This is a genomic window from Pseudoalteromonas rubra (assembly GCF_004212645.1).
GTDB classification, from domain to species: Bacteria; Pseudomonadota; Gammaproteobacteria; order Enterobacterales; family Alteromonadaceae; genus Pseudoalteromonas; species Pseudoalteromonas rubra_G.
The window spans coordinates 1-53,602 of the sequence record NZ_PPUZ01000060.1; the positions used below are offsets into that span (position 1 = coordinate 1).

At 52.2% G+C, this 53,602-nt stretch carries 44 protein-coding genes; 32 read left to right on the top strand and 12 right to left on the bottom strand.

From position 1 onward, the window contains the following. Positions 1–189: 189 nt before the first annotated feature. Positions 190–1,056 carry a polyamine aminopropyltransferase gene (speE, locus tag C3B51_RS18940; protein ID WP_046006929.1) on the bottom strand — a complete coding sequence of 289 codons (867 nt, stop codon included), beginning with the start codon at positions 1,054–1,056 and terminating at the stop codon, positions 190–192. Positions 1,057–1,296: 240 nt separating this feature from the next. Between speE and speA the strand changes: the two genes are divergently transcribed. The 5 genes from speA to C3B51_RS18965 all read left to right on the top strand — a co-directional run bounded on the left by speA (position 1,297) and on the right by C3B51_RS18965 (position 7,331). Further along, positions 1,297–3,177, top strand: coding sequence for a biosynthetic arginine decarboxylase (gene speA, locus C3B51_RS18945; protein ID WP_125721264.1), 1,881 nt, complete (start codon positions 1,297–1,299; stop codon positions 3,175–3,177). A 154-nt stretch (positions 3,178–3,331) separates the two neighbouring features. Then, positions 3,332–4,255 (top strand): acyltransferase, encoded by a 924-nt coding sequence (locus tag C3B51_RS18950; protein ID WP_130246051.1) that lies wholly within the window; start codon positions 3,332–3,334, stop codon positions 4,253–4,255. A 25-nt stretch (positions 4,256–4,280) separates the two neighbouring features. Further along, positions 4,281–5,201, top strand: coding sequence for an acetyltransferase (locus C3B51_RS18955; protein ID WP_130246052.1), 921 nt, complete (start codon positions 4,281–4,283; stop codon positions 5,199–5,201). Next, positions 5,198–6,403 (top strand): mechanosensitive ion channel family protein, encoded by a 1,206-nt coding sequence (locus C3B51_RS18960; protein ID WP_130246053.1) that lies wholly within the window; start codon positions 5,198–5,200, stop codon positions 6,401–6,403. Before C3B51_RS18955 ends, C3B51_RS18960 begins: the two co-directional genes overlap by 4 nt. A 109-nt stretch (positions 6,404–6,512) precedes the next feature. Then, on the top strand, positions 6,513–7,331 hold the full coding sequence (locus C3B51_RS18965; protein ID WP_130246054.1) for a substrate-binding periplasmic protein: 819 nt from the start codon (positions 6,513–6,515) through the stop codon (positions 7,329–7,331). On the opposite strand, the gene C3B51_RS18970 is transcribed toward C3B51_RS18965, so the two are convergent. Continuing rightward, entirely contained in the window at positions 7,328–9,916 is a 2,589-nt protein-coding gene (locus tag C3B51_RS18970; protein ID WP_130246055.1) for a serine hydrolase, read from the bottom strand. The two genes, C3B51_RS18965 and C3B51_RS18970, sit on opposite strands and share 4 nt — an antisense overlap. A 194-nt stretch (positions 9,917–10,110) precedes the next feature. Here C3B51_RS18970 and C3B51_RS18975 point away from each other — a divergent pair, with 194 nt between their 5' ends. Continuing rightward, the gene (locus C3B51_RS18975; protein ID WP_130246056.1) at positions 10,111–10,617 is read left to right on the top strand and encodes a DUF6653 family protein; all 507 of its coding nucleotides are present in this window, start codon (positions 10,111–10,113) and stop codon (positions 10,615–10,617) included. On the opposite strand, the gene C3B51_RS18980 is transcribed toward C3B51_RS18975, so the two are convergent. Together C3B51_RS18980 and C3B51_RS18985 are read right to left on the bottom strand one after the other, a co-directional pair. Next, on the bottom strand, positions 10,602–10,949 hold the full coding sequence (locus tag C3B51_RS18980; protein WP_125784244.1) for a rhodanese-like domain-containing protein: 348 nt from the start codon (positions 10,947–10,949) through the stop codon (positions 10,602–10,604). The genes C3B51_RS18975 and C3B51_RS18980 overlap by 16 nt on opposite strands. 3 nt (positions 10,950–10,952) lie before the next feature. After that, positions 10,953–11,141: a YgaP family membrane protein gene (locus C3B51_RS18985; protein WP_046006921.1), complete on the bottom strand. Its 189-nt coding sequence runs from the start codon at positions 11,139–11,141 to the stop codon at positions 10,953–10,955. Positions 11,142–11,257: 116 nt separating this feature from the next. Between C3B51_RS18985 and C3B51_RS18990 the strand changes: the two genes are divergently transcribed. Genes C3B51_RS18990 through C3B51_RS19000 form a run of 3 tightly spaced genes read left to right on the top strand, consistent with a single transcriptional unit; the run spans position 11,258 to position 15,982 of the window. Next, positions 11,258–11,566, top strand: coding sequence for an ArsR/SmtB family transcription factor (locus C3B51_RS18990; protein ID WP_130246057.1), 309 nt, complete (start codon positions 11,258–11,260; stop codon positions 11,564–11,566). After that, positions 11,563–14,889 (top strand): efflux RND transporter permease subunit, encoded by a 3,327-nt coding sequence (locus tag C3B51_RS18995; RefSeq protein WP_130246058.1) that lies wholly within the window; start codon positions 11,563–11,565, stop codon positions 14,887–14,889. The genes C3B51_RS18990 and C3B51_RS18995 overlap by 4 nt, the downstream gene beginning before the upstream one ends. After that, the gene (locus tag C3B51_RS19000; RefSeq protein WP_130246059.1) at positions 14,882–15,982 is read left to right on the top strand and encodes an efflux RND transporter periplasmic adaptor subunit; all 1,101 of its coding nucleotides are present in this window, start codon (positions 14,882–14,884) and stop codon (positions 15,980–15,982) included. The genes C3B51_RS18995 and C3B51_RS19000 overlap by 8 nt, the downstream gene beginning before the upstream one ends. Here C3B51_RS19000 and C3B51_RS19005 read toward each other — a convergent pair. Then, the gene (locus C3B51_RS19005; protein ID WP_125721242.1) at positions 15,945–16,622 is read right to left on the bottom strand and encodes a nitroreductase family protein; all 678 of its coding nucleotides are present in this window, start codon (positions 16,620–16,622) and stop codon (positions 15,945–15,947) included. The two genes, C3B51_RS19000 and C3B51_RS19005, sit on opposite strands and share 38 nt — an antisense overlap. A 252-nt stretch (positions 16,623–16,874) precedes the next feature. Between C3B51_RS19005 and C3B51_RS19010 the strand changes: the two genes are divergently transcribed. After that, positions 16,875–17,540 (top strand): fumarylacetoacetate hydrolase family protein, encoded by a 666-nt coding sequence (locus tag C3B51_RS19010; RefSeq protein ID WP_130246060.1) that lies wholly within the window; start codon positions 16,875–16,877, stop codon positions 17,538–17,540. On the opposite strand, the gene C3B51_RS19015 is transcribed toward C3B51_RS19010, so the two are convergent. Genes C3B51_RS19015 through C3B51_RS19030 form a run of 4 tightly spaced genes read right to left on the bottom strand, consistent with a single transcriptional unit; the run spans position 17,530 to position 34,340 of the window. Further along, positions 17,530–18,813: an MFS transporter gene (locus tag C3B51_RS19015; RefSeq protein WP_240701930.1), complete on the bottom strand. Its 1,284-nt coding sequence runs from the start codon at positions 18,811–18,813 to the stop codon at positions 17,530–17,532. The two genes, C3B51_RS19010 and C3B51_RS19015, sit on opposite strands and share 11 nt — an antisense overlap. Beyond that, complete coding sequence (locus C3B51_RS19020) at positions 18,810–22,931, bottom strand: non-ribosomal peptide synthetase (RefSeq protein WP_165389197.1); 4,122 nt, start codon at positions 22,929–22,931, stop codon at positions 18,810–18,812. The genes C3B51_RS19015 and C3B51_RS19020 overlap by 4 nt, the downstream gene beginning before the upstream one ends. Positions 22,932–22,942: 11 nt before the next feature. Beyond that, positions 22,943–29,329: a non-ribosomal peptide synthetase gene (locus C3B51_RS19025; protein ID WP_165389198.1), complete on the bottom strand. Its 6,387-nt coding sequence runs from the start codon at positions 29,327–29,329 to the stop codon at positions 22,943–22,945. Between the two features lies 1 nt (position 29,330). Further along, a complete protein-coding gene (locus C3B51_RS19030) occupies positions 29,331–34,340 on the bottom strand; it encodes a non-ribosomal peptide synthetase (protein WP_130246063.1) in 5,010 nt (1,669 codons plus the stop codon). Between the two features lie 186 nt (positions 34,341–34,526). Between C3B51_RS19030 and purT the strand changes: the two genes are divergently transcribed. Then, entirely contained in the window at positions 34,527–35,714 is a 1,188-nt protein-coding gene (gene purT / locus C3B51_RS19035; RefSeq protein WP_125721232.1) for a formate-dependent phosphoribosylglycinamide formyltransferase, read from the top strand. Beyond that, positions 35,711–36,598 carry an aldo/keto reductase gene (locus C3B51_RS19040; RefSeq protein ID WP_130246064.1) on the top strand — a complete coding sequence of 296 codons (888 nt, stop codon included), beginning with the start codon at positions 35,711–35,713 and terminating at the stop codon, positions 36,596–36,598. The genes purT and C3B51_RS19040 overlap by 4 nt, the downstream gene beginning before the upstream one ends. A gap of 17 nt (positions 36,599–36,615) precedes the next feature. Here the strand turns inward: C3B51_RS19040 and C3B51_RS19045 are convergent, their stop codons facing one another. Continuing rightward, positions 36,616–37,302, bottom strand: coding sequence for a TorF family putative porin (locus C3B51_RS19045; protein WP_130246065.1), 687 nt, complete (start codon positions 37,300–37,302; stop codon positions 36,616–36,618). A 238-nt stretch (positions 37,303–37,540) separates the two neighbouring features. Then, on the bottom strand, positions 37,541–38,707 hold the full coding sequence (locus tag C3B51_RS19050; protein WP_130246066.1) for a hypothetical protein: 1,167 nt from the start codon (positions 38,705–38,707) through the stop codon (positions 37,541–37,543). Positions 38,708–38,918: 211 nt separating this feature from the next. Between C3B51_RS19050 and C3B51_RS19055 the strand changes: the two genes are divergently transcribed. From C3B51_RS19055 to rplQ, 19 genes are all read left to right on the top strand, one after another. After that, positions 38,919–40,868, top strand: coding sequence for an AsmA family protein (locus C3B51_RS19055; protein ID WP_130246067.1), 1,950 nt, complete (start codon positions 38,919–38,921; stop codon positions 40,866–40,868). Between the two features lie 177 nt (positions 40,869–41,045). Continuing rightward, on the top strand, positions 41,046–41,888 hold the full coding sequence (locus C3B51_RS19060) for a polysaccharide deacetylase family protein (RefSeq protein WP_130246068.1): 843 nt from the start codon (positions 41,046–41,048) through the stop codon (positions 41,886–41,888). A 300-nt stretch (positions 41,889–42,188) separates the two neighbouring features. Beyond that, a complete protein-coding gene (rplN, locus tag C3B51_RS19065) occupies positions 42,189–42,557 on the top strand; it encodes a 50S ribosomal protein L14 (RefSeq protein WP_010378257.1) in 369 nt (122 codons plus the stop codon). A gap of 10 nt (positions 42,558–42,567) precedes the next feature. Then, positions 42,568–42,882: a 50S ribosomal protein L24 gene (gene rplX, locus C3B51_RS19070; protein WP_054017615.1), complete on the top strand. Its 315-nt coding sequence runs from the start codon at positions 42,568–42,570 to the stop codon at positions 42,880–42,882. A gap of 15 nt (positions 42,883–42,897) precedes the next feature. After that, positions 42,898–43,437: a 50S ribosomal protein L5 gene (gene rplE / locus C3B51_RS19075; RefSeq protein WP_010386945.1), complete on the top strand. Its 540-nt coding sequence runs from the start codon at positions 42,898–42,900 to the stop codon at positions 43,435–43,437. Between the two features lie 10 nt (positions 43,438–43,447). Next, a complete protein-coding gene (rpsN, locus tag C3B51_RS19080; protein ID WP_010386944.1) occupies positions 43,448–43,753 on the top strand; it encodes a 30S ribosomal protein S14 in 306 nt (101 codons plus the stop codon). Positions 43,754–43,773: 20 nt separating this feature from the next. Next, positions 43,774–44,166, top strand: a complete 393-nt coding sequence (gene rpsH, locus C3B51_RS19085) for a 30S ribosomal protein S8 (RefSeq protein ID WP_130246069.1) — start codon at positions 43,774–43,776, stop codon at positions 44,164–44,166. A gap of 13 nt (positions 44,167–44,179) precedes the next feature. Continuing rightward, complete coding sequence (gene rplF, locus C3B51_RS19090; protein WP_125721220.1) at positions 44,180–44,710, top strand: 50S ribosomal protein L6; 531 nt, start codon at positions 44,180–44,182, stop codon at positions 44,708–44,710. Positions 44,711–44,719: 9 nt separating this feature from the next. Further along, on the top strand, positions 44,720–45,070 hold the full coding sequence (gene rplR, locus C3B51_RS19095; protein WP_130246070.1) for a 50S ribosomal protein L18: 351 nt from the start codon (positions 44,720–44,722) through the stop codon (positions 45,068–45,070). A 9-nt stretch (positions 45,071–45,079) separates the two neighbouring features. After that, positions 45,080–45,586 carry a 30S ribosomal protein S5 gene (gene rpsE / locus C3B51_RS19100; RefSeq protein ID WP_046006903.1) on the top strand — a complete coding sequence of 169 codons (507 nt, stop codon included), beginning with the start codon at positions 45,080–45,082 and terminating at the stop codon, positions 45,584–45,586. 6 nt (positions 45,587–45,592) lie between these two features. Continuing rightward, positions 45,593–45,772 (top strand): 50S ribosomal protein L30, encoded by a 180-nt coding sequence (rpmD, locus tag C3B51_RS19105; RefSeq protein ID WP_010378276.1) that lies wholly within the window; start codon positions 45,593–45,595, stop codon positions 45,770–45,772. Between the two features lie 4 nt (positions 45,773–45,776). Continuing rightward, on the top strand, positions 45,777–46,211 hold the full coding sequence (gene rplO / locus C3B51_RS19110) for a 50S ribosomal protein L15 (protein ID WP_046006902.1): 435 nt from the start codon (positions 45,777–45,779) through the stop codon (positions 46,209–46,211). Between the two features lie 11 nt (positions 46,212–46,222). After that, positions 46,223–47,551, top strand: coding sequence for a preprotein translocase subunit SecY (gene secY, locus C3B51_RS19115; RefSeq protein ID WP_046006901.1), 1,329 nt, complete (start codon positions 46,223–46,225; stop codon positions 47,549–47,551). 22 nt (positions 47,552–47,573) lie between these two features. Further along, positions 47,574–47,687: a 50S ribosomal protein L36 gene (gene rpmJ, locus C3B51_RS19120; protein ID WP_002959476.1), complete on the top strand. Its 114-nt coding sequence runs from the start codon at positions 47,574–47,576 to the stop codon at positions 47,685–47,687. A 129-nt stretch (positions 47,688–47,816) separates the two neighbouring features. Beyond that, the gene (rpsM, locus tag C3B51_RS19125) at positions 47,817–48,173 is read left to right on the top strand and encodes a 30S ribosomal protein S13 (protein WP_010386936.1); all 357 of its coding nucleotides are present in this window, start codon (positions 47,817–47,819) and stop codon (positions 48,171–48,173) included. A gap of 13 nt (positions 48,174–48,186) precedes the next feature. Then, positions 48,187–48,573 (top strand): 30S ribosomal protein S11, encoded by a 387-nt coding sequence (gene rpsK / locus C3B51_RS19130; RefSeq protein ID WP_010386935.1) that lies wholly within the window; start codon positions 48,187–48,189, stop codon positions 48,571–48,573. Positions 48,574–48,595: 22 nt separating this feature from the next. Continuing rightward, complete coding sequence (rpsD, locus tag C3B51_RS19135) at positions 48,596–49,216, top strand: 30S ribosomal protein S4 (protein WP_046006900.1); 621 nt, start codon at positions 48,596–48,598, stop codon at positions 49,214–49,216. 24 nt (positions 49,217–49,240) lie between these two features. Continuing rightward, complete coding sequence (locus tag C3B51_RS19140; RefSeq protein WP_010386933.1) at positions 49,241–50,227, top strand: DNA-directed RNA polymerase subunit alpha; 987 nt, start codon at positions 49,241–49,243, stop codon at positions 50,225–50,227. Between the two features lie 39 nt (positions 50,228–50,266). Continuing rightward, positions 50,267–50,668, top strand: a complete 402-nt coding sequence (rplQ, locus tag C3B51_RS19145) for a 50S ribosomal protein L17 (RefSeq protein WP_010386932.1) — start codon at positions 50,267–50,269, stop codon at positions 50,666–50,668. Between the two features lie 96 nt (positions 50,669–50,764). On the opposite strand, the gene C3B51_RS19150 is transcribed toward rplQ, so the two are convergent. Further along, positions 50,765–51,355, bottom strand: coding sequence for a hypothetical protein (locus C3B51_RS19150; RefSeq protein WP_130246071.1), 591 nt, complete (start codon positions 51,353–51,355; stop codon positions 50,765–50,767). 481 nt (positions 51,356–51,836) lie between these two features. Here C3B51_RS19150 and C3B51_RS19155 point away from each other — a divergent pair, with 481 nt between their 5' ends. Beyond that, complete coding sequence (locus C3B51_RS19155; protein WP_125721216.1) at positions 51,837–52,910, top strand: M23 family metallopeptidase; 1,074 nt, start codon at positions 51,837–51,839, stop codon at positions 52,908–52,910. The last annotated feature ends 692 nt before the right edge of the window (positions 52,911–53,602 follow it).

Consider the following 53,602-nt stretch of genomic DNA (forward strand, 5'->3'; position numbering starts at 1 on the left):
AAATCTGCCGTTAACAGTGTTAAAAATTTCTCATTTAGAACAACTAAAGAGCAAAATTTTTGCCTCGTTATCGCCGAGATTTACTCGCCTCAAGATTGGTTACTTAATTATGCGGATTGGTATAAGACTATAAAAAACCCGGCTGATGCCGGGTTTTTTATATCTGGATAAACGCTGCGAGTGTGGCTATTAATCTTTGCTTTCAAAGGCTCGGCGCATAAACCCTGGAGTTGCCAGCGCACCTTTGTGTATTCCGGTATTGTAATACTCAGTGTCAAAGCCAGCCTGCTCGGCGTCTTGCTCACGGAAGCCATTAAACGGCTCGCCTTTACGCGCCAGCGTCGCTGACCATAAACCGCTTGGGTAGATAGGCTGCGGGAATGGCAGGGTTTGCAGATCAACAAAGCCTACATCCAGCATGGCCTGGCGCATTTCTTTCAGCAGGGTCATGTGCATCAGCGGCGACTCACTTTGTTGCACCAGAATACCGCCCGGGCGCAACGCCTTCAGACAGCTGGTGTAAAACGCGTGGTTGAACAGGCCTTCACCCGGTCCAACCGGATCGGTGCCATCGACGATAACCACATCGACTGACTCCGGTGCAGCGTCGTGCATATATTTGATGCCATCATCAAACATCACAGTGGCGCGCGGGTCGTCGTTAGAGGCGCACAGCTCTGGGAAATATTTTAATGCCATTTGCGTGACGACTTCGTCAATGTCGATTTGGGTCACGGTTTCTACACCAGGGTGCTTGAGCACTTCACGGAGTGTGCCGCAGTCTCCACCACCAATGATCACCACATTTTTAGGTGCCGGATGAGAAAATAAAGCCGGGTGGCTCATCATTTCATGGTAGAAAAAGTTTTCCCGGGTGCTGACCATAGTACAGCCGTCAATGATCATCAGATTGCCAAAGTCTGTGGTCTCATACATTTCAACATTCTGAAATGGCGACTGGATCTCGTCCAGTTTACGGTTAACGCGCAGTGAGAACGCGCTGCCATCACGGTCGCTGATCTCGGTAAACCAGCGGTTAGCTTCTAAATTTGACATTGTTGCCTTCATGCAGATGTAATTTTCAGAGATTTTGCCAGCGCTTTCGCCCCAGCTCAATCTATTTTAGCGTATAAACGCCGACTCGGTTAGGGACAAAGTGAGCTTGTCGGCTCACAAAGTGGTGCAGCGTGTATCAAATGGCGGGTGTGTTTTGTGCTTTGGGTGGCAAAAGATTGTCACATCTGGGCCATAAGTATTAAAATGTGCAGTCTGTAAAGCAAGTTAATAGAGATTGCCATGACCTGGGGTTTGCAAACCGCACGTGCCACTTATAACGTGACGCACTGGAGTGAAGGATATTTTGACATCAACGATCAGGGGGAGCTGGTTGCCTATCCCGATGGTGATCGCGCAAAACCGGCGATTTCGCTGGTTGAGTTAACCGAGCGCTTTAAAGAGCAGGGCCTGACCTTGCCGGTGCTGGTGCGTTTTACTGACATTCTTAACAGCCGTGTTGAGACCATGACACAGGCCTTTTCACAGGCAACCGCCGCCAAGTCTTATCAGGGGCAGTACACCTGTGTTTACCCTATCAAAGTAAACCAGCAGCGCTCCGTAGTGAGCAAGTTACTGGCGCACCCGAGCGGCCTGGTTGGTCTTGAAGCGGGCTCTAAGCCGGAGTTGATGGCCATTTTGGGGATTGCCAAAGATCCCATCACCATTGTCTGTAACGGTTATAAAGACAGCGAGTTTTTGCGTCTGGCGATGATAGGTCAGGCGATGGGCCACAAGGTGCAAATCGTGATTGAGAAACTCTCTGAGCTGGATACCTTGCTCAAAGAGATCGCGACTTTGGGCATTGAGCCGGCCATAGGCATTCGTATTCGTCTTAACTCCATTGGTAAAGGCAAGTGGCAAAACACAGGCGGAGAAAAAGGCAAATTTGGTCTGACGGCCAGCCAGGTGCTCAGTGCGGTCGATAAGCTCAAAGCGCAAGGTAAACTGCACTTAATGCAACTGGTGCACTTTCATATTGGCTCGCAAATCGCCAATATCCGTGATATTCAGCGTGCCCTGCGCGAGTGTGCCCGCCACTATGCCGAGTTGTCTCAGCTGGGCGTGCCATTAAAAACGGTCGATGTGGGTGGTGGCCTGGGCGTGGATTATGAAGGGTCCGGCTCTCGCAGCGCCTGTTCAATGAACTACACGGTAGCGGAATATGCTCGTAATGTGGTCGGCGCCTTTGCCGAGGTGGCAGAGCAGCACGGGTTGCGTCATCCGGATATTATCACTGAATCCGGCCGGGCATTGACGGCACACCACGCGGTGCTGATCACCGATGTGATAGACGTTGAAAAAGCGCCGTACCAGACAGTTCCGAGTATGCCGGCACAATCTGCCCATCATATCCAGCAGGAGCTGTGGTCATCATTGCAAAGGCTGACGCCCAGACTGGCCATAGAAACCTACCACGATGCCATGCATCTGTTCGGTGATGGTCATGACCAGTATGTGCACGGCCTGATAGGCATGCAGCAATGGGCGCAAATTGAGCAACTGTACTTTACTATCCTGCAAAGGGTCAGAGAGTGTCTGAATATTCATTCGCGCTCTCACCGTGAGGTGCTTGATGAGCTTAATGAAAAGCTCGCGGATAAGTTGTTCGTGAACTTCTCTTTGTTTCAATCTTTACCCGATGTCTGGGGGATCCAGCAGCTGTTCCCGGTGATGCCTATTGCGGCGTTGGATCAGCCGCTCACTCAGCGCGCGGTGATCCAGGATATTACCTGTGACTCGGATGGCCAGATCCGAGAATACGTAGAAGGCGCGGGGATTGAATCCAGCCTGCCCATTCCGCCTTATCAGCCCGGTGAGCAATATCATATCGCGATGTTTATGGTCGGGGCATATCAGGAGATTCTTGGTGATTTACACAATCTGTTCGGAGATACCGACTCAGTGCATGTGGAACTCACCGAGACAGGGTACGAGCTGAGCAACGCCATTAAAGGCGACAGTGTGGAAGATGTACTGAGATTTGTACACTATGATAAAGCCGCGCTGGCTGAGAACTTTACCACGCACATCTCTGCACTGGCGGTTGATGAGGCGACCAAAGCCGACTATCTGGCACAATTACATGCCGGGCTCAGCGGTTATACCTATTTTGAAGACTAATTCCCTAATCATTCACCCGTCAGTGCTGGCTGCCTAAGGAGTCTTGGCAGCCAAGGGCGCGGTATGGTGTAATAGGGCCAGTTCGTTATTCTTATCCTGTGGTCTGTGTACTCAGTCAGACAGGCCATTGTCAGTCGTAGTAAAGGAACATTGCATGTCGTTAATCCGTCAGGTTCTGGGGTTACTGTTATACGCTATCAATACACTGATCTGGTTCATACCCATTTTTTTATTGGGCGTGATCAAACTATTACCGATTTCGCCCTTACAAAAGGTAGCCAGTCGTATCGCCAAAGGGTGTGCCAGTTTATGGGTGGCAGGCAACAATCTTAATCAATCGATTGTGTCGCCGTTTCGGCTTACGGTCTCCATGCCAGACACGATGAAAGCCCAGGACTGGTATCTGGTCATTGCCAATCACCAAAGCTGGGTAGACATCTTGATCTTGCAGCGGGTGTTACACCGTAAAATCCCCTTTCTGAACTTTTTTCTGAAAAAAGAGCTGCTGTACGTGCCGGTACTTGGGCTTGCCTGGTGGGCGCTGGATTTCCCGTTTATGAAACGAACCAGCAAAAGCCAGCTCAAGAAAAACCCTAAGCTGCGTGGCAAAGATGTTGAAACCACACGCAAGGCGTGTGAAAAGTTCAAAACCATGCCGGTGAGTATCGTGAATTTTGTAGAAGGGACACGCTTTACCACGCAAAAGCATCAGCGTCAGAGCAGCCCGTTTAAGCATTTGCTTAAACCAAAAGCCGGCGGCATCGCGTTTGTAATGCAGGCAATGGGTGAGCAAATCAATCAGGTGGTGAATGTTACCATTCATTATCCGGGCGGTATTCCCAGCTTTATGGACTTTGTGGCCGGGCGTGTTGATGAAGTAACGGTGCAGATTGAACTGATGCCGGTCAGTGCCGATCTGATTGGCGACTACAGCAATGACAATGAGTTCAGAGTGCGCTTCCAAAGCGAACTGAACCGGCTGTGGGGGCAAAAAGATCAGCAATTAGAGGCCTTGGTGAGCAACCATAGCAGTCCCGAGGTGTCTGCTGAGCAGCAGCAAAAGTCGCAGCAGTCCTGAGCATCATTCAGGTAAAGGAGGTGGTATGTTAAGAAGGTTTTTACCAGCCTGGTTCGTCGGTATGCTGGCCACTATGATACTACTGGCCAATACCCTGTTGTGGGGCGTTGTGGTGTTTGCACTGGGCCTGGTTAAGTGCATTTTACCCCTGCGTGGCGTGTCAGAACTGTTGCACCGGGCGTATAAAGGCTGGTGCCGGGGTAACCGCCTGGGGCTCTGGCTCGGTTGTGCTGAGATATCGCTGGATTTACCTGAGCAAATGAGTGAGCAGGCCTGGTATATGCTGGTGGCCAATCATATCAGCTGGTTAGATATTGTGGTGCTAAGCGCACTCGAACGCTTACCGGCCCCTAAGTTTTTTCTTAAAGACGAACTCAAATATGTGCCACTGATCGGCACCGGTGCCTGGGCACTGGGCATGCCCTTTATGAAGCGGGCAAGTAAGGCGAAAATCGCCAAAAATCCCAAACTCAAGGGGATGGACGTAGAACGCACCCGGCACAGTTGTCGCCACTTTCGACAGCACCCGACCACCGTGATCAACTTTGTTGAAGGTACCCGATTTACCGCACAAAAACATCAGCGTCAGGGGAGGGAATTTCAATATCTGCTTAAGCCAAAAGCGGGTGGAGTCGCCTTTGCGTTAGAGGTTTTAGCCCAGCAACTGGATGGCCTGCTCGACGCCACCGTGATTTATCAGAGCCCGGATCAACATATTTGCCGCAGCTTTATGTGTGGCAAGTTGCAGCGCATTGATGTGCGTATTCGCCTGTTATCGATGGACACAGTACCGCTGGGCAACTATCAGACAGACAAGCAATACCGGGTGGCCTTTCAGGGGTATCTGAATCAGTTATGGCTCGACAAAGATGCCCAGCTGGCGGCTTATTGGGAGCAACAGCATGCGAGCGATACACTATGCGTTGATGAGGTGAAACAAGCATGAAGGTAACGCATCTCAGCGAAGTGTTGGCCCCCTGGGTGGGTGCAACCCCCTATTCAGGCTTACTGATCATAGGCACCAACGTACTTGCGCTGGTGATCTTACTGCTGGTCTTTTGGCTTATCCGCCAGTGGTTATTACCCCGTATTCAGCACTTTTTAAGTGAGAACTCCACATCCAAAATAGGCTTTCTGGCCCCCTATCTGAGCAAGTTCAGCGGGCGCTTCTCCCTGGTGATGTGTACGCTGCTGTTCATTGCATTTAAAGAGGCTCTGTTTATTGCCCCGGTGTGGTTATTCAAGGTTTTTGGGGTGGTCTCTCAGGTGTTGCTGGTGATCAGCATTGGCTTCTTATTAAGCAGCCTGGTCAACATAGTGAATGCAATTTATAACCAGCAGCCATTTGCCAAGAGTGTGCCTATTCAGAGTTTAGTGCAGGTCAGCAAATTGCTGATTTTCATTGTCTGTGCCATTTTGGTGATCAGCCTGGCTTTAGATAAGTCGCCAACTTATATCTTATCCGGGTTTGGTGCCATCGCCGCCGTGACCTTGTTGGTGTTTAAGGACACCATTTTGGGCCTGGTAGCAAGTATTCAGATTGCTGCAAACCGACTGCTGGCAACCGGAGACTGGATCCAGGTGGATGCATTTGGTGCCGACGGTGAGGTGATCGAAGTGGGGCTCAACACGGTGCGGGTGCGGAACTGGGACAACACAGTCACGACCATTCCGACCTACAAAATCATTTCCGACTCGTTTAAAAACTGGCGCGCGATGCAAGAGTCCAATGGCCGGCGGATCAAGCGTGCAGTCTATGTCGACTTTGATTCAATTCAGCTGTTGAGTGAGGCACAACTGAGCACGCTAAGCCAAACACTGCCCGAGGTTGCTCAGATAATGCAAGATACGCCAGAGCAGCAGTGGAATAATGTGTCTTTGTTTCGCCGTTATGCCGAAGCCTATCTGAAAGCCCATCCTCAGGTGAATCCGGAATGTTTGTGCATGGTGCGGGAGCTGGCGCCGACGCAGTATGGGTTGCCGGTAGAATTGTACTGTTTTAGCCGCGATAAGCGCTGGGTGCCCTATGAGCATTTGCAGGCCGACTTACTGGATCACGTGCTGACGGTGATGCCGTCTTTTGCGCTGCGCCCCTACCAGGTGATCTCAAGTCATCAAAGTGAAATAAATCACAAAAAACCAGAGTAAGCACTGGATCCTTGTGTTATCTTATCGATTCAGATTTTATCTTTTTATGACATATTTGTGACATGGAGACGAATGAGGTTGCTGAATTGCCCAAGAGGTAGGTAGTGCAATGAAGTATTTTTTAGCAATCATGCTCGTATTGAGCTTGTGTTCAACCAAGCAGGCTGTGGCGGATCACCAGCAAATTTTGGTCGCCATCGACCACGCCCCTCCCTATAGCGCCCTGGATGAAAAGGGCAATGCCAAAGGCCTGATCCTCGATATTATCAACTACATTAAACACCACAGTGACGAAGACATCGCTGTCAAAGCCGTGCCCTGTCCATTTTCTCGTTGTATTCGCATGCTGGCGCAGGGTGAGGTGGATGTGATGGGGGGACTGGTCAGAACGGCGGACCGTGAACGCCAGATGGCGTTTGTAACGCCCCCTTATATGGCCCTGTCTTCCTCTTATGTTTTTTATGGTCATCAGCACAGCGGCGTAACTGTAAAGCGCTACGAGGATCTGATTGGAAAACGGATCGCCATCATGCGTGGCGCTGCATTTTTCCCTCGCTTTGACCAGGACACACGTCTGGACAAGGTTGAAGTGCCCTCAGAGCGGGTGGCCGTCGATCTGGTCTTGAAAGGGCGGGTCGATCTGGTGATTGCGGTGGAGGACACCGCCGATCTGGCCATGAATGTGCTGGCTCAGCCTGCGCATCAGCTGAGGAAGATGGACTATCGGCATACTCAGGTGATTTACGGCCATATGGCGATGAGCCGCACGTTTGCACAAAGCCATGTGGGACAGGCGTTCAGCGAGCACATGCGCAAGATGGCAAAAAATAAAGTACTTGATAAGCTGGTTGCGCCGTATCAACTCCCGGCTATCCCGCCCCAACTGCTGTCAGAAGAGGCGCTCAGCACACAAACCCGCACCTTTTAAGGCTGGTTGGTTTCCGTATGATTGAAGCCGTAGCTGAAGGTGAGCACCAGCTGCTCTATGTCGTCATAAGCCTGAGCGCTGCTGTCATTGCCAGAATCCCCATTGGTCAGCAAAACAAAACCGCGTTGCTGACGTAAGTCACCGTAAATCTGGGTGAGCACGCCCGGATCATCACCGCTGTGATAGATTTTGTCGCCATCCACACCCCAGAAAAAGCCCCGCTCTACCGAGATACTCGGGATAGTTGTTTGCGGGCTCAGCATCTTTGCCACCACACTGGCTTTGAGCCCTGGTGCGCCGTTAAGCTTACCCTGCTGCATGGTGGCTATCAAAAAGTTCCCCAGGTCATGGGCGGTAGAAACGGCACTGCCTTCGCTGTAGGTGATATTGCCGTAGTCAGGCAAAGGGATCAGAGTATGCGTTTGTGGATGGTGAATGTAGCGCTGCACAACCGGTGTTTCTGGCTGGGCAATGGCCCATTCACTGCGGTGCATTGCCAGTGGTGTAAAAACACTGTCCTGGGTTAATTGAGTGAGCGACCGCCCGCTTGCCTGCTCGGTGACATACCCTGCCAGGGCGGCGCCGATATTGGTATACACAGCGGCTTCATTATTAGTCAGGCCGAAGCGGCTGACAAAATGGCTGGGCTGATAGCTCGCGCTGGATTGTGACAGATAAGCCGCAAAAAAATGGCCTAGCTCTGTGTTTGCCGGTTCGCCACAGGCTGTGTTCTGAGTGAGTCGGTTATACAAACTGCTGCCGTCGGCATGGACAAAGTAATTACAGCGGTACACCTGCTCTGTGTCCATGATACCGCTGGTGTGGGTGATCAACTGACGCAAGGTAATGGCCTGAGACAGGGGAGCCGGAAAGTCGATGGCGAAATTTAGATAATCCATGACCGGCGCATCGAGATCAACGAGTTGCCGTTCAACCGCATCGGCAAGCGTAGCGCCCAACAGGGTTTTGCTAACAGATCCCAGATAGAAGCGGCTGTGTGCATCGACTGCCGTGCCCAGCTCATCCGCGCGGCCAAAGCCTTGTTGATAGACCGACTGGCCATCGTGAATAATATTAACGGCCACGGCCGGAATATTGCCCTGTTGCTGCAGCGCGCTCAGCCGGCGTTCAAACTCCTTCACTGTCAGCTGTGGTGTGGGATCTTTACCGAGTAACGACAGAGCGTGATCGTAACTTTCAAAGCGACCACTTTCGAGTGCATGCATAGTAAAGGCAGGCACGGCAATATCTGGCTGAATGCCACTGTGTTCATACAAAGTGCCGTGTGCATCCCGGTAGACTTCATTGGAGAGCGAAATTTCCCAGCCATTGGGTAAGGTGAAAAAACGCATGTCCGATAAAGCACCCGCGGTTTCCTCGCCGAGTAAAGTGACCTGCGGCAGGTGCATCATGGTCAGGGCAAAGACCTCGCCCGCGCTGATGGTTAGCTGACTGGTCAGCAAATACACGGGTCGGGTGTATGCCTCGGGGTGAGCCTGAAGAGACTGGCTGAGCAATACCCCCTGGCCCGCCCGATTCAATGCTTGTTTGTTGAATGCCAGGCGCTTAGAGGTATTGAATCGGGAGGCGATGGCCAGAGCAATGGCATCATCGCCGCCAATGTTGTTGCGAATATCCAGGATCAAACCATCGGTGTCGGTCAGCTCCGTGATGATGCTGTCTATCAGCGTTGTGGCTGCACTGAGGTGTTCTGTCTCGTCAGCATCCGGCTCACTGCTGTACAGGGAGAAGTTATTGATCACCAGCACGCCAATGTTGTCCTCAGTCTTACCCCATAGCAAGGTTTTCTCCTCCTGCTGGGCCGCAAAGCTGCCGATGCTGTCACGGCTCAGGTATTGCTGACTCACATTCAATGAGTCCAGCACCAGCTCAGAGAACACCTGTTCGTCGCTCAGCTGCACGTCGTAGCGCAGGTAATAGCTTGTGGTGCCCCGAGCCGCGCGCAAAATGGGGGCGTCTTTCATCACAAAAAACGGACGCCCCGGCGTTCTGGCGACCGACACATGGCCATCGGCAAGCGGCGCAATCATCTCGGTCAGTATCTGAAACAGCGCGTCATCGGACATCTCGTCGTGGATTTTGGCACGGTAATGGGCGTATTGTGCCTGCCAGTCCATGTCACGCAGGGCAAAGAAGGCATAGTAATCGTTAAAGGCGTGCCAGAAGTATTCGAAGACCTGAGTTGGACTGGCTGTGGCATCGACAGATAACGGCGAGCGGCAAACATCCGGAAGCGTCGCCTTACGCTCATAAATATGTGGATAGACCTCACCGGCGTAGGTTAGTTGTAGTTGCGCTTTGCTGCGTTGCTGTGCCTGGGTTATCCGCGGCTCAGTACTGCTCTGTGGCAATCCATATTGTGCAACTTTAATACAAGCGTGTGTATTAAATTCATAGCGTTGCACGCGCTGTGGTGTGATATCAAGCACTTCACCGTAGGCGGTTTTTTGCCACACGCCGGGATGCTTTTGTACTGCGGTGCGATGATCTGTGGTGTCGCCGCAGCCACCGAGCAGTGCACTGATAATGAGTCCCGAAGCGAGAAGAGAAAAGCCTTTAACCATAGTGATATCCCTTACTGAGTGAGCCAAATGTTTTACTGGTGTGTGCTCAGTTTAAGATCCGGGGACTACCTGCGCTGTTAGCGAGTTGCGCCAAAGGGTCAGAAAATGTACCCGGCCGTTGACATTTTTAAACAGAGGGTAACGCGAACTCTGGCTACACTGCCTGATAAGTAAACTGATCCCGTGAGGTCGATATGATGCAACGAACTGCTGCCAAGTATTTCACTATGAGCGAAGAAGTATGGGCGCGCCATGCCAACCCCTGGAGTGTCTGGAGTCGCTACTCCTGTTTGCCTTTACTGATTGCCTGCCTGTGGTGGCGTGACTGGCTGGGAATGGCTTTTTGGCCTGTGTTGGTGGTGTTGTTGCTCTGGGTTTGGCTCAATCCCAGATGCTTCAGTAAACCCAGAGACACCCATAACTGGGCGTCACAAGCGGTGCTGGGCGAACAGATCCTGATCTATCAGCTGGAACGGGTGCCGCTGGTGCACTATCAGGTGATTAAAGTGATCATCACGGTGCTGAGCGTGAGCACGCTGGTATGCGCTGCAGGCTTGTGGTTTCAAGAAGCCATCAGCACCAGTGTTGGCGCCTTGGGTGTGATCCTAAGTAAAACCTGGTTTTTGGATCGCATGGTCTGGCTCTATCAGAGTGTGACCTCATCAAGCATCGAGATGGCAGCGCGTCAGGCAAAAACCTGACACACTTCCTCCGCTTTACAGGTGATCACGCTGACATTCTGGTAGCCAATGCGGGTCAGCTGTTCAGCGGCAAATACTGCCCGGCCACCTGCAGCACAGTGCAGATAAAGTGGTCGGCTTGGGTCTTTTTCCAAATTAGGTAATTGAAATTCCAACACGCCGCGCGGAATATTCACCGCGCCGGGGGCCGCTTTTTCCTGATGCTCCTGAGGTTCACGCACGTCAATCAGCAGGCCCTGGTTGGTGGCGATTTCTGCTTTGGCTTGCTGCGCGCTGATACAACGCTGGTTAGGTCGGACGGTTTTTAAAATGTCCTGTGGGGATGTCAGCATAAATTAATTCTCCATTCCAAGTTTTTTGAGCAGGGTCATCATAGGACACCAGCCTGTAAAGGCGGATTGCATCAGATTCAATGCAATAAACACACTGAACCACACCCAGCGCGGATCCATAAACCAGGTGAGTAAAAATGACAGTATTAGCATACTGCCGGCTACCAGCCGGATAGCGGCTTCAAGTCTCATAACAATTACCTCCTGCATTCAAGTATATTGCAAGATTGGATATTAGCAAGATCTAATATTAGTAATTTCTAATGTTCTATTCTATACTCCCTGTGTAACCAATGTTGGGGGGAAGTATGGATTTACACGCAATGGCCGACAGTGCCGCACAAGCAGAGGCATTACTGAAGATGTTGGCAAACCGCAATCGGTTGATGATTTTATGCAGCCTGCAAAGTACGGAGCTTAGTGTCGGTGAGTTAAATGCTCAGGTGCCGCTGGCTCAGTCTGCCTTATCTCAGCACCTGGCTGCCATGAGAAAAGCCGGGCTGGTCGCGTCACGGCGTGAGGGGGCAGCGGTGTACTACCGCATTGCCGATGACAAAGTGCTGGTGATCCTGCAACAACTCTATCAGCTGTTCTGTGCCGAACAGGAGGGAGCATGAGCGGATCCGGGGGATTCACTGAGCGAGTCATCGGCCAAAGCCTGGCGGGCCGTTTACCGGCGCTGTTGTTTGTCTTTTCCATGGTCCTGGGTGTGCTGGCCTTGCAATTCACATCAAGAGAGGAAGAGCCGCAAATTGTGGTGCCCATGCTCGATATTCATGTCACCGCGCCCAACATTGCTGCGCCGGAAGTGGTGCGTCTGGTGACCACGCCGCTTGAAAAGCTGCTGTTGCAAATTCCGGGAGTAGAGCATGTATATTCAACCACCCACAGTGGCCGTGCGGTGGTCACCTTGCGATTTCAGGTTGGTGAAAGCCGCGAGCAGGCTATCCTGAATACCTACACTAAACTCTATGCCAATGAGCATCAGATGGCCGCGGTGGTCAGCGACTGGCAGATCCGGCCGGTGGAAGTCGACGATGTGCCCATTGTGATGCTGGGCTTATATAGCGAAAATCCAGCCTTATACGATGATTATGACTTAACCCGCTTTGCCCAGGAAATTTCAACGCAACTACAACGCCTGCCCGACACCAGTGAAGTCAATGTGGTTGCCGGGCGGCAGCGCCAGCTGAACGTATGGCTGGATGCAACCGCGCTGGCGGCGCATCAGAGCACGCCGCTGGATGTATTACAGGCCATTCAAAACAGCAATCAGTTGCTCCAGGTAGGCAAGCGCAGTGCGGGCAGCAAGCAGATTGTGCTGGAGTCGGGCGATGTGCTGCGCACCAGTGCGGCGTTACGCGACTTAGTGATCACTGTGGTGAACGGGCGTGCTGTGAAGCTCAGGGATGTTGCGCGCATTGCCGAGGGGCCGGGCGAGCCTGAGCATTATCAATGGCTGGCGCTCAGCGACCAGCAGCAAGGCCTGCCGCTGGTCACCATCAGTGTGGCAAAGCAAAAAGGCAGTAATGCCGTCGCGGTGGCCGAACAAGTGCATCAGCTGATGAGTCGCCTGCAAACACAGTTATTGCCGCCGGAAGTGGCTGTGCGGGTATTGCGGGACTACGGTCAAACCGCCGATGAAAAGGTCAACGATCTGATGGCCAGTCTGGCGTTTGCGGTGCTGACTGTGGTGATCTTTGTAGGAGTCTTCCTTGGCTGGCGACCGGCCATCGTGGTGGGCTTGGCCATTCCTGTGTGCTATGGGATCACGCTGGCACTGGACTGGGCGTTTGGTTATACCATTAACCGGGTCACCCTGTTTGCCCTGATCCTCTCGCTGGGTTTGCTGGTGGATGATCCCATTACCGGGATAGATAACATCAGCCGTATGCTGGTGCCCGGCAAGCCCCGTCGCCAGCAGATTGTCGCCGCTATGCTGGAGATCCGCACCGCTTTGTTGATGTCAACGCTGACGATTATGATGGCGTTTTTGCCGCTGGCGTATATCACCGGCATGATGGGGCCATACATGGCACCCATGGCGTTTAATGTGCCCGTCAGTGTGATGATCTCAACCGTGGTGGCCTTTTTTATCACTCCCTGGCTGGCCAGTCGCTTGCTGCGGACTCAACCGTCGGCAGCATCAACGCAGGATAACGCCTGGTATGGCGCTCTGCTCACCCCGTTGTTACGCTCACCATGGCGTGCCAAAGGGCTGTTATGGGCCGTGCTGGCGTTGTTTGTACTCAGCGCCAGCTTACCTGTGCTGCGGGCGGTGCCGCTCAAGCTATTGCCCTACGACAATAAAAACGAAGTTCAGATACTGATCGACTTACCCGAGGGAAGCACGCTGGAAGCCACCGCGCGTTTGACCCGTACCGTGCAACAACAGGTTTGGCAATTCAGCGAGGTCAGCGCCATTGCTGCTTATGTGGGTCAGCCGTCGAGTATGGATTTTAACGGTATGGTGCGCGGTTATTATCGTCGCCACAGTGATAATCTGGCCGAGTTGCGGGTGTTATTGCTGGATAAACGCGAGCGGGCACACCAGTCTCATGCTGTGGTGCTGCGGCTGCGCCAGGCTCTGTCTGAGTTCAATCGAGACGGCGTGGTGATTAAAGTGGTTGAGGTCCCGCCGGGGCCGCCGGTATTAAGTACACTGACGGCGGAAGTCTATGCCGAGCCTTTTATTTCTGCCGACACCCACCATGATGCGGCGCTCAGGCTGGCGGCACGGTTGCGTCAGGAAGCCCATGTGGTCGAAGTCGACACGTCTTTGTCCGCGCCGGTTACCTTGCAGCGTTTTGTCACCGATAAACACAAAGCAGCGTTGTCCGGGGTAAGCAGTGTGGAAATTAACCAAACCCTGGCCATGGCCAGCGGAGGCATGCAGGCCGGACTGCTGTATCAGCCAAGAGAAGCGCAGCCCGTGCCTATCACCTTACAACTCGCTTATGCGGATCGCCAGCGATGGGCGGATCTGCTCGCCACCCAGATCCGTGGCAGCAGTGATGTTACGCAGCAGCAGGACAATTTTGGCCTCAGCCGGGCGGCCCGTCCTATGGTGGCTCTGTCTGAGTTGGGAGAAGTACACACGCTGACGGTTGAGCCGCCGATTTATCGAAAAGATCTGGCACCTGTAGTGTACGTCTTTGCAGAATTAAATGGCCGTACCCCGGCCGAGGTGATTGCCGATGTGGTGGCCGATGAGCAACCAGCCGGTACAGTTATACCGGATGAAATACAGGCAAGCGCCTGGCAGCAGCGTACCTTTCTCAGTAGCGGTGGCGGCGTGCCCTGGCAGCTCCCCGAGGGAACCGAGTATCGCTTCAGTGGTGAGGGGGAGTGGCGGATAACTGTCAGGGTGTTTCGGGATATGGGGATAGCGTTTGCCTTTGCGCTGGCGGCGATTTTCGTGATCCTGCGTTGGCAGACCGCATCCAGTGCTTTGGCGCTGATCATCATGTCTGCTATTCCCCTGACTATGATAGGTATTATGCCAGGCTTCTGGGCACTGAATCAGTTTGGTGAGCGCACCGTTGCGGGGGCGCCAGAGCCGGTGTTGTTCACCGCGACGGCCATGATAGGCATGATCGCACTGGCCGGGATTGTGGTCAGAAACTCACTCATTCTGGTCGAATTTATTACTCAGGCCAGACAGGCCGGTATGCCACTGCAGGCGGCCCTGATCCGTGCCGGGAGCGTGCGTATGCGGCCGGTGCTGCTGACCGCTGGCACCACTTTACTGGGCAATCTGGTGATCATTCTCGACCCCGTGTTCAGTGGTCTGGCACTGGCAATCATGTTTGGCATTATCGCTTCAACCCTGTTTTCTTTATTGGTTGTGCCTGTGGTCTATTACCTGGTGTTCAAAACGCCCGACGACACGGCCATAGCCGACCCGAATTCTGTTGCTCCGGAGACTCGTTATGTTTGATATTCGATTTTTGCGCCCCGTGCTGGCGATTGCCTTGTTGCTAGTGGCGGTGGGCTGGATGGCCGGGATGTTTAACAGCAAAGTGTCGCCCGGGGATAAGCCGCACAGCACTGTACCAAAGCTGAACTTGCACGAAGTTGAGCAGCGACTGGTCAAGGACGTAGAGCAGATCCCGGGCAGCGTGATTGCCAAACACAACACGGTTGTCGCCAGCCGGGTGCTGGCACAGCTGAAAACCCTGACGGTGCGCTCTGGCGATCCGATCCAGGCAGGTCAGTTGATTGCCACGCTGGATGATGCCGACTTGCGCGCACAGCTGGAGGCGGTGAAAGCCGAACAGCAGGCTAATCTGGCACAGCTGACACAGGCAAAAAAACAGCTCGCGCGTGCGCAGGCGCTCCAGCAAAAAGGCCTGGTTGCCCATAATCAGGTGGATGAATGGCAGACTCAGGTGAATGAACTGACCGCCAAAGAAGCGGCCCTGGCACAACAATATGCTGGCGCTGAAGTGGCCTTAAGTTATACCCAGGTACGGGCGCCCATCTCCGGCACTTTGGTCGCGCGCTTGCAAGAGCCGGGTGCCATGCTCAATCCCGGCACGCCGCTGGTTTCCATTTATAACCCGGCGCAGTTGCAGGTTGAGGTCTCGGTGCGTGAGCGCTTGCTCAGCGAGCTGACAATCGGGGCGCGTCATCAGGTGAGTATTCCGGCGGCCGAGGCGACGCAATATGCCACCATCAGTGAACTGGTCCCGGTGGCCGATCGCGGCGCACGCAGCTTTACGGTGAAGCTGGATATGCAGTGGGCACAGGGCGTGATCCCGGGCATGTACGCCATGTTAAAGTTGCCCGGGAGCGAGCGCCCGGCAGTGCTGATCCCCTCGGCTTTAGTGCAACATTATGGCCAGCTCAGTAAAGTGGCGGTGCTGGATAACGGCCAGGTGCAAAGCCGCTTTATTCGCCTTGGCAGGGAGTATGGCGATCAGGTTGAGGTGATAAGTGGTCTGCAAGTCGGTGAGCTGCTGGTTGCAGGCACACCGACAGGCGTGACTGCTGCTACAGAAAAGTCGCGATCTCCTCAAGCGGCTTTTTAACCAGCGCGTGTTCTGGCACGGTGGCATCCTCGGCCGGATAACCGGCGATCAGCAGCATATAAGGGCGCTCGTTTTCCTTATCGCGCTGACAGATCTCCATCAGGAAGCTCATGGGTTTCGGCGTGTGGGTCAACGTGGCCAGCCCGGCATGGTGCAAAGCCTGGATCAGAAAGCCAGTCGCAATACCAACGGATTCATGGACATAATAGTTGGTATGCTTGTCCTCGCTGTGAATACCGCCTTTTTTCTGGCTAAAGATGGCAATCAGCCAGGGGGCATGCTCCAGATAGGGTTTATCGGCATCGGTGCCAAGCGGTTTTAAAGCATCGAGCCACTCTTCACCGGCGCGGCCCTCATAAAAGGCCTGTTCCTGTTGCTCTGCGGCAGCGCGGATCTGTTGCTTCACGTCCTGGCTGTGGATGGCCACAAAATGCCAGGGCTGATGATTGGCACCGCTGGGGGCAGAGCCTGCCGTTTTAATGCAGGCTTCAATAATTTCTTTGGGTACCGGCCGATCACTAAAGCTGCGGATAGTGTGACGGCGCTTTGCCTCATCCAAAAACTCGGTGGCTCGGTTTAGCATTTCTTCCTGTGGGTACTCAACAAAGTCGTTGAGGGGCACGTTCGCATGTTGTTTCATGATTTACCTTTGTCTTTTTTGTTTATATTTTGTTATATCCTGACTGCGGATCCCTTGCAACTGGCGCGCCTATCGGCCGTGGTGACAATGTAAAGCAAACCGTGAGGCTGCGGCAATTTAACTTTACCTTTGTTGGCTAGAGTAAAAAGGCGATTGTTATTCATATTGGTTATATCCAACATTAGGGCGGCGGGCTCTGTGTTGATACGCTTATCCGTTATACTTGTCACTCATTTATGAACGGAGGTCTTTATGTACCAGCATGTATGGAATTCGGGCGACGCAGTTGCTCTGGGAGTTGGCAAGGCCGTGTGTGTGGGTCGCAATTATGTGGCACATGCAGAAGAGTTAAACAATCCGATACCGGACAGCCCACTACTTTTTATTAAACCTGCTTCGGCGTTTTGCGACTTTCAAGCGCCACTGGCACTCAATGCCGCACTGGGTGAGCACCATTATGAAGCTGAACTGGTGCTGCTGGTGGGGGAAACCATAAACAGCAACACCTGCGCGCCGTTGCAACACATCTGCGGTATTGCAACCGGGCTGGACCTGACACTCAGGGACTTACAAACCAAACTGAAGCAACAAGGGCATCCCTGGGAATGTGCGAAGGCGTTTGATCAAAGTTGTGCGCTGACTCCCTTCACGCCCGTTCAGGGTCTGGATGAAAACACTGAGTTGCACTATCGATTCTGGCAAAATGACGTCCTTAAACAGCACGGCGACAGCAGCCTGATGATTTTTTCGCTGGCCACTTTGCTGCGCGAGATCAGCCGTTATTTCACCCTGCATCCGGGCGACATCATTATGACGGGCACCCCGCAGGGCGTTGGCGCACTCAATGAGGGCGACACCCTGACACTACAGCTCCAGGATGCCCCTCGTTATACATCGAGTGTGACCGTCAGACGCTGACGTCTGCGGGCGCCGCCTCGGGCGTGGTTTCTTTGTCTTCTGGCTGCTCTGGCTGGTTGAGCGATGGGCTGAATAACAGCACTATGCCAAGCAGCGACAGGGCACCAAGCAGCAACCAGCTGACCGGCAGAGACACCAGGTTGAGTAAAGCGCCCGTCAGCGCGGCACCCAGCATCCCACCCATCCGAGTGGTCAAGGAACCGAGTGACTCTATAGTGGCCCGCACACTGTTGTCGCACAGCTGGTGCTGCAACTGTAACTGCGCAGGCTGAGTCAGGCCAAAGCACAGGAAGAACAGCAGTAACGCTGCCACAAACCAGCTCAGGCCCGGGGCCAGCGCCATGGCCACTAAGGCAACCAGCTTAAGCAGGTGAGCAACGGCCATGGCTTGTCCCAGTTTCTGATTGAGGAGTGTACACAGCTTCGCGCTGAGGACCGCTGCCACCCCGTTGAGGGCAAAGGTCGCCGCCATTACCGCCGGGAATAACCAGGCCACCGCATCCATGTCCACCTGCTCCAGCTGGTGCACAAAGATAGGCCAGAACTTTTCGATACTGGCACTGACCGGAATGACTATCACCAATGCAATCAGCAGCTTCGCAAGCGCGGGTTGGCGCACTGTTTTGATGGTGGTGCCAACATGATGGTTCAGTGCCTGTTTAAAGCTATGCTCTGAGGGCAATTTCACTTCCTTTACCCAATGAAATGTCAGTGGCAGCAGCAAAACAAATCCAATACTGGAAACGATAAAGATCAGCTGGTACATCTGCAAGGTCGACAGCCCCAGCTGATTGCCAAAGGCCAGAAACACAGCAGAGAGCACCGCAGAAGATGCGCCAATGCCATAGGCCAGTCCGTAGGCCGACGCAAATCCCTGATTCAGGGTTTGCTCGCCCTCGGCTTCTTTGAAGCGCTCCACAAACCAGGCGTTGAGCGTGCCACTCAGGGTGGCCTGATTCAGTCCCCAGCAGCTGACCGCGATCAGCAAAGTGACAAAATCAGTGGCTACCAGCAGCAATAAGTTGGTCAGTAGGGCAAAGATCAGCGAGCAGCAAAACAACCGGCGACGACCGAAATGGTCGGCAAGGGCCCCGCTTGGCACTTCACTGACAATGATCACCGCGCTCATGACCACCATGGCAATGGCAATCTGGCTGACCACAAACCCCTGGACAAGCAGATAAGGGGTCAGAATGGGCAGCAGCAGCATGGCCGCAAACATGGTCAGGCCAAGGTGTATACCGTAGCGCTTACACAGTTGTTGTTTGTTCATGCGCGTCGCTCCTGAACAAGATGGGGATGGGCCGAGGCCAAAACCTGATTGATGCGCGTGGCAATGCAGTGCAGGTCCTGTTCATCGGTCATAATTTCATCATGGGCGCTGTGCAGGCGGATGTACTCGGCCTGTGGCAGCAATGACGCAAAGCCGTTGTCGGGCAATGCAAAGGTCGCTTTATACACGGTAGGTACATCAAACACCGGCTCGAACAGTCCCAGCACCTGGGTGGGCATGGCGTCATCACTCACCCGGTCGGCTGTAAAAAAGCTCACCGAATAGGGGTAAGGGTCGGCGGTGTGGAAGTGGCGCACAAAGTCGACAAAGGCGCGTCCTACTGGCCAGGTTTCCAGACCTGGGTCGCTGTCTTGCACACGCTGCTCTGCTTCGGCCAGCTGCGCTGCGCTCAGTTGCGGAATAATGGGGTCAATCAGGAAGCTATGCGCCACTTCATGGCCCAGAGATTCCAGGTGTCTGGCCACTTCCAGACTCAGGGCTGCGCCTTCACAGAAGCCACCCAGATAATAAGGTCCTTCGCTTTGGTGCGCGATGATCCGCTCGGCATAATACCGTATCAGGCTCAGCTGGTTGAGGTGACGACCGGTGAAGATTTTCACATTCTCCAGCGCGTGCACTGCGAAATGCTCATTTAATCGGGCAATCAATGGGTTAAAGCTGTCGGCACTGGCGGCGGCCGGGAACAGGTGGAGCACCGCGGCATCGGATACCGTGGCCGGACGGATCAAGCCGGGTTCAAAGTGTGGCAGCTGTAATACGGCCTGCAGTGCTTCGTCATCATTCATACCGTTGAACAGATCGCGGTTTTGCTGATCCAGCAGCTGGGCCTGGGCACGTATGGTGTTGTGCTCTATCACCAGTTTGGGGGTCAGCTGCCAGCCTTCTTTACTGGCCGCGCTGCAAAAGTGCAGCAGCCGGATGGAGTCGGCACCATAGTGCATCACAGGCTGTGTCACACACATGCTGTCAATACCCAGCAGAGACAGCCAAAGGAGCAGCAGTTTCTTCTCTGTCGCCGTGTCGGGCGCTATTACTGTGTCTGCAACTTGCTGTGGCGCGGGCAGGCGACGCTTATCCAGCTTGCCATTGGCGGTCAGTGGCAGTTGCTCAATGGCACTGAGGGTATGGGGCTGCATATAGCCCGGCAGGCGCTGGTTCAGTGTGTCCCGGATCACAGCAAGCTGCGCTGCGGTATCTTGCTGCTGGGCAAGCACCACATAGGCATCGAGCTGACTGTGGCCCTGATGCTGGCGCACCACCACGGCGCAGTTACTGATCTGAGGCAGCACATTGAGTTGCTGCTCGATTTCACCCAGCTCCACACGGTGGCCACGGATCTTGACCTGCTCATCATTGCGGCCCAGATAGGCCAGCGTGCCGTCTGCTTGCCAGTACACCAGATCGCCACTGCGATAGTAACGCTGGGCCTTATCAAATAGGCTCAGGGTGACAAACTTTTGTTCACTCAGTGCCTCGCGATTGAGATAGCCCTGGGCCAGACCGGCTCCGGTGATGTATAGCTCGCCGGGGCAGCCAGGCGGCAGCAGTTGGCCCTGTTGGCCCAGCACCACCGTAGCGCGCCCGGCGATGGGTGCCCCAATCGGAATTTGAGCATGTGCTTCGCTGAGCTCGTAGCAGGTTGTAAAGGTGGTGCACTCGGTTGGGCCATAGCCGTTGATAAAATGCGCCGGCGCATAAGCGGAGCTGAGCAGCTGATTGACCAGCTCGCAGGTCAGGGCTTCACCGCCCACCAGAAGATGTTCCAGCGAGGCAAACAGCGTGGGGTCTTGCTGATACAGCGTGTCGAATAATGCCCGGGTCAGCCACAGCGTGGTGATGCCTTGCTCATTCAGCAGCGCCTTAAACCCGGCCACCTGACTCAGCAGGTCGTTATAGCCACAGTAGAGGCTCGCACCATTGAGTAGCGGCATCCATACCTCAAAGGTGGTGGCATCAAACGCCGGGTTGGCCAGTTGCATAAAGCGCGACTGAGGCGTGACGCTAATATAAGTGTTATCCAGGGTTAAAGAAGTACAGCCATAGTGACTGACCATCACGCCTTTGGGCTGTCCCGTGGTGCCCGAGGTATAAATGATATTCGCCAGGCTGTTTGGCGTGAGTTCACTGTGCACCGGTTGCGTGCTGAGTGAGGTATTGCCAATGATGTCGTCGACATTCAGTAATGGCAGCTGGGCTGCGTCGGCCAGTAGCTCTGCCTCTTCAACCTGGGTGCCCTGAGTGAGCAGCAGTTCGGCCTGGCTGTCTTCCAGCTGATAGGCACGTCGTGGCAACGGGTCCTTACAGGGCAAGGTGGTGTAAGCAGCCCCGGCCTTGAGCGTGGCCAGCATGGCAATGACCAAAGCGGCATCGCCCGGCATATGCAGGGCGACGACCCGAGCCTGAGGCGCAAAGGCCTGGATCTGCGCAGCCAGTCGATTGGTTTCCTGATCCAGCTGCTGATAGGTCCACTGTCGCTCAGCCGTAACTAGCGCAGGGCGCTGTGCATAGCGCGATGCCATATCAGCAAAGCGCTCAGTGATGGTGTGCGGTGCCGGGAAAGCCTGTGACAAACCGCTCAGCTGCTGTTGCTCCGCGAGGTCGGCTTCGCTGAGGAGCGGCAGGTTACACAGCGGCGTCTGCTGGATTGTCTGGCTGTCTGCGTAAGCGGCTAATATCCGGGTATATAAGGTGGCGATACGCTTGGCATGTGCGTCACTATACAGTGCGCTGGCATAGTTGAGGTTCACTTGCGCCTGTCCGGGAGCCAATTCCAGATGCATGGTCAGGTCAAACTTAGCAGTTACATCGGCATCCGTTGCTGTGTGGTGTTGTTGCCACAGCGTATTCGCACTGCCTTGCTGAAACTGGCTGGAGGTGAACATGGTCTGGAATATCGGGTGGCGGCTGGTGTCCATGGTCACCGCCAGCGCCGATTTGATTTCTTCAAAAGGCAAGTCCTGATGGGCTTTGGCCTCATTGACCTGACGCTGTACCTGCGCCAGCCAGTCGCTCACGCAAAGGGTCAGTTCAGCCTGTAATCTGATCGGCAGGGAATTGACAAAATAGCCAAGGATCTGCTGACAGGCCTGGTTGGGGCGGTTATCGCTGGGCAGGCCGATGATCAGATCCTGCTGACCACTGTATAAACACAAAGTGTGAAACCAGGCCGCAAGGCCCAGCGTGTTGGTGCTGATCTTGTGGCGTTTTGCCACTGCCTGGAGTTGCTCGTCACTGCCCTCTGGCAGAATCAGCGTGATATTTTTCCCGCTGTGGTCAAAGACTTTTGGTCTGGCGTTGGCACAGGGCAGATGCAGGGCGCTGTGGTTGTCCAGTTGTATTTGCCAATAGTCTTTTAGCGTGGCAATGCGCTGCGCACTGAGGCGCTGTGCCTGCCAGTGAGCGTAGTCATTAAACTGCAAGGTGTCTGCCAGTGGCGTTTGCTGGTAACTGGCTTGCAGCTGCGCTAAAAAGACCCCCAGCGACCAGCCATCAAAGGCAATGTGATGCCACACCAGATACAAATACTGGTGCGACTGCGTGCTTATCCAGGTGGCACGAAACGGGCGCGCTTCATGCAGCGCAAAAGGCTGGGTAAACAGCTGCTGGCATGTTGGCGCCAGTTCTGCTTCATCGCAGTGCAGTTGCTTCAGCGTAAAGGGCGTTGTGCAACGCTGCTGTTGCATCTGACCTTGTGCGTTGCTGGTAAAACAGGTGTCCAGCGCACTGTGTCGCTGACACAAGCGCTGCAACGCCTGCTCCATTTTAGCCATGTCGCACTCAGCACTGAGCTTGAGCAGACAGGGAATGTGATAAGTATGGGTCTGATCGCTGACCTGCTGAGAAAACAGCATTTGTGTCTGGCCCAGTGTCAGCGGTGCGGCATCACTCTCGCTGGCAAAAATCTGAGTTTGTTCAAAACACAGGCGACTGTTGATGTGATGACGCTGCAAATAATCCAGCAGCTGGGTTTTATGTGCCCGGATCGTTGCCACTATGTCTGACTGGCTAACATCACTCTGGCTGGCAAGCTTCAGCTTGCCCTGATCATGCCAGACACTGATCTGTTGGGCTTTTAGGGTATACATTAACTGGTGCATGGAGAACCTCATTATAATTCCATTTCAAATTCGGCGTCGGGGATGGCTTGTTCCGCCAGCAGCCGATCAACGGCGGCGGCAAACTCGGCCAGCACCGGATGAGTCAGTAAGGTGGCCAGTTCAATATTGACCACAAAGGCTTTTTCACACTCAGCGATTAGCCGCGCAGCTTGCACGGAAGAGCCGCCCAGCTCGAAAAAGTCATGATTGATATTCAGCTCAGACACGCCCAGCAAGCGCTGGCAAAGTTCGAGCACGGTTTGTTCGGTTTGCGTTTGCGGGGCGCGCTGCTCAACCTGAAGCTGATCCAGCTCAGGCTGCGGCAACTGCTTAAGATCCAGCTTGCCATTTAAGGTCAGCGGGAAATGAGACACAAACAACAGGTGTTTTGGTCGCATATAAGGCGGCAGCTGGGCGTTCAGCCAGTTGAGCAAGGCACGAGAATGCGAGTCTGCCACAGCGGAGGTGGCGCTTTGGCTTAACACACAGTAGGCGATAAGCTGCTGTGCATGCCCCTGAACCTGACAGACCACGGCCTGGCAGACATCCGGGTGGGTCAATAATTTTGCCTCGATTTCACCCGGCTCAATGCGGTAGCCATTGATCTCCAGCTGCTGATCGGTCCGTGCCACAAACTGCAGGGTGTCCGCATCAACCCGGCGCACTAAGTCGCCGGTGCGGTAGACCTGCTCATGCAATTGTTGCGCACCATGGTGCATTGTCAGGGTGATAAAGTGGGCCGCCGTCTTATCGGCATTTTGCCAGTATCCCAGCCCGGTACTGCAGCCTGCGCTGTGCAGCTCGCCACAGCCGCCCGGTGGCACAGGACGTTGATATTTATCCAGCACATACAGACGGGTATTACGAATGGCGCGCCCTATGGTGACTGGCTGCTGGGGTTCGACCTCGGCCTGAGTCACACACACGCTGGTTTCACTCAGTCCATATTCGTTGTAGAAGGTGTTTGCCAGGCGCTGATGTACCGGATTGAGCGGCGCGCCACCGACAAACAACACATCCAGCTGGCACTCGGCCAGCAGATCCGCAAACTGATTGACCAGCACGGTGGGCACAAAGGCCACGTCCACGTGCTGGCGACGCAAGAACTCACACAGCCTGGGTACATCGCGACGTATGGGCTCAGGAATGATCTCCAGTCGCGCACCCGCAGCCAGTGCTGGGAAAATCTCGATGATGGAGGCATCGAAGACATATTCGGCATACTGGCTGGCAACCACCTGACGTGACTGACCAATTAAGCGGTGGCTGTGCATCATGTGTGCTGAGAGGTTGATAAGGCCGCGGTGGCTGAGCATGGCCCCTTTGGGGGTGCCTGTGGTGCCGGAGGTATAGATCAGATAGGCGAGGCGGTCCGGGCTGTGGTTAAAGTTAATATCATTAAGCTCGGTCTGTGTCTCTGGCCAGTCTCGCCAGTGATACAGCAAGGTGGGCACCGTTGACCAGCTTAACGCATCATCACTGAGCAGCAGTGCGCACTGCGCCTGTTGCAACAGGGTTTCACGGCGTGCCTGCGGGTGGTTGGGCGACAGCGCAACGAAAGCGGCACCGGCTTTGAGCGTGGCCAGCATGGCGATGATCATGTCACAGCCTTTGTGAAAGTGCAGTGCGACGCGGGCGGGCTCAGCACCCGGCGTACCAAGGTGCTGATGCAATGTGGCAGCCAGCTGTGATGACAGGCTATCCAGCTCGCCATAGCTGAGTTGCTGATCTTCAAACGACAAGGCAATGTTGTGCGGCGCACGCTCGCAGGCCTGTGCAAAACAGGCTAACCAGTTTGTGTGTGGAGCATTACTTTGCTGTGCCTGGTGTGTCACCAGGGTTTGAAATTGCGCGTGGCTGAGCAGCGGGCAGTCGCGTACCGGCTGCTCCGGGGCCGCCATCAGGTTGTTTAGCAGCACCTGATAAAATGCCAGAAACTGCTCACAGCGCGTAGCATCATAGCGGGTTGTGGCATAGGTAAACTGGCCTTGCAGCTGGTCGCCGTCGTCCTTAAACACCATATTCCACTCAAACTTGGCTGGCGTATAGGCGTAATCTTGCGGGTTCTCCGGGATCACCTCAAAGCCATTAAATGCCTGAGTCAGCGGGTTGAACTGATCCAGTGTGAAAAACAACTGAAACAGTGGCGACAGGCCACTTTGGCGCTCAACGTTGAGCGCATCTGCCAGCACATCCACAGAGGTGCCCTGATGGCTTTTTGCATCGTGAACCTGAGTCTGCACTTGTTTCATTAATGCCGTAAAACTGAGTGTGCTGTCCAGGCGCAGCGGCAGTGCCAGGGTATTGACAAAATATCCCATTAGTTCGTGACTGTCCGGGTGGGCGCGGTTGTCGCTCGGTGTGCCAATGACAATGTCATCCCGATCGGCCCAGAAACAGGCGGCGAGCTGAAAACTGCTAAGCAGGGTCGCATAAAGGCTGACTCCCTGTTGCTGTGCCAGCGCACGCAACGAGCGGGTTAGTGCGTCGGGCAGGGTAAAGCTCAGTGCCTTGCCCTGGGGATCATAACTGGCGCTGCGGCTAAAGTCGCTCTCCCATGGGGTCAAGTCAATACCAGCAAACGCCTGTTGCCAGTAATCCAGCTCTGCCTGCTCGTCCAGGGTGCTGCGCCAGTGGGCATAGTCCCGGTAAGTCAGTGTGGGCGGGTTAATTACCTGACCGGCCATTTGCTGATCCAGTTCACGAATAAAGCGCTCGACCGACCAGCCGTCAAAGGCCACATGGTGAAACACCAGTAACAGCCTGTAGCTGGGCAGCGGGCCTACACGCAGTTGTGCCACTCGCACCGGCGCTGAGGTGTCCAGGGTAAACGGTGCATTGACAAATTCCTGCAAGGCACTGTCATTATGGCTCTGTAACGCCAGTACCTGGCAGGGCACCGGGTAGCGCGTCTGACTGATAAACCAGTGTCCCTGCTCATCCTGATCGTAGCCCTGCTGTAATATTTGATGGCGGCTGATCACTTGCTGCACCCCTTCCATCAGCGCCTGCTGCTGTGCCAGCGACTCGCAGCTTAGCATCAGGGGGATATGATAGGCCCCTGCAGTGGTGGCAAGGCGTTCACTCAGTAACATAGCTTGCTGCTGAGGGGTGACTGCCACAGGTTGGGTAGGATCGGCGAGCACGGGAATGGGTTCGATGCGGTGCTGGGTATCCAGATTAGCCAGAATAGCGGCCGGTGTCTTGTGGCTCAGCAACGCTTTGAGCGTGACAGGCAGCGCCAGAGTACGCTGCATTTTAGCCACCAGGGTCATGGCGCTTAGCGAGTTTCCGCCCAGCGCGAAAAAGCTGTCCTGCATACCTACCTGCTCAACCCCAAGGTGTTCGGCCCACAGGGCGCAGAGATCTTTTTCCAGCGCGCTTTGCGGGGCGACATAGGTGGTGCTGACGCTGATATCCAGCGGTGCGAGTGCGCGGGCGTCAACCTTGCCGGAAGGCAGTAAAGGCAAAGTCGCGCTGCATTGCAGTGCTGCCGGATGCATGTAATCTGGCAGCCGCTCGTTCAGCCAGGGCAGTAACTCATCAAGTGTTAGCATGCTGGTGGTGCCGAGGTACGCAACCAGCGCAGGCCCCTGTGCCAGGGGTTGCACTTTCACGCAGGCCTGTTCAATATCCGGGTGCTTAAGCAGCACCACTTCGATTTCATTGAGCTCAATGCGATAGCCACGAAGTTTAACCTGCGCATCATTACGGCCCATAAATTCCAGGTTACCGCAGGGCAGACGACGGGCCATATCGCCAGTGCGATAGGCGCGACCGCGCGTTGTGGTAATAAAACGGGCCTCAGTTTGTTCTGGCAGATTGAGATAGCCACGGGCAACACTGTGGCCTGAGATAAGGATCTCACCGGGGCAACCGACCGGCAGAGGCGCGAGTGCGTCATCGACTATGTCGATGGTGACATGGCGCAAAGGCTGACCAATGGCCTTGAGGTTTTGCTGCTGGGCAAACTGCCTGTGCACTGTGGCCGTGACCGTCGCTTCGGTAGGGCCATATTCACTGAACAGGCGTTGTTGCCAGGTATCGACCAGGCTTTGGCTACAGGACTCACCACCGAATACCACCCGCCGGATGGCGCTGGCTTTGCCGCAGTGTCCAATCGCTTGTAAATGCGATGGCGAGGCTACCAGGTGAGTGACGGCCCTGTCGAGAATTTCCTCTCGCATGGCCAGCGGGTCGTTGCAAGTTCGCTCGCAGGGAATGACCAGGCAGGCACCATTGAGTAAAGTCATAAACAGCGGCTCGACTGAGGCATCAAAAAAGTAGGGCGTTAACCAGTAGGTCCGCTCGTCGCTGGCAAATTGATAGACCTCGCTGGTGCTGCGTACCAACGCATCAACATGACCATGCTCGACCATCACGCCCTTAGGCTGGCCGGTACTGCCCGAGGTATAAATAACGTAGGCAAGTTGCCCGGCATCGCCCTGCGCTAATTCATATTCCGCAGGATCTGACAGCAAGGCCTCGGTTGTCAGTACCGGGGTGGCATCGGACTGGGCCAGTTGTTGCGCCTGTGCCGTCAGCTGAGATTGGGTCAGTAGCAGTGCCGCCCCCGAATCATTAAGGATAAACTGGTTACGGCTGCTGGCCTGAGTTGGGCTTAATGGCACATAAGCCGCACCTGCGGCTAAGGTGGCCAGAATCGCGGTGACCATCTGTGGTCCACGAACAAACATCAAAGCGACCTTAGGGTCGTCATGCTGTGCTATCTGTGCGCGTATATGGCTTGCAAGCGTGTGTACTTCCCGGGCCAGGGTGCGATAACTTATCTCCTGCTCCTGGTAGATCAGGGCACTGGCCTGCGGGGTTTGCTTGGCCTGGGCAACAAAGCGTGCGTAGAGGTTCTCATAGGCAGGTTTGTCTTGTGTCTGCGGTTCGCTCAGACACTGACCCGGCGGCACATACGTGTGTGATTGCAGCGGCTGGTGAGGCGCGGCAACACTGCACTCAAGCAGATGGATAAAGGTCTGACGAAATGCCTCAATATAAGCCTGGCTAAAGCGGTTTGGGTTGTAATCAATCTGGCCAGAAATAGTCGCTTCGCTGTCATCCAGCGCCAGCAACAGATCTACTTTAATGGGCTGATACAGCTCATCATCACTGAGCAGCGGGCTGACTGAAAAGGGCAGTGACAACGCCGGGTCGAGCTGACTGGCCAGCTTTTGCACACTGAACATAATCTGCAGTGCGCTTTGCTCACGGTCGTCCTGTGCAAAGTACTGAACCACCTCATCAAATGGCAGATCCTGATGGCGTTTGGCCTGATGCAGGGTTTCTTTCACCTGAGTGACCAGTTGCGCAAAGCTGGCTTGTTTATCAAGCTCAGCCCGTAACGCCAGGGTATTGACAAAAAAGCCCATAATGTCCTGGGTTTGCGGGTGATCCCGGTTGTCTGATGGCACTCCCAGCAGGATATCGTTCTGATTGGTAAAGAGCATCAGCGTATAATAGTAGGCACTGAGCAGGACACTGAATGGCGTGGCACTGAGGGAGCTTGCCAGCTGACGAAGCTGGGTGCTCAGTGTGTCGGGCAGGGTAAAATACAGATTACTGCCACGGGTGAGCGGCTCATTTAAAGGCGCGTCCAGCGTTTTGGGTAGCCGGGTTGGCAGCGCATCTTTTAATTGTGTCTGCCAGTAATCATGTGCCTGTTGCTGATCCAGTGTCCGGTGCCAGCTTGCGTAGTCAAAGTAGGACAAAGGCGATGGCTGTTGCTGCGCCCATGAAGGGTCGGCCATCAGCTGACTGAGCTCTTTGAAAAACAACTGCATAGACCAGCCGTCAAAGGCAATATGATGCCATAAAAACAGTGTGTAAGTGCTCGAGGCACAGTGATAATGCACCACTCGCAGCGGCGCATCCTGGGTTAAATCAAACGGTGTCAGCACTTGTGTTTGAACCTGCGCTTTCAGTTGCTCAGGATCGTTGCACCGTGTTTGTACGGAGTTCAGTGCGCTACTGCGGGGCTGACAAAAGAGCTGATCGTCGTGCTCCACAATCTGGCTGTTTAAGATCGGGTGGCGCACCGTCAGTGCCTGAATGGCCTTGTCCAGTTTGGCAACCGTGTCCGCTTGCTGGTGCTCGACCAGCATCGGAATATGATAGGCACAGCGCTGTGGCTGTAAGCGGTCGACAAACAACAGTCGTGCCTGAGCATTAGACAATAAAGAAAGCTGCAACACAGACCAGTTTAAAAAGGCCTGCTCTGAGTGTATCTGATGCTCTTCAAGCAAAGCCAGCAAGGCTGGCTTGTTGGCTTTTAGCTCGGCAATCAATTCTGCTGCGACGGTTTCCTCATATCCCAGTGCCAGCGAATTGTTGTCACCCAGCCAGACCCGCAGGCCTTGTGTGTGTAGTTTTTGAACAAAAGATAACATATTAAAGCTCCATGACCTGCTTCGCGCTGGTCTGTGTTGCATGCTGTGAACGAACTATGGTGTTTACCTGAGTGCTGCCCAGGTGCTCTGCCAGAGTGGCAATATTGGGGTAACTCAGCAGGGCCGATAACGGGATGGCCAGCTGCAAGGACTCCTGTGCTTCGCGTACCAGCTTAACGGCCAGAATGGAGTTGCCACCGAGCTGGAAAAAGTCATCCTGAATGCCAACCTGGCTGACGCCGAGCACCTGCTGCCAGAGCGCGCAGAGTTGCTGTTGTAATGGGGTTTCGGGTGCCACATAGCCGCCCTGAGGTGTCAGGCTGGGGGCAGGCAGCGCCTTTTTATCCAACTTGCCATTGACCGTCAGCGGCAGGGCATCCAGTGCAATCAACTGATCCGGGATCATATAGCTGGGCAGGCGTGTGCCCAGGCGCTGACGCAGCGCTTCGCAGTCTTGCGTACTGCCGGTGGTGACGATATATCCCACCAGTGCCGTTTGACCCTGATTGTCATAGGTCAGTACGCAGGCCTTAGAGATTTCACTGAAGGTCAGCAGTTGTGCTTCTATCTCGCCCAGCTCTATGCGGTGGCCACGGATCTTCACCTGGTCGTCCAGTCTGCCCAGATATTCCAGATGTCCGGTTGGCAGTAGCCGCGCCTTATCGCCGGTGCGATACACTCGACACTGACGCCCGCCGGTGGTGAGTGTAAAGAAGCGCTCGGCACTCAGTGTTTCGCGATTGAGATAGCCGCTTGCCAGGCCCGCTCCGGTAATATACAGCTCGCCTGGGCAGCCCAGCGGCACAGGCCGATGCTGTTCATCCAGTACCAGCGCCTGCATGTCAGACAATGGCTTGCCGATATCGGCAATATGACGTGGCATGGCTGCGCTCAGGGTCAGGGCGGTAACATGCACTGTGGTCTCAGTAATGCCATACATGTTGACCAGCGTGATACGGTCACCATAGTGTTGCCACCAGGGGGCCAGCTTACTGTAGTTGAGCTGCTCGCCACCAAAGATCACATAGCGCAGGGTACTGAGTGGCACCTGAGCCGTGCTGGCGATATCGGCAAAGGTATAGAATGCGCTGGGCGTCTGGTTCAGTACGGTGACGCCATATTGCTGACATTGCCCGACAAACTGCATGCTGTCGCGGATCTCCAGATAGTCGGGAATAAACAGCTTGCCGCCATAGGCCAGCGCGCCCCAGATCTCCCAGACACTGAAGTCAAAGATATAGTCATGGTACAGCACCCAGGTGTCTTGCTCTGAAAAACTAAAATGCTGCTCGGCAGCACTGAGTAGGCGCGCAACATTGCCATGGGTTTGCACAACACCTTTAGGCTTGCCCGTGGTGCCAGAGGTATAAATAACATAGGCCGGATCGGCGCCTTTGACATTGCATGCGGGCGGCGTGTCCGGATAGCCGTGCAGTGTTGCCTCGTCGTCGAGCAGCAGATACGTCAGCTGTGGAGCACCCAGTTTATCGCTCAGTTCACGATAACTGATAACCACCTGCACTTCGGCATCGTCGAGAATAAACCCATTGCGGCTGGCCGGTGCCCGGGTCGATAAAGGCACATAGGCGGCGCCCGCTTTTAAGACCCCGAGAATGGCGACCAGCGTATCTGGGCCCGGTGGTAAATATAAGCCGACAAACTGGCCGCTCATATTCTGTTCAACCAGCCATTGGGCCAGTTGGTTGGCCCGGCGTGCCAATTGATCGTAACTCATGGTGCCCGTTGTGGTGAGCAGGGCGGTATTGTCGGGGTGGCGCTGCGCCTGCTGAGCAAATAAGTCTGTCAGACTCTGCTCTGAATACAGTGGCGTGGTAAGCGGCTCAGGCAGCGTTGCCGCAGGTGCCAGCGCACTTAGCGGTTGCATCAGTTCGGATTGCGAGGTGCAGTTCACCAGTTGCGCCAGCAGGTGGGCAAAGTTATTGGCCATGGACTCAACAAACCACAGATCATAGCGGCTGCGGTCATACTCCCACTGCATGACAACCGGACGCGCCGGATCCTGACTGTGGATATCCTGCAGGGCAATGTTTAACTCGAACTTGGTATCCTGAGCCGGTGCACCGTGCTCCAGCGCAATATGCGTAAAGATATCCTGATGCTGCGTCGGTAGCGGCGTATCCTGAAAGGTAAAGCACACCTGAAACAGCGGGTTCACACCGGGGATGCGCGGCACATTCAAGGCATCAACCAGCGCCGGGAAAGGCAGTGCCTGGTTTGCCTGTGCTTCGCTGCATACTTCAAAGCTTTGCTGGATCAGCTCATCAATGGTCGTCTGAGGCGCGCTTTGCAGGCGGTGCACCACAGTGTTGACCAGCATACCCAGTGTGGTTTCCAGTTGCGGGTGCGCCCGGTTTGCCAGTGCCGAGCCAATACAGATATCCTCATCGCCGCTAAAGCGCGACAGTACCAGATATAATGTGGCCAAAGTGGCAGAAAACGGCGTGACCTGGTTGCGCTGACAAAACTGTTGTAGCTGTTGCCACTGTGCTCTGGGCAGCTCAATTTGATGAGTACCTGCACTGACAGGTACATCCTGCGCCAGCTGAGAAACGGGTAAGTTAATGCGTGGCGGCGCTGACTCTAACTGGGTTTGCCAGTACATGCGCTGCTGCTGTGCCTGCTCGCCGCTGAGCCACTGTACCTGATGACAGGCGTAATCGGCATACTGGATCTGGTTTGGCTGGGCGGCAGGGGCTTCGCCATTTTCCAGCTGGGCATACAGGGCCAGTAACTGGCTTGCAAACTGATTGGCCGACCAGCCATCGTGGATCAGATGGTGCTCGACTTGAAGCAGCACATGTTTTTGATCACTTAGCTTCACCAGCGTCCAGCGCGCCAGTGGCAGGCTGTCGAGCTTAAACGGGGCATTCAGCTGATTTAGCTGCTGCGTCAGCTGCGACTCGGCTTCGGCTTCGCTCAGTTCACTGTAATCCAGCAGCGGCAGTTCAGGCACATAGTCCGGGTGGATATGCTGAAGCGGTTCGTGCAAATCAAACGACGTGCGATAAATTTCATGGCGCTGAACCAGCGTGCTGAGCGCCGCATGCAATCTGGATGGCGCCAGGGCACCGTTTAGCGTCAGTCGGCTGACCGAGTGATAGGCAAGGTTGTCCGGTGCCTGACGCGCTAAAAACCATAATCCACTTTGTTGCGCCGACAGAGGCGCCGTGTGCTGGTGGTGCGCCGGGCGATGTGTAATGGCAGCAGGCGGGCGGACGTTATGAGTCAACAGGGCTTGCCAGATCTGCGCCGGGGTGCGCAGTCGGTAAATCAGCTGAGTGTCCAGGTGCAGATTAAGTTGCTGCTGAACTTCATTGGCGATACGGATAGCAGAAATAGAGTCGCCACCTTGCTCAAAGTAGTCGCTGTGCCAGTGCAGCTCAGCCGGGCAATAGCCTTGCATCAGGCTTAAAAATACCTGCTGAGTATGAGATAACTGGGCATCCATGTGAGTGTGTTCGACCTCAACAGGCAGGGCCGCCAGTGCACGCTTATCGGTTTTGCCATTTTCCGTCATCGGTAACTTGTCGAGCAGTACTATCAGGTCGGGCTGCATATAATCTGGCAGGGTACGGCTAAGGTGAGTGGCGATGTGCTGAGTCTGCTCAGCGTCGCTGTCCTGTGCCACGACATAGGCGGCGAGTAAGCGACGATTCCCCTGTTGTTTGATCACGCAGCTGACCAGTTTGACGCTATCCAAAGTCGCAATGGTTTGTTCGATTTCCTCAAGCTCAATGCGAAAGCCACGTAGCTTAACCTGGCCATCATCACGACCGGCAAAGTGGTATTCCTGACCATCAAAAGAAGCCAAGTCACCCGTCTTATATAAGCGGCTGAAACCCGCCGGATCGCGCTGAGGGTCGTAAAAAGGGTTGGCGATAAAGCGGCTCTGGGTCAGGTCGTCCCGGTTCAAATAGCCCAGCGCCAGACGTGGGCCACTAATATAGAGCTCCCCCACTTCGCCCTGTGGGCAAGGATTTAGCTGAGGGTCCAGCACATATAGCCGGGTATCGTTCAGTGGCTGGCCAATGTTTAATTCGCTGTCTTGTGGCGCAAAGCGATGCAAACTGGTGGCAACCGTGTTTTCTGTCGGGCCATAACCATTATAAATTGCAGTGATCTGGCTGTAGGCTTCGAGCATAGCCACATTCGGCGTCTCACCTGCGACTATCAGGCACTTCAGTGCACTGAGTTGCTGCGGCGGGATCAAGGCCAGCAGCGCAGGCGGGATGGAAGCAAATTCGATGTCATTTTGCTGTACCAGGGTGCTCAGCGCCTGCGCATCGGTGCGCTCGTGTTCGCTGGCGATATACACGCTCTGGCCCAGTAATAAATGAACAAACAGTTCGAACACACTGGCGTCAAAGATATACGAGGCAAACAACAAGGCGCGCTGATATTGCCCTGTGTTGAACCAGTCGATATGCGCATCGGCCAGGTGTAAAATATTCTGTGCGGGGATCTGCACTCCTTTCGGCTGTCCGGTTGTCCCTGAGGTATAAATCACGTACCCTACCGCATCTTGCGTTTGGGCGGGGGCAGTATCGAGCCCATCTTGTGTGCTGAGCTTGTCAACGCAGAGCACAGCGCGGCCCGCAATGGCGTCTGCTTTACTAAGGTCGCTGTGGGTCAGGATCAGCGCAGGCTGGCTGTCCTGTAAAATGAATTGCGTCCGCTGCGCCGGGGCATCGGTGGAAATAGGAATATAGCCAAATCCGCAGTGCAGAACGGCCAACATACTGACGACCATATCAATGCCGCGCTCATGATAGAGTGCAATGTATTGAGAAGAAGGCGCGGCTTGTGCCTGTTCAGGAAGTTGCTGGCGAATATGTCCGGCAAGAAACGCGACTCGCTGCGCTAATTCCTGATAGCTGATATGATTATTTTCATAAATAAGTGCAGTTCGATCCGCAAAATTGCCATAAACTTGTGAGAGAGTCATTGCCAGTGGTGGCATACCACTGTCTGAAAAATGCTTCGTGTTCACGTCTTCTAGTCCTTCGCTAACATGTTCAACTTGGTTGCGCGTGAATTATGTATCCCAACTGTGTACAAATTGTGTCTTTATTGTTTTTATTTGGATATTTTCACGCTTTTTTTTGTGCTTTCGGTATTGCAATTTATGTTATTTTGTAGTGCATACTTGAAACTCATCGTTACTTAGGAATAAATCATGAAAATTAAACAGTTGGGTACGCCGTTTAGTGCGACCGCGTGTAAGGTGTTGTTATGTGGTGGCGGGGAGCTGGGCAAGGAAGTGGTGATTGAGTTTAAACGCCTGGGTGCTGAGGTGGTGGTGCTGGACCGCTATGAACACGCGCCCGCCATGCAGGTTGCCGACCGCAGTTACACCTTGTCGATGCTGGACGGTGATAAACTGGCTGCAATTATAGAGCAGGAAAAACCCGATTATATTGTGCCAGAGATCGAAGCAATCGCGACCGACACATTGGTGACGCTGGAGCAGCAGGGCTTTACCGTGGTCCCCAGCGCCAGAGCCACGCAACTGACCATGAATCGTGAGGGGATCCGCCGGCTGGCCGCCGAAGAGCTGGGGCTGGCGACGTCGCCTTATCGTTTTGTTGATACCCAACAGGCGTTTATCGCGGCGGTTGGCGAAATTGGCATGCCCTGTGTGGTGAAACCGATTATGAGCTCTTCAGGTAAGGGGCAGAGTGTGGTGCGCACTGAGGCCGACCTCAACGCCGCCTGGGAATACGCACAGCAGGGCGGGCGTGCCGGTCAGGGCAGAGTGATTGTTGAAGGCTTTGTCGACTTTGACTATGAAATTACCCTGCTGACCATTCGCCATATTGATGGCACCAGTTTCTGCGAGCCAATTGGCCATGTCCAACAGGATGGTGACTATCAGCAAAGCTGGCAGCCGCAAGCCATGTCTGAGCTGGCCTTATCGCGCGCCAAAGCCATGGCCGAGCAGATCACCGAAGCGCTGGGTGGCCGGGGCTTGTTCGGGGTTGAGCTGTTTATTAAGAACGATGAGGTGTATTTCAGCGAAGTGTCTCCGCGTCCTCATGACACCGGCATGGTGACCCTGATCTCTCAGGACCTGAGTGAATTTGCCCTCCATGTGCGGGCTATTCTGGGATTGCCTATTCCTAATATTCAGTGTCACGGCCCGTCGGCATCCAGTGTTATACTGGTCGACGGCACGTCACAGCAACTGAGTTTTACTCAGGTCGCCGAGGCCCTTTGTGAAGCCGACACCGATTTGCGTCTGTTTGGCAAACCTGAAGTGGCAGGTCGACGCCGTATGGGGGTTGCACTGGCGCGTGATGAAAGCTGTGAACTGGCCACAGAGAAAGCAAAACGAGTAAGTTCAACCATAGGCACGATTTTATGACACACAAGGTAATGGGCGATCTGGTCGCCGGGTTCTGGCGTTTACTGGACTGGCAGCACAGCCCGGCTCAGACTTTAGAGTTTGTAAAGCAACTGACAGAGCTGGGTATACGTGACACCGATCACGCCGATATCTATGGCCAGTATGAATGCGAAGCGGCTTTTGGTCGTGCACTGGCATTAGAGCCGTCGGTCCGTGAGCAGATCCGTATCATCACCAAATGCGGCATTCGTCCGGCTCTGGCAAGTAAGGGACTGGCGGGCAAAGCCAATCACTATGACTCAAGCAAAGCCCATATCATTGCCTCGGTGCAGCAGTCTTTAAAGCACTTTGGCACAGATCGCATCGATACATTGCTGATCCATCGTCCCGACTATCTGATGGATGCCGACGAAGTGGCTGATGCGTTTAACACACTCAAACAACAGGGTGATGTACTGCACTTTGGAGTGTCGAATTTTACCCCTTCGCAGCTGAGCCTGCTGCAATCTCGCTTAGACTTTAACCTGATCACCAACCAGATAGAGTTTTCACCTTATGAGCTTAAGGCCCTGGATGATGGCACTTTAGATCAGTGTCAGCAGCTGCGTATTCACCCCATGCTGTGGTCACCGCTGGCGGGTGGGCGTATCTTCGCAGCACAAGATGACAAAGCGGTGCGTTTACGTGCTTGCTTGAGTGAGGTGGCAGAAGAAGTGGGTGCCAGCGGCATCGATGCGGTGATCTATGCCTGGTTGCTGATGCACCCAAGCAAGCCCTCTGTGGTGCTGGGCACGGGTAACATTGAGCGGGTACGTACGGCCGTGGCGGCACGTACGCTGACCTTATCCCGCGAGCAATGGTATCGTATCTGGCAGGCATCGACCGGCCATAGTGTGCCTTAAATGAGTAGCAGCCGGACTCAGAGCGTAAAGTCCAGCGCGTAACTCACATAGGCCTTGATGTCATCATCGGCATCAAGGTCTGTTTTGACTAGTCCCAGCGTGAGCCCTCCGGTGCTTAAACTGACACCATAATCCATATAGCTGTCATCCTCACCGGTCCATTCCATAACGGTATCACCACTGGAGCGGCCGATATGCAGGCCCAACTCAGATTCTGAAAACACCGCAAACGCGGCATTGAGCTCCAGATACAACATATCTTCTTCGCTGGTTGAGTCGTCCTGCGCTGTGGTCAGGTGGCTAAGCTTCACGGTGAAAAACTGCCAGCCGAGTGAGGCGTACAGTTCACCAAAGTCGATATCCCCGGCCGCATCCGGATAGGCATAATGGATATAGCCCAGGTCGTAACTGAGCTGATTGTACTCGCCACTGAAGCCTGCATAGAGATCCAGTTCATAGCTGGTGCTGGCGGCATCACCAAAATCCACGTTGGATGCCCAGGTACCAATGTAAAAGCCTTTGCCGCTGTCGTAATCCAGCCCGCCCGAAATGGCGGCACCATCATCCGATTGGGTAATACCGCGCCAGAAATAATTGGAGCTGGCGGCGACATTGGCGCTGACAGAGCTGGGGCTGTCGGCGAATGCCTGCGCGTGGGTGAACAGCAGTGAGATTGCACAAAAAAGTGAGTATTTATTATTCATGTAGCGTCCTCTGGAGCACAAAGTTGTTGTCGTACACGAGGTTGCAATGGCTAAGCCAGCCTTGAAAAAATGCGCTTTTAAATTTTAATGCTTTGATTTATATGGGTATATTTTGTTTTTGAATGTTGGGGGGTAGATTGAAGTGGGAGCGCGCACGCACGTCGCTGGTGCATGGCTTGCTGATATTGCACAATTATCAGGCAGTATCGTTGGCTGCCTGATAATCGTCTCTGAGCGATTAACCGAAGATGGCGCGCATCAGTGAAATGGTCTCATCGACACTGCGGCCTTTTTCGACTTCAGCGATAATAGAGTCGCGCTTAGCACGGATATGCTCCGGGATGCTCTCATCACTCAAAGCGCGGTCAACCAGAGTTTCTGCCGACTCTTTGCTGCGACGCGTGGTTTTAGTCCCGCCACTGCTTGTGGTCCGCTTTGGTTTATTAAGCAATTTGTAATAGTTGGAGCTTTGCGGCGTGTCTTTGTCTGCATAATAGAAGAAGCACGGCAGTAAAGCTTTAATGGCACTCAGCCTGGTTTCAAGCTCGTCAGCGGCGCTGCCCGTTGCAAACCAGGGCATCTTGTTGATGGCGACCACAACATCCTGCCAGTAACGCTCAAAGTCCCGGTTGGTCAGTTTTGCAATGCCCAATGCCTGACACAGGGGATCCAGCTTGCTGTTGACCAGCGGCGTGAACACATCCGGGCGGCGCATCGCCAGCAGGCGAGTGGCGGGCGCCAGAGTGGGTTTTTCATCGCTGTGACTGAATGCCATCAGGTAAGCCACGACAAACTCCTGATAATGCTGCGCTGTAACCTCACCTTCCAGTGGGATGTGAGCCAGCGCCGTATCGAACTCACCTGGTAAATCGGCGAGTAACTGGTGGAACCCTTTGGCACTTTTGGTTGAGGCAAACCATTCGACATCGAACTGATATACACCGGTATCCAGACTGGCGGCATGTTTGCCACTGAACGCCAGGCGGTCTTCGCTGATCATCTCTTGTAACGGTGTGGCGCGCAGTGGAGCCAGGTAGTCAATCAGCTTCAGCTGCTCGTCCAGTGCCAGCTCGGTCTCACGTTGACGAATGAATTCGCAGATCACAGGCCAGGGCGCAATACGTAAGGTTTTTAGCTGCAAAAAGCTGATGGCACTGATCAGCATATCCTGAAGCTTCTTCACGATAGGCAACTGGTGATCGTCAAGCAGTTCAAAATTAATGCGGTTTTTGGCTACGTCCAGTAACTCATAGCACCACCCCAGAAAGTCTTCCGGATGATTTTCGACCTTGACGGCCATCAGGTTAAGGCTGATCTCGGTCGCCTGTTTCAGGATGTTCTGGTAGATCTGACTTTCTTGTTCGCCCAAAGCCATATTCGACGGTGAAATGAGCAGCTTCTTCATGTCGCAGCGGTTCTCCAACTAGAGGGTTAAATTCAGACTATTCAGTTTAGCGAAAGGTCGGCAAAACTGACAAGGGCGTGGATCATACCGGGATCTCCCACAAGTGCAATGCGAGATAGGGCGGATTGAAAAATCTTCCGGGCTGAAGGTGAATTTATCAACCAGATCGCTATCATAGAATGAGTCATAGATCATTTATAAAGGAAGAGTTATGAAACGCGTACTCAAACTGGTCGGTGCTCTGGTGCTGTTACTGGTGATTACTGTTGTGGTGGCGCCAATGCTGATCCCGACTTCGACCATCATTGCGCAGCTGGAGCAGCAGGTTGAGGCGAATACCGGGCGCAAGTTGCAAATTGCAGGCGACAGTGAGCTCAGTATTCTGCCGCGCCTGAATATTACCCTTAATGATGTGCGCTTTGAAAATATGCCGGGCGGCAGCCAACCTCATATGCTGACCATGGACCAGCTGGCCGTGCATATTCCCTGGGTGTCGCTGTTTTCCGGCGAGTTTCAGCTGGAGCAGTTTGTGATCCGCAACCCGAAAATTCTGCTGGAGAAAAATGCCGCAGGCCAGGCCAACTGGGTATTGGCGTTGGGCAAGGGCGCAGCGCCAGAACAGCCTGCTGAGCAGGCCAAGCCTGCATCGGGCCCGGTATCATTGCCACAAGGCTTTGACATTGCACTGGGTGAGGTGGCCATTTATGGCGGTGAGCTGATCTATGCAGACGCCACCTCAGGGGCACGTCATACAGTTTCCGACTTGGCACTGACTATCACGCTGCCTTCTTTGTATAAGGCGCTGGAGCTGGATGGTAAGGTGACCTTTCAGGGGGAAACGTTTGCCCTCAAAATGGCTGTCGATACGCCAGCTAAGGCCATAGAAAGCAAAGACTTTAGTTTTTCACAGGCGCTGCAATCACGGCTGGTAAATATGACCTTTGATGGTCTGATTGCACAGCAGGGCCAAGTTTTTAGCGGTGCATTGAAGCTGTCCGGTGATTCAGTAAAAGACATTGCGCAATGGCAAAAGGTCGATTTAAAGGCCAAGCCCGAGGCCTTTAATCAGTTTGAAGTGGCCGGCGAAATGCGTTTTGCCAATGACGTATTCGCATTGCAGTCATTAACGGCCAAACTGGATAAACTTGATATTCAGGGCCGCAGTGAGATTAAACTGGGTGAACGCTTGCACGTCGATGCCAATGTGGACCTGGGCATGCTGGACCTTAATCCTTATTTACCAGAGCCCGTGGAGGCACCGGAGCAGCCGGAGGGTACACCGGGTGAGCCGCAGCCGATCGTCTGGGATGACAGCGAAATTGATTTATCGGCACTCAATATGCTCGACGCCAGCGTCGTGATCCGCTCCAATGGCCTGCGCGCCAGAGAGATTAAATTGGGCGAGAACCAGTTTTCCGTGGTGCTGAACAAAGGCAAGGCTAAGCTGTCGATGGACAAATTTGCGGCCTATGAGGGCAGTGGCAAAGGGGTCGTTCATGTCAACGCCGCGGCTAAGCCGTATCAAATTACCACTAATTTCGCACTCAACAGCATCAATGCTGAGCCACTGCTGACCGATGCCATTGGTTTCGATAAGGTGCTGGGTAAAGGCAGCCTGAACTGGGATCTGGAAACCCGAGGCGTCAGCCAGAAACAGTTTGTCTCGGCGCTGGCCGGGGAGTTGGCGTTTGAGTTTAAAGACGGCGGTGTCAAAGGCGCCAATCTGGCCGAAATGGTGCGTAAAGGCAAAGAAATACTTAAAGGGGATTTTTCATCTGTCTCTGAAGGGCTGAATGCCGACTTTGACCCAAACCAGAAAACGGACTTCTCTGCACTGACTGGCAGCTTTCAGTTTCTTAACGGCGTTGGCCGTAACCGTGACCTGAATCTGGCAAGTCCGTTGATCCGTATTACCGGAGAAGGAGAAGTCGACTTACCCAAAACTTATGTGAATTATCGGGTTGTAACCGGAATCGTAGACACCATAGAGGGCCAGCAAAGCCAGGATGACAGCACCGGCTTTAAAGTGCCGGTCAGAATTAAGGGTCCGTTCCACAAGGTGGAAACTAAACTGGACCTGAGTGGCGCGGCGAAAGACAAAGCCAAAGATGCCGTAAAAGATAAGCTAAAAGACAAACTGAAAGGGTTCTTTGGCGGATAACCCGGCATTTAAAGACCTCCGACCGGGCCGTCTGGCCCGGTTTTTTTCTTCATTAAACTCAAAGTGCTAAGCCCGTCATAAGCTTTGTTCAGAAAACCTTAAGTGGCGTCATTCTCTAGGCTTGGCCACACTGAGCACCTGAATTAGACCTTCTTATACCTTTTCCCGGAGCAATCCATGACAAAAATCTTCACACTGCTTACCCTGCTAAGCTGCACTCTGGCCCTCCCTTTGGTTCATGCTGACACGCACAGTGACTCAGACAAACAGGCGGGCGACGTTTTCCATTACCCTCATGGGGCTCGCAATGCGGTGAGCCTGACGTTTGATGATGCACGAGTCAGTCAGCTGGATATAGCAGTGCCTATTTTGAATAAACACGGTGTCAGGGGCACTTTCTATGTGATGCCAGATCCTGTGCGAGAGCGAATAAAAGACTGGCGCAAAGTGGTGGCTGCGGGGCATGAATTGGGCAATCATACCCACTCTCATCTGTGTACAGGCAACTTCGCCTGGCTGAGAGCGCAGGACAAAGGGCTGGAGCAGATTGACCTTGACTGGCTGGAACAGGACATTCTTAAAACCAACCAGTTTTTGAAAACCCAACTGGGTGTGATTGCGCAAAGCTTTGCCTATCCCTGCGGTAATACCTTTGTGGGTCGCGGCGTTCAGGTGAAAAGCTATGTGCCTCTGATAGCCAAACATTTCAGCTCCGGGCGCACCTGGCTCGATGAAACCGCGAATAATCCGACCTACCTTGATTTTGCCCAGCTGACCGGAATACGTATGGATGGTATGGGCTTTGAGGAGTTGAAAACGATGATAGAAGCGCTTCGTGAGGACAACAAATGGATCATCCTGGCGGGCCACGATGTGGGCGAAAATGGCCTTTACAGTGTCAATGCCGAGGTACTGTCACAATTAATTCATTATCTAAAAGAGCCAAAAAATGGCTTTTGGCTGGAAACCGTCGATAAAGTGTCTCACTACATAAAAATGCACCGAAAACAGCCTAAGTAGCCTGTTTTTTGTTCGCTGATAGGCAGTTATCATCTTGGTCTTTGCGCCACATTTGCATAATTAGTTTGTCAGTCTGACTTGTGAACGTTTGGTTTGTCCCCATATCCCTGTTTTAATGCAAGTTCGGCGCAGCGGCCCGGTCAAATTAATTAAAAATTGAACTATCTTTAGCGCTGCTTTGCTGTTACAATTGCCCGCCCTTGAAGCACGACGCGTTCGTAATTTGAGTGGAAATTAATCTAAATGCTTAGGTTTTAAACAAAATCTAGGCGAGTTGTAATTACACCGGAGCTCATCAAGATGATCCAAATGCAAACTCAGCTGGACGTTGCTGATAACAGCGGCGCTCGCAAAGTGCAGTGTATTAAAGTCTTAGGTGGTTCGCACCGTCGCTACGCAGCGGTTGGCGACATCATTAAAGTTTCTGTTAAAGAAGCGATTCCTCGCGGTAAAGTGAAGAAAGGTGATGTTAAAAACGCAGTAGTCGTGCGCACCAAAAAAGGCGTTCGTCGTCCAGACGGTTCTTTGATCCGTTTCGACAGTAATGCTGCTGTTATCCTTAACGATAACCTACAGCCGATCGGAACTCGTATCTTCGGCCCTGTGACTCGTGAACTACGTACTGAGAAGTTCATGAAGATCGTTTCACTAGCACCAGAAGTACTATAAGGAGTCGATCATGGCAGCAAAAATCCGTCGTGATGACGAAGTAATCGTACTAGCCGGTAAAGACAAAGGTAAGCGCGGTAAAGTGCTTTCAGTTGTAACTGATACTGGTCGAGTATTTGTCGAAGGCATCAATATCATCAAAAAGCACCAGAAGCCTGTACCACAACTACAGCAAGCTGGCGGCATTGTTGAGAAAGAAGCGTCTATCGACGTATCTAATGTCGCGATCTTCAATGCCGAAACTGGCAAAGCTGATCGTGTAGGTTTTAGATTTGAAGACGGTAAAAAAGTCCGTTTCTTCAAGTCTACTGGTAAAACTATCTAATAGTTGGAGTAGACGATGGCGAAACTGCATGAAGTGTACAAAGACAAAGTAGTAAAAGAACTTTTCGAAAAGTTCGGTTACAGCTCTGTCATGCAAGTCCCTCAGATCGAAAAGATCACACTAAATATGGGTGTGGGCGAAGCCCTAGCTGACAAGAAGATTCTAGAGAATGCAGTAGCAGACCTAGAAGCTATCTCTGGTCAGAAGCCTCTGGTAACTAAAGCACGCAAATCTGTTGCTGGCTTTAAGATCCGTGAAGGTTACCCTATTGGCTGTAAAGTAACCCTACGCGGCGAGCGTATGTGGGATTTCCTAGAGCGTTTAGTCTCTATCGCGATGCCACGTATTCGTGACTTCCGCGGTGTTAGCGCAAAGTCTTTTGACGGTCGCGGTAACTATTCTATGGGCGTACGTGAGCAAATCATCTTCCCAGAAATCGATTATGATAAAGTCGACCGTGTTCGCGGTATGGACATCACAATCACTACTTCTGCGAAAACAGATGACGAAGGCCGTGCGTTGTTAGAAGCGTTCAACTTCCCATTCAAAAAGTAAGGGTAGGGTTATGGCAAAGAATTCAATGAAAGCACGTGACGTAAAACGTGCTAAATTAGTTGCTCAGTATGCTGAAAAGCGTGCTGCGTTAAAAGCTATCATCAGCGATGTTAACGCATCTGATGATGAGCGTTGGGATGCAGTGTTAAAGCTACAGTCTTTACCACGCGATTCTAGCCCTTCACGTCAACGTAATCGTTGTAACATCACGGGCCGCCCACATGGTTACCTTCGCAAGTTCGGCATGAGCCGTATTAAAGTACGCGAAGCTGCTATGCGCGGTGAAATTCCTGGCCTTAAAAAGGCTAGTTGGTAATAGAATCACGGGAGTAAGACATGAGCTTGCAAGATCCAATTGCGGATTTGTTTACACGCATCCGTAACGGTCAGACTGCGAAGAAGGTATCTGTAACTATGCCAACTTCAAAGCTGAAAGTAGCTATTGCTAAGGTACTAAAAGACGAAGGTTACATCAGTGACTTCGCAGTATCTGGTGACGTTAAAGCAGAATTGACTATCGAACTTAAGTACTTCGAAGGCAAAGCTGTTATCGAAAACATCCAGCGTGTTAGCCGCCCTGGTCTACGTATCTATAAGAAACGTGACGAATTACCTAAGGTAATGGGTGGTCTAGGTATCGCTATCGTATCAACTTCTAAAGGCCTGATGACAGACCGCGCTGCGCGTAACGCTGGTGTTGGTGGTGAAATCATTGGCTTTGTAGCTTAATCGGAGGGGAACTATGTCTCGTATAGCGAAGGCTCCTATTACTGTTCCTGCCGGTGTTGAAGTTACAGTTAACGGCCAGGACATCAAAGTTAAAGGCAAAAATGGTGAATTAACTCGCACGATCAACGATGCGGTTGAAGTTTCACTTAACGACAACGTTATCACTACAGCTCCACGTGAAGTTGCTAATGCTTGGGCTCAAGCAGGTACTGCACGTGCGTTGATCAACAACATGATCATCGGTGCTAACGAAGGTTTTGAGAAGAAACTACAACTAGTAGGTGTTGGTTACCGTGCGGCAGTTAAGGGTAAAGTATTAGACTTAACTCTTGGCTTCTCTCACCCAGTGAACTTCGAGATCCCTGAGGGTATCACTATCGAAGCTCCAAGCCAGACTGAAATTGTTGTTAAGGGCGCAGATAAGCAGCTTGTTGGTCAAACTGCTGCGAACATTCGTTCATACCGTGAGCCAGAGCCTTATAAAGGTAAAGGTGTACGTTATGCTGACGAATACGTGCGTCGTAAAGAGGCTAAGAAGAAGTAAGGTAAGACGATGGATAAGAAAACAGCTCGTCTACGTCGTGCTAAGCGCACTCGTAGAAATATTATCGAACAGGGCACAACTCGCCTTGTTATCCACCGCACGCCACGTCACATTTACGCTCAAGTGATCAACGCTGAGGGTAATGTGCTGGCTGCTGCTTCTACTGTTGAAAAAGCAATTGCTGAAACAGTTAAAGGCACAGGCAACATCGAAGCGGCTCAAGCAGTTGGTAAAGCAATCGCTGAGCGCGTAGCTGACAAAGGCGTTGAAAAAATCGCTTTTGATCGCAGTGGCTTTAAATATCACGGCCGTGTGAAGGCGCTTGCTGATGCAGCGCGTGAAGCCGGTCTGCAATTCTAGGAGTAGACAATGGCTAACGTAGAAGCAAAAGCACAACAGCCTGAATTGGCTGAAAAGCTAATCGCGGTAAACCGTGTGTCTAAAGTAGTTAAAGGTGGTCGTATCTTTAGCTTCACAGCACTGACTGTAGTTGGTGACGGCGCAGGTAAAGTAGGTTTCGGTTACGGTAAAGCACGTGAAGTTCCAGCTGCTATTCAAAAAGCAATGGAAAAAGCACGTCGTAACATGATCTCAGTAGACCTTAACGGTCATACTTTGCAGCACCCTATCAAGGGTCGCCATGCTGGTTCTAAAGTATACATGCAGCCTGCATCAGAAGGTACAGGTATCATCGCCGGTGGTGCGATGCGTGCAGTACTAGAAGTTGCTGGTGTGCAGAACGTACTTTCAAAAGCATACGGTTCTACTAACCCGATCAACATCGTTCGTGCAACAGTTGCCGCTCTAGAGAACATGAATTCTCCAGAAGGCATTGCTGCTAAACGTGGTCTTAGCGTTGACGAAATTTTGGGGTAAGACACCATGGCAAACACAGTAAAAGTAACTCAAGTACGTAGCTCAATCGGTCGTTTACCGAAGCATAAAGCTACATTACGTGGCCTTGGTTTACGTCGTATCAACCACACTGTTGAGCTAGAAGATACGCCAGCAGTTCGCGGTATGATCAACCAAGTTTCTTACATGGTTAAGGTAGAGGGTTAATTCGATGCATTTGAATACACTTTCACCTGCTGCTGGTGCAAAGACAGCTGGTAAGCGTGTTGGCCGTGGTATCGGTTCTGGTCTTGGTAAGACTGGTGGTCGTGGTCACAAAGGTCAAAAATCACGCTCAGGCGGTAAAGTACGCGTTGGTTTCGAAGGCGGTCAAATGCCTATGCAACGTCGTCTGCCTAAGTTCGGTTTCACTTCTCGTAAATCACTAGTATCTACAGAAGTTAACCTATACGAAATCGCTAAAGTTGAAGGCGATGTGGTAGACGTAAACGCGTTACAAGCAGCTGGTATCGTTAAAAAGAACATCCAGTTCGTAAAAGTTGTTAAATCTGGCGAAGTTTCACGCGCAGTTACCGTTAAAGGCATCAAAGTGTCTAAAGGTGCTCGCGAAGCTATCGAAGCTGCCGGAGGCAAGGTAGAAGACTAAGGAAGTACACTATGGCTAAACCAGGTCAAGATATGCAAAGCGCACAGAGTGGGCTAGCGGAACTGAAGCGCCGACTACTGTTTGTATTGGGTGCTATCATTATTTACCGTTTAGGTTCGTTCGTGCCGATCCCTGGGATTGATGCCGCCGTACTTGCCGAATTCTTCGAGCAACAAAAGGGCACCATTGTTGAAATGTTCAACATGTTCAGCGGTGGTGCGCTTGAGCGTGCCTCGGTACTCGCGCTGGGTATTATGCCCTATATCTCAGCTTCAATTATTATGCAGCTATTAACGCACATACATCCTGCGATGATAGAGCTTAAGAAAGAAGGTGAGCAAGGTCGTAAGAAGATCAGTCAGTACACGCGTTATGGTACGCTTGTGCTTGCTACATTCCAGTCTATCGGTATTGCCACTAACCTTCCTAATATGATGGATGGGTTGGTTGTGAATCCTGGTTTCGGTTTCTACTTCACCGCTGTGGTGAGCTTAGTAACCGGTACTATGTTCCTGATGTGGCTGGGCGAACAAATCACAGAACGCGGTATTGGTAACGGTATCTCGGTTCTGATTTTTGTTGGTATTGTAGCTAACCTGCCGTCTGCAATCGGTTCGACAGCAGAAATGGCGCGTCAAGGTGATCTGAACGTATTAGCTTTGGTTGTGATTGCGGTAATCGTATTCGCTGTAACTTATTTGGTAGTGTTCTTTGAGCGTGGTCAACGTCGTATCGTTGTTAACTACGCAAAACGTCAGCAAGGCCGTCAGGTCTTCGCAGCGCAGAGCACGCATTTACCATTGAAAGTAAACATGGCGGGTGTTATTCCACCAATCTTTGCTAGCAGCATCATTTTGTTCCCTGGTACAATTGCAAGCTGGTTCGGTCAAGGTGAAGGTCCAGTTGCTGACTTCTTACAAGCCGTCTCTGCAGTGTTGACTCCTGGTCAGCCTCTGTATGCGATGGTACTTGCAGCAGCGATTATCTTCTTCTGCTTCTTCTACACTGCGTTGGTATTTAACCCGCGTGAGACAGCAGACAACCTGAAGAAATCTGGCGCATTTATTCCAGGCATTCGCCCAGGTGAGCAGACATCTAAATACATTGATAAAGTAATGACACGCCTGACTTTGGCCGGTGCGTTGTATATTACCTTTATCTGTCTGGTGCCCGAGTTTATGACCATGGCGTGGCAAACGCCGTTCTACTTCGGCGGTACATCAATCTTGATTATCGTTGTGGTTATCATGGACTTTATGGCACAAGTACAGACCCATCTGATGTCTCATCAGTATGATTCTGTGCTGAAAAAAGCGAACCTTAAAGGCTACGGCCGCTAAGGTCTGTTTACGGAGTTGAGTAATGAAAGTACGTGCTTCCGTTAAGAAAATCTGCCGTAACTGTAAAGTTATCAAACGTGCCGGTGTGGTACGCGTGATCTGCAGTGAGCCTAAGCACAAGCAAAGGCAAGGCTAAGAAATCTAGTCGTGCAGGCTAAGTAATCTACTTAGCCTGTTTCATTGGTAAAACCTGAATGTCGGTTGGGTATCCTATACGGGCTTTCCAGCAAGATGATAATCAGGTTTATTTATAGGAGATATGTTAGTGGCCCGTATCGCAGGCATTAACGTTCCTGATCATAAGCATGCTGTTATCGGTTTAACAAGCATCTATGGTGTAGGTAAAACTCGCGCTAAGGCTATCTTAGCTGCGACAGGTATCGCTGAAACTACTAAAATCGGCGATTTAAACGACGAAACTCTTGACATCCTTCGTGAAGAAGTTGGCAAGTACACTGTTGAAGGTGATCTTCGTCGTGAAGTTACACTAAACATCAAGCGTCTTATGGACCTTGGTTGTTTCCGTGGCTTACGTCACCGTCGTTCGCTTCCACTACGTGGTCAGCGTACTAAGACTAACGCGCGTACTCGTAAGGGTCCTCGCAAGCCTATCAAGAAATAAGGTGGGGTAAGTTATGGCAAAAGCACCAATTCGTCGTAAAAAGGTCAAAAAGCAGGTTGTTGACGGCATGGCTCACGTTCATGCATCTTTCAACAACACGATTGTGACCATCACTGACCGTCAAGGCAATGCTCTTTCTTGGGCGACTGCAGGTGGTTCAGGTTTCCGTGGTTCTCGTAAGTCTACTCCTTTCGCTGCACAGGTTGCTGCGGAGCGTGCAGGTACTGCTGCTCAAGAGTACGGTCTTAAGAACCTAGAAGTATTCATCAAAGGTCCAGGTCCAGGCCGTGAGTCTGCTGTTCGTGCATTGAATGCTGCTGGTTTCCGTATCACAAACATCACTGACGTGACGCCAATCCCACATAATGGTTGTCGTCCACCGAAGAAACGTCGCGTATAATTAATAGGTTAGGAGAAAGAACATGGCAAGATATTTGGGCCCTAAGCTCAAGCTGAGTCGTCGTGAAGGTACTGACCTGTTCCTTAAAAGCGGCGTAAGAGCTATTGACTCTAAGTGTAAACTAGAAACAGCACCTGGTCAGCACGGCGCACGTAAAGGTCGTCTATCTGACTACGGTCTACAGCTACGTGAAAAGCAAAAAGTTCGTCGTATCTACGGTGTACTTGAAAAGCAATTCCGTAACTACTACAAAGAAGCTGCTCGCCTTAAAGGCAACACAGGTGAAAACCTGCTTCAGCTTCTAGAGCAACGTCTGGACAATGTTGTATATCGCATGGGTTTTGCAAGCACACGTGCTGAAGCGCGTCAGCTAGTAAGCCACAAAGCGATTATGGTTAATGGTCGTGTTGTTAATATCCCTTCTTTCGTAGTTACTCCAGAAGACGTGGTAGTAATTCGCGAGAAGTCTAAAAAGCAAGCGCGTATCATCGCTGCTCTAGAGTTGGCTGAGCAACGCGAAAAGCCAACTTGGATTGAAGTTGACGGTTCAAAAATGGAAGGTACTTTCAAGCGCCTACCAGAGCGTTCTGATCTGTCTGCGGACATTAACGAACAACTAATCGTCGAACTTTACTCGAAGTAAAGTTAAGAGTTAAGAGAGGATAAAATGCAGGGTTCTGTAACCGAATTCCTAAAACCAAGATTAGTCGATATCGACGCTGTAAGCTCAACGCGTTCTAAAGTAGTTTTAGAGCCTCTAGAGCGTGGTTTCGGCCACACACTAGGCAATGCTCTACGTCGTATACTTCTTTCATCTATGCCTGGTTGTGCTGTGACAGAAGTTGAAATTGACGGTGTATTGCACGAGTACAGCGCGAAAGAAGGCGTACAAGAAGACATCATTGAAATTCTGTTGAACCTAAAAGGTCTGGCAGTATCTCTAGAAGGTAAAGATGAAGTTTTCCTTACCCTGACTAAGTCTGGTGTAGGCCCTGTGACTGCGGCTGATATCCAGCACGACGGAGACGTGACTATTGCCAACCCTGAGCATGTGATCTGTCACCTTACGGCTGACAATAGTGAGATCAGCATGCGCATTCGCGTTGAGCGTGGTCGCGGTTATGTACCGGCGTCTAGTCGTTTATCCTCTGATGACGATGAGCGTCCAATCGGCCGTTTGCTGCTTGATGCATCATTCAGCCCGGTTGAGCGTATTGCGTACTCGGTTGAGTCAGCTCGTGTTGAGCAACGCACAGACTTAGACAAACTAATCATCGATATGGAAACGAACGGCACTTTGGATCCTGAAGAAGCGATCCGTCGTGCGTCTACTATTCTTGCTGAGCAGCTAGAAGCATTCGTAGACTTACGTGATGTTTCTGAGCCGGAAGAAAAAGAAGAGAAGCCAGAGTTCGATCCTATTCTGCTTCGTCCAGTCGATGACTTAGAGCTAACTGTACGTTCTGCGAACTGTCTGAAAGCCGAGCAAATTCAATATATCGGTGACTTAGTACAGCGTACTGAAGTTGAGCTTCTGAAAACACCAAACCTTGGTAAGAAGTCTCTGACTGAAATTAAAGACGTGCTAGCTTCACGTGGTCTTTCTCTGGGCATGCGCCTGGAAAACTGGCCACCTGCAAGTCTGGCTGAGTAATCTAAGTTACTATATTAGTTTAGTTAGAAGGATAGGGTCATGCGCCATCGTAAGAGTGGTCGTCAATTAAACCGTAACAGCAGCCATCGCAAAGCGATGTTCAGCAACATGGCTGGTTCTTTGGTGAAGCACGAAATCATCAAAACAACTTTGCCTAAAGCGAAAGAGTTGCGCCGTGTAATTGAACCTTTAATCACACTGGCTAAGACTGACAGCGTAGCAAACCGTCGTTTAGCGTTTGCTCGCACGCGTGATAAAGAAGTAGTTGGTAAATTGTTCTCTGAGATCGGTCCTCGTTTTGCGGATCGTCCAGGTGGTTACACTCGTATTCTGAAGTGTGGCTTCCGTGCAGGTGACAACGCGCCAATGGCTTACATTGAACTACTAGATCGCCCAGTTGCGACTGAAGAAGTTCAAGAAGACGCGCAGTCTGCAGAGTAAGTCTTACTAGTTAAGACACAGAAAAGCCGGGCATTGCCCGGCTTTTCTACATCTAAAGGATAGTTGTCCGTCTAAATAGGTATTGGTATTTATCTATTAAAAATTCCAGTGGAACAACAAGCCTAGGTGGTTACCATCCATTTTTGGGGCGTCGCTATAGCTGTAACCAGCGAAGTTTGACAGTTCGTACTCTACGACACTGTATCTAAGCTCCAGGCTGGCATTGAAACTTTCGAATGAGTACATCCCAGACAGGATGAGTTTGCCTGCATTATCGAATTCAGCATCATCAGCAAAGTCATTATCTAGTTCAACAGCCATATCTAAGCCTGCACCCAGACCGAATTTAAACTGCTCGTTGATTTTGTAATAGGGGATTGTTTCGAGCGCAAAGCGGCTAAAGGTCACATCACCATTTTTTGCGTTCGCAGAATCGAAGTGATATGCGGCATTAAAGCGAATATCAAACTGTTGATTGAGTGAATAATTTAACGCACCACCCAGGATAAAGCCATCTCCGGCCTTAATACTGTCGCTGCTATCATCTTCATAGTTGAGCGTACCAATTGTGTCGCCACCCATGGTGTAACCAACCGTTGCAGATAACGCCCAAGGGCTTTGGGTTTCTTCAGAGGCAAATGCGGTTGTTGAAAGTACCGCTAATACAGCTAAGCCTAACCTTTTCATTACTTTCCTTATTTTTGAATGAATTTCGCGCCATTGTGTCTAATAAAGAGTAAGTTGTATAGGGGCTTGAACAGCCCAAAGGTGAATTGTTGTAAATAAAAATAGGCGTAATATAGAGGCTGAAGAGCAGCTACGTGCGTCTCCATATTTCAGAGCTGTCATACTGGCTTGTGAACTTGTGCCCATTAAAGCTTTAGCTGACACTTAATCACCTTTATAGCCACATCCCTCCCTAGTAAAGTTGCAATTTGTTTTTTAACAATATAAACACTATTTTTACCTTAGCAGTGGCTAATGTACGCTGATAGGTTACTGGTAGTTGTACACGCTTAGGTGTGACTGGCTGTTTTGACGAATCTCCTCTGAGACACTGCCTTAGAGTCGCATTATTTCGCACCACGGAGTTCCAACTGGAAACTTGGCTCTGTCTATGAGTTGTTGAACCGGTCTTATCGGCTATTCAGTTCAGAAGGAAGGAATAATGAAAACACTACTAAGTTTGCTGGCTCTGTCTGTGAGCTTCAACGGCTTTTCACACTCACTAATGCCGGACATTGATATCGGCAAATACGATGCTGCTAATATTTCTGATAAGTACACACTGGATTGGCTACAAGATGATAATTTTGTTTATCGTCCGATAGCGTATCCGTTTCAGATGTCCGATTATTTTTCTGCACACGCTCAGTGGCAGCCTTTAGAGGAAGCGCTTTTGCACTGGAGTGCTGCGTTTGGTGTCGACCCACGGATCATACTGACGACGTTAGCGGAGTCTCATAACTGGTCGCCAACGAGTGAAGTGTCAGCATCATCACTGAGTATTTACCAGCAGGAAGTAAAGTCGATAGCCAATCGTCTATCCCAGTTGTTTTATCATTTTCATGATCAAAGTGTACAGGGAATGAATGCGGCGTCCTATGCGATTGCTTCTTCATTCAGCGATAAAGAGCAGGCGGTGAAGTGGCAGAGTCGCTATATCAGCTGGTTTGGTAAGCCCATCCAGTCTACTGAGCGTGCTGTAACGGCCATACCGGATATGCAGTGGCCCTGGCGGGCAGGATATAACTGGACACCTAATGGCCCTCATTCACATACAGGTTCCGGTTATCCATTGTCGTCAATCGATGTAGCTTATGACTGGCCGGGCTGGGGCGGACAAACTTACAGTGTGGCTGCGGCTCATGATGGTCAGGTGTCGGTCTTTTCCCGCTGTCAGTTGAGGGTGACTCATCCGGATGGATGGGCGACTAATTACTACCATATGGATGGTATAACAGTAAGAGATGGCGACTGGGTCGATAAGAACCAGCGTATAGGCACTTACGCCAGCCAGAAAAATATTGCTCTGTGCCAGGGCGGATCTTCAACGGGTCCACATTTGCACTTTTCATTACTCTACAATGGCCGCTTTCAGTCTTTACAGGACATATCATTTGGCCCATATAAAATCGATGTAGGCCGATATAGCTATGACAGTAACTGTCGATATACCTGGATGCTGGACACACGTTCAAATTCAAGAAAGTGCTTCTGGAATAGAGTCGATAATCCTTGAGCTACAAGGATGAAGTAATATCTGTGTGTGGCACGTATCTGATTTAAAGAAACAAAGCGCTCAAATGGCACCGCGAATAGCTCGCAGCCACAGAGACTGGGGTATCAAAGGAGCACAATATCTTTGCTTGTGCTCTTTTTCTGGTGCTGAAAGTCTAAGTTTTGTGCTTAATTTGAGCTGTTTGTTTTAATTTCATTCGAACGCACCGTTTTTCTCACTTTTCTTCAAAAAAGGGGTTGCGCTGAGTTTCGATTTCCCTATAATGCGCATCCACCGACACGGGGTGCTCGCTACGAAGTAGAACGCTGAAAAGCAACGAGCCAAGTGAAGAGAAAGCCAAACGGAAAGCTTAATTAAGAAAAATTAAATTTTCTAGTTGACTTTAAAAGTGAAGCGGTTAATATGGCGCTCCACTTCGCAGCAAGGCTGCGGTAACTAACCAGGGTTAGTTATTCTGTTCTTTAAAAATATGAAGCAATCATCTGTGTGGGCACTCGTGCAGATTGAGTTCTAACAGCGAATTTCAGTTTACTGAATGACGCACAAAAATTTAGAGTCTCAACTGAACTGAGTGACTAACATAGTCAATTCGTTTTGATTTTACTTTTTTGAAAAAGTAGAAACAGACAAAATCAGAATTCATTGAGCACGTTTGAAGTTTACTTCAAACAAAAAAACTTTTAATTGAAGAG

Excerpts from the sequence above, each read along its gene's own strand:
- speE (WP_046006929.1), bottom strand. The coding sequence starts at position 1,056 with ATGTCAAATTTAGAAGCTAACCGCTGGTTTACCGAGATCAGCGACCGT.
- speA (WP_125721264.1), top strand. The coding sequence starts at position 1,297 with ATGACCTGGGGTTTGCAAACCGCACGTGCCACTTATAACGTGACGCAC.
- C3B51_RS18950 (WP_130246051.1), top strand. The coding sequence starts at position 3,332 with ATGTCGTTAATCCGTCAGGTTCTGGGGTTACTGTTATACGCTATCAAT.
- C3B51_RS18955 (WP_130246052.1), top strand. The coding sequence starts at position 4,281 with ATGTTAAGAAGGTTTTTACCAGCCTGGTTCGTCGGTATGCTGGCCACT.
- C3B51_RS18960 (WP_130246053.1), top strand. The coding sequence starts at position 5,198 with ATGAAGGTAACGCATCTCAGCGAAGTGTTGGCCCCCTGGGTGGGTGCA.
- C3B51_RS18965 (WP_130246054.1), top strand. The coding sequence starts at position 6,513 with ATGAAGTATTTTTTAGCAATCATGCTCGTATTGAGCTTGTGTTCAACC.
- C3B51_RS18970 (WP_130246055.1), bottom strand. The coding sequence starts at position 9,916 with ATGGTTAAAGGCTTTTCTCTTCTCGCTTCGGGACTCATTATCAGTGCA.
- C3B51_RS18975 (WP_130246056.1), top strand. The coding sequence starts at position 10,111 with ATGATGCAACGAACTGCTGCCAAGTATTTCACTATGAGCGAAGAAGTA.
- C3B51_RS18980 (WP_125784244.1), bottom strand. The coding sequence starts at position 10,949 with ATGCTGACATCCCCACAGGACATTTTAAAAACCGTCCGACCTAACCAG.
- C3B51_RS18985 (WP_046006921.1), bottom strand. The coding sequence starts at position 11,141 with ATGAGACTTGAAGCCGCTATCCGGCTGGTAGCCGGCAGTATGCTAATA.
- C3B51_RS18990 (WP_130246057.1), top strand. The coding sequence starts at position 11,258 with ATGGATTTACACGCAATGGCCGACAGTGCCGCACAAGCAGAGGCATTA.
- C3B51_RS18995 (WP_130246058.1), top strand. The coding sequence starts at position 11,563 with ATGAGCGGATCCGGGGGATTCACTGAGCGAGTCATCGGCCAAAGCCTG.
- C3B51_RS19000 (WP_130246059.1), top strand. The coding sequence starts at position 14,882 with ATGTTTGATATTCGATTTTTGCGCCCCGTGCTGGCGATTGCCTTGTTG.
- C3B51_RS19005 (WP_125721242.1), bottom strand. The coding sequence starts at position 16,622 with ATGAAACAACATGCGAACGTGCCCCTCAACGACTTTGTTGAGTACCCA.
- C3B51_RS19010 (WP_130246060.1), top strand. The coding sequence starts at position 16,875 with ATGTACCAGCATGTATGGAATTCGGGCGACGCAGTTGCTCTGGGAGTT.
- C3B51_RS19015 (WP_240701930.1), bottom strand. The coding sequence starts at position 18,813 with ATGAACAAACAACAACTGTGTAAGCGCTACGGTATACACCTTGGCCTG.
- C3B51_RS19020 (WP_165389197.1), bottom strand. The coding sequence starts at position 22,931 with ATGCACCAGTTAATGTATACCCTAAAAGCCCAACAGATCAGTGTCTGG.
- C3B51_RS19025 (WP_165389198.1), bottom strand. The coding sequence starts at position 29,329 with ATGTTATCTTTTGTTCAAAAACTACACACACAAGGCCTGCGGGTCTGG.
- purT (WP_125721232.1), top strand. The coding sequence starts at position 34,527 with ATGAAAATTAAACAGTTGGGTACGCCGTTTAGTGCGACCGCGTGTAAG.
- C3B51_RS19040 (WP_130246064.1), top strand. The coding sequence starts at position 35,711 with ATGACACACAAGGTAATGGGCGATCTGGTCGCCGGGTTCTGGCGTTTA.
- C3B51_RS19045 (WP_130246065.1), bottom strand. The coding sequence starts at position 37,302 with ATGAATAATAAATACTCACTTTTTTGTGCAATCTCACTGCTGTTCACC.
- C3B51_RS19050 (WP_130246066.1), bottom strand. The coding sequence starts at position 38,707 with ATGAAGAAGCTGCTCATTTCACCGTCGAATATGGCTTTGGGCGAACAA.
- C3B51_RS19055 (WP_130246067.1), top strand. The coding sequence starts at position 38,919 with ATGAAACGCGTACTCAAACTGGTCGGTGCTCTGGTGCTGTTACTGGTG.
- C3B51_RS19060 (WP_130246068.1), top strand. The coding sequence starts at position 41,046 with ATGACAAAAATCTTCACACTGCTTACCCTGCTAAGCTGCACTCTGGCC.
- rplN (WP_010378257.1), top strand. The coding sequence starts at position 42,189 with ATGATCCAAATGCAAACTCAGCTGGACGTTGCTGATAACAGCGGCGCT.
- rplX (WP_054017615.1), top strand. The coding sequence starts at position 42,568 with ATGGCAGCAAAAATCCGTCGTGATGACGAAGTAATCGTACTAGCCGGT.
- rplE (WP_010386945.1), top strand. The coding sequence starts at position 42,898 with ATGGCGAAACTGCATGAAGTGTACAAAGACAAAGTAGTAAAAGAACTT.
- rpsN (WP_010386944.1), top strand. The coding sequence starts at position 43,448 with ATGGCAAAGAATTCAATGAAAGCACGTGACGTAAAACGTGCTAAATTA.
- rpsH (WP_130246069.1), top strand. The coding sequence starts at position 43,774 with ATGAGCTTGCAAGATCCAATTGCGGATTTGTTTACACGCATCCGTAAC.
- rplF (WP_125721220.1), top strand. The coding sequence starts at position 44,180 with ATGTCTCGTATAGCGAAGGCTCCTATTACTGTTCCTGCCGGTGTTGAA.
- rplR (WP_130246070.1), top strand. The coding sequence starts at position 44,720 with ATGGATAAGAAAACAGCTCGTCTACGTCGTGCTAAGCGCACTCGTAGA.
- rpsE (WP_046006903.1), top strand. The coding sequence starts at position 45,080 with ATGGCTAACGTAGAAGCAAAAGCACAACAGCCTGAATTGGCTGAAAAG.
- rpmD (WP_010378276.1), top strand. The coding sequence starts at position 45,593 with ATGGCAAACACAGTAAAAGTAACTCAAGTACGTAGCTCAATCGGTCGT.
- rplO (WP_046006902.1), top strand. The coding sequence starts at position 45,777 with ATGCATTTGAATACACTTTCACCTGCTGCTGGTGCAAAGACAGCTGGT.
- secY (WP_046006901.1), top strand. The coding sequence starts at position 46,223 with ATGGCTAAACCAGGTCAAGATATGCAAAGCGCACAGAGTGGGCTAGCG.
- rpmJ (WP_002959476.1), top strand. The coding sequence starts at position 47,574 with ATGAAAGTACGTGCTTCCGTTAAGAAAATCTGCCGTAACTGTAAAGTT.
- rpsK (WP_010386935.1), top strand. The coding sequence starts at position 48,187 with ATGGCAAAAGCACCAATTCGTCGTAAAAAGGTCAAAAAGCAGGTTGTT.
- rpsD (WP_046006900.1), top strand. The coding sequence starts at position 48,596 with ATGGCAAGATATTTGGGCCCTAAGCTCAAGCTGAGTCGTCGTGAAGGT.
- C3B51_RS19140 (WP_010386933.1), top strand. The coding sequence starts at position 49,241 with ATGCAGGGTTCTGTAACCGAATTCCTAAAACCAAGATTAGTCGATATC.
- rplQ (WP_010386932.1), top strand. The coding sequence starts at position 50,267 with ATGCGCCATCGTAAGAGTGGTCGTCAATTAAACCGTAACAGCAGCCAT.
- C3B51_RS19150 (WP_130246071.1), bottom strand. The coding sequence starts at position 51,355 with ATGAAAAGGTTAGGCTTAGCTGTATTAGCGGTACTTTCAACAACCGCA.
- C3B51_RS19155 (WP_125721216.1), top strand. The coding sequence starts at position 51,837 with ATGAAAACACTACTAAGTTTGCTGGCTCTGTCTGTGAGCTTCAACGGC.